This is a genomic window from Cupriavidus sp. NPDC089707 (genome assembly GCF_044748965.1).
Lineage (GTDB): Bacteria > Pseudomonadota > Gammaproteobacteria > Burkholderiales > Burkholderiaceae > Cupriavidus.
The window spans coordinates 276,337-328,429 of the sequence record NZ_JBIVHB010000006.1 but is presented as its reverse complement, the minus strand read 5'-3'; the positions used below and the strand labels follow the sequence as shown (position 1 = coordinate 328,429).

45 protein-coding genes and 2 pseudogenes (1 of these 47 cut by a window edge) are annotated in these 52,093 nt (G+C 64.9%); 32 read left to right on the top strand and 15 right to left on the bottom strand.

Features of this window, described 5'->3' with window-relative positions; translation table 11 throughout:
• The 8 genes and pseudogenes from ACIP1U_RS13320 to ACIP1U_RS13285 all read right to left on the bottom strand — a co-directional run.
• Window positions 1–203: pseudogene (locus ACIP1U_RS13320) on the bottom strand (allantoinase); the annotation flags it as partial.
• 84 nt (window positions 204–287) lie between these two features.
• The gene (locus ACIP1U_RS13315) at window positions 288–1,022 is read right to left on the bottom strand and encodes an aspartate/glutamate racemase family protein (RefSeq protein WP_029045211.1); all 735 of its coding nucleotides are present in this window, start codon (window positions 1,020–1,022) and stop codon (window positions 288–290) included.
• 43 nt (window positions 1,023–1,065) lie between these two features.
• Entirely contained in the window at window positions 1,066–2,601 is a 1,536-nt protein-coding gene (locus tag ACIP1U_RS13310; protein WP_400315426.1) for an NCS1 family nucleobase:cation symporter-1, read from the bottom strand.
• Between the two features lie 336 nt (window positions 2,602–2,937).
• Entirely contained in the window at window positions 2,938–3,483 is a 546-nt protein-coding gene (locus tag ACIP1U_RS13305) for a hypothetical protein (RefSeq protein WP_400315424.1), read from the bottom strand.
• Window positions 3,480–4,115: a hypothetical protein gene (locus tag ACIP1U_RS13300; protein ID WP_400315421.1), complete on the bottom strand. Its 636-nt coding sequence runs from the start codon at window positions 4,113–4,115 to the stop codon at window positions 3,480–3,482. Before ACIP1U_RS13300 ends, ACIP1U_RS13305 begins: the two co-directional genes overlap by 4 nt.
• Window positions 4,112–4,672 (bottom strand): PAAR domain-containing protein, encoded by a 561-nt coding sequence (locus ACIP1U_RS13295; protein WP_400315418.1) that lies wholly within the window; start codon window positions 4,670–4,672, stop codon window positions 4,112–4,114. The genes ACIP1U_RS13300 and ACIP1U_RS13295 overlap by 4 nt, the downstream gene beginning before the upstream one ends.
• Before the next feature lie 9 nt (window positions 4,673–4,681).
• On the bottom strand, window positions 4,682–5,029 hold the full coding sequence (locus ACIP1U_RS13290) for a PAAR domain-containing protein (protein WP_400315416.1): 348 nt from the start codon (window positions 5,027–5,029) through the stop codon (window positions 4,682–4,684).
• Window positions 5,030–5,614: 585 nt separating this feature from the next.
• On the bottom strand, window positions 5,615–7,777 hold the full coding sequence (locus tag ACIP1U_RS13285; RefSeq protein ID WP_400315413.1) for a TonB-dependent siderophore receptor: 2,163 nt from the start codon (window positions 7,775–7,777) through the stop codon (window positions 5,615–5,617).
• Between the two features lie 317 nt (window positions 7,778–8,094).
• On the opposite strand from ACIP1U_RS13285, the gene ACIP1U_RS13280 reads away from it, so the two are divergent.
• Window positions 8,095–8,361 carry a type II toxin-antitoxin system RelB/DinJ family antitoxin gene (locus ACIP1U_RS13280; protein WP_400315410.1) on the top strand — a complete coding sequence of 89 codons (267 nt, stop codon included), beginning with the start codon at window positions 8,095–8,097 and terminating at the stop codon, window positions 8,359–8,361.
• 185 nt (window positions 8,362–8,546) lie between these two features.
• On the opposite strand, the gene ACIP1U_RS13275 is transcribed toward ACIP1U_RS13280, so the two are convergent.
• On the bottom strand, window positions 8,547–10,073 hold the full coding sequence (locus tag ACIP1U_RS13275; protein WP_400315407.1) for an amino acid permease: 1,527 nt from the start codon (window positions 10,071–10,073) through the stop codon (window positions 8,547–8,549).
• Window positions 10,074–10,460: 387 nt separating this feature from the next.
• Between ACIP1U_RS13275 and ACIP1U_RS13270 the strand changes: the two genes are divergently transcribed.
• A complete protein-coding gene (locus tag ACIP1U_RS13270; protein WP_400315404.1) occupies window positions 10,461–12,125 on the top strand; it encodes a phospholipase D family protein in 1,665 nt (554 codons plus the stop codon).
• 174 nt (window positions 12,126–12,299) lie between these two features.
• Here ACIP1U_RS13270 and ACIP1U_RS13265 read toward each other — a convergent pair.
• A pseudogene (locus tag ACIP1U_RS13265) lies at window positions 12,300–12,404 on the bottom strand (RNA-guided endonuclease TnpB family protein); the annotation flags it as partial.
• Between the two features lie 88 nt (window positions 12,405–12,492).
• On the opposite strand from ACIP1U_RS13265, the gene ACIP1U_RS13260 reads away from it, so the two are divergent.
• The gene (locus ACIP1U_RS13260; protein ID WP_400315401.1) at window positions 12,493–13,578 is read left to right on the top strand and encodes a Zn-dependent alcohol dehydrogenase; all 1,086 of its coding nucleotides are present in this window, start codon (window positions 12,493–12,495) and stop codon (window positions 13,576–13,578) included.
• Window positions 13,579–13,602: 24 nt separating this feature from the next.
• Here the strand turns inward: ACIP1U_RS13260 and ACIP1U_RS13255 are convergent, their stop codons facing one another.
• Window positions 13,603–15,009, bottom strand: a complete 1,407-nt coding sequence (locus ACIP1U_RS13255; RefSeq protein ID WP_400315398.1) for a carotenoid oxygenase family protein — start codon at window positions 15,007–15,009, stop codon at window positions 13,603–13,605.
• A gap of 205 nt (window positions 15,010–15,214) precedes the next feature.
• Between ACIP1U_RS13255 and ACIP1U_RS13250 the strand changes: the two genes are divergently transcribed.
• Window positions 15,215–16,153: a LysR family transcriptional regulator gene (locus ACIP1U_RS13250; RefSeq protein WP_400315396.1), complete on the top strand. Its 939-nt coding sequence runs from the start codon at window positions 15,215–15,217 to the stop codon at window positions 16,151–16,153.
• A 35-nt stretch (window positions 16,154–16,188) separates the two neighbouring features.
• Here ACIP1U_RS13250 and ACIP1U_RS13245 read toward each other — a convergent pair whose 3' ends face one another.
• Window positions 16,189–16,695 carry a hypothetical protein gene (locus tag ACIP1U_RS13245; RefSeq protein ID WP_400315393.1) on the bottom strand — a complete coding sequence of 169 codons (507 nt, stop codon included), beginning with the start codon at window positions 16,693–16,695 and terminating at the stop codon, window positions 16,189–16,191.
• 43 nt (window positions 16,696–16,738) lie between these two features.
• On the bottom strand, window positions 16,739–17,428 hold the full coding sequence (locus ACIP1U_RS13240) for an ArsR/SmtB family transcription factor (RefSeq protein ID WP_400315390.1): 690 nt from the start codon (window positions 17,426–17,428) through the stop codon (window positions 16,739–16,741).
• A 202-nt stretch (window positions 17,429–17,630) separates the two neighbouring features.
• Between ACIP1U_RS13240 and ACIP1U_RS13235 the strand changes: the two genes are divergently transcribed.
• The 21 genes from ACIP1U_RS13235 (at window position 17,631) to ACIP1U_RS13135 (ending at window position 42,207) form a co-directional block, all read left to right on the top strand.
• Complete coding sequence (locus tag ACIP1U_RS13235; protein ID WP_400315387.1) at window positions 17,631–18,812, top strand: CaiB/BaiF CoA transferase family protein; 1,182 nt, start codon at window positions 17,631–17,633, stop codon at window positions 18,810–18,812.
• Window positions 18,813–18,877: 65 nt separating this feature from the next.
• Window positions 18,878–19,621, top strand: a complete 744-nt coding sequence (locus ACIP1U_RS13230) for a FadR/GntR family transcriptional regulator (RefSeq protein ID WP_400315384.1) — start codon at window positions 18,878–18,880, stop codon at window positions 19,619–19,621.
• Window positions 19,618–20,442 (top strand): enoyl-CoA hydratase, encoded by an 825-nt coding sequence (locus ACIP1U_RS13225; RefSeq protein WP_400315381.1) that lies wholly within the window; start codon window positions 19,618–19,620, stop codon window positions 20,440–20,442. Before ACIP1U_RS13230 ends, ACIP1U_RS13225 begins: the two co-directional genes overlap by 4 nt.
• A gap of 101 nt (window positions 20,443–20,543) precedes the next feature.
• The gene (locus ACIP1U_RS13220; protein ID WP_400315378.1) at window positions 20,544–21,515 is read left to right on the top strand and encodes a Bug family tripartite tricarboxylate transporter substrate binding protein; all 972 of its coding nucleotides are present in this window, start codon (window positions 20,544–20,546) and stop codon (window positions 21,513–21,515) included.
• Between the two features lie 79 nt (window positions 21,516–21,594).
• Entirely contained in the window at window positions 21,595–22,020 is a 426-nt protein-coding gene (locus tag ACIP1U_RS13215) for an NUDIX domain-containing protein (RefSeq protein WP_400315375.1), read from the top strand.
• A 346-nt stretch (window positions 22,021–22,366) separates the two neighbouring features.
• A complete protein-coding gene (locus ACIP1U_RS13210) occupies window positions 22,367–24,073 on the top strand; it encodes an arylsulfatase (RefSeq protein WP_400315372.1) in 1,707 nt (568 codons plus the stop codon).
• Window positions 24,027–25,121 (top strand): formylglycine-generating enzyme family protein, encoded by a 1,095-nt coding sequence (locus ACIP1U_RS13205; protein ID WP_400315370.1) that lies wholly within the window; start codon window positions 24,027–24,029, stop codon window positions 25,119–25,121. The genes ACIP1U_RS13210 and ACIP1U_RS13205 overlap by 47 nt, the downstream gene beginning before the upstream one ends.
• Before the next feature lie 113 nt (window positions 25,122–25,234).
• A complete protein-coding gene (locus ACIP1U_RS13200; protein ID WP_400315368.1) occupies window positions 25,235–27,028 on the top strand; it encodes a sigma 54-interacting transcriptional regulator in 1,794 nt (597 codons plus the stop codon).
• Between the two features lie 385 nt (window positions 27,029–27,413).
• Window positions 27,414–28,319: a VOC family protein gene (locus ACIP1U_RS13195; RefSeq protein WP_400315367.1), complete on the top strand. Its 906-nt coding sequence runs from the start codon at window positions 27,414–27,416 to the stop codon at window positions 28,317–28,319.
• Window positions 28,320–28,402: 83 nt separating this feature from the next.
• Window positions 28,403–29,281 (top strand): alpha/beta fold hydrolase, encoded by an 879-nt coding sequence (locus tag ACIP1U_RS13190; RefSeq protein ID WP_400315365.1) that lies wholly within the window; start codon window positions 28,403–28,405, stop codon window positions 29,279–29,281.
• A gap of 40 nt (window positions 29,282–29,321) precedes the next feature.
• Window positions 29,322–30,533, top strand: coding sequence for an acyl-CoA dehydrogenase family protein (locus ACIP1U_RS13185; protein ID WP_400315363.1), 1,212 nt, complete (start codon window positions 29,322–29,324; stop codon window positions 30,531–30,533).
• A gap of 89 nt (window positions 30,534–30,622) precedes the next feature.
• Window positions 30,623–32,332: a DUF1302 domain-containing protein gene (locus ACIP1U_RS13180; RefSeq protein WP_400315361.1), complete on the top strand. Its 1,710-nt coding sequence runs from the start codon at window positions 30,623–30,625 to the stop codon at window positions 32,330–32,332.
• 35 nt (window positions 32,333–32,367) lie between these two features.
• Window positions 32,368–33,711, top strand: coding sequence for a DUF1329 domain-containing protein (locus ACIP1U_RS13175; protein ID WP_400315358.1), 1,344 nt, complete (start codon window positions 32,368–32,370; stop codon window positions 33,709–33,711).
• A 72-nt stretch (window positions 33,712–33,783) separates the two neighbouring features.
• Window positions 33,784–34,896 carry a WD40/YVTN/BNR-like repeat-containing protein gene (locus ACIP1U_RS13170; RefSeq protein ID WP_400315356.1) on the top strand — a complete coding sequence of 371 codons (1,113 nt, stop codon included), beginning with the start codon at window positions 33,784–33,786 and terminating at the stop codon, window positions 34,894–34,896.
• On the top strand, window positions 34,893–37,343 hold the full coding sequence (locus ACIP1U_RS13165) for an RND family transporter (protein WP_400315354.1): 2,451 nt from the start codon (window positions 34,893–34,895) through the stop codon (window positions 37,341–37,343). The genes ACIP1U_RS13170 and ACIP1U_RS13165 overlap by 4 nt, the downstream gene beginning before the upstream one ends.
• An 18-nt stretch (window positions 37,344–37,361) precedes the next feature.
• Entirely contained in the window at window positions 37,362–37,913 is a 552-nt protein-coding gene (locus ACIP1U_RS13160) for a flavin reductase family protein (RefSeq protein ID WP_400315352.1), read from the top strand.
• Between the two features lie 32 nt (window positions 37,914–37,945).
• Window positions 37,946–38,743: a 2-keto-4-pentenoate hydratase gene (locus tag ACIP1U_RS13155; RefSeq protein ID WP_400315349.1), complete on the top strand. Its 798-nt coding sequence runs from the start codon at window positions 37,946–37,948 to the stop codon at window positions 38,741–38,743.
• Window positions 38,744–38,920: 177 nt separating this feature from the next.
• Window positions 38,921–39,625, top strand: a complete 705-nt coding sequence (locus ACIP1U_RS13150; RefSeq protein WP_400315347.1) for an alpha/beta hydrolase — start codon at window positions 38,921–38,923, stop codon at window positions 39,623–39,625.
• Between the two features lie 52 nt (window positions 39,626–39,677).
• Window positions 39,678–41,300 (top strand): AAA family ATPase, encoded by a 1,623-nt coding sequence (locus tag ACIP1U_RS13145; protein WP_400315345.1) that lies wholly within the window; start codon window positions 39,678–39,680, stop codon window positions 41,298–41,300.
• A gap of 66 nt (window positions 41,301–41,366) precedes the next feature.
• Entirely contained in the window at window positions 41,367–41,957 is a 591-nt protein-coding gene (locus tag ACIP1U_RS13140; protein ID WP_400315342.1) for a sigma-70 family RNA polymerase sigma factor, read from the top strand.
• 46 nt (window positions 41,958–42,003) lie between these two features.
• Window positions 42,004–42,207 (top strand): zf-HC2 domain-containing protein, encoded by a 204-nt coding sequence (locus ACIP1U_RS13135; protein ID WP_400315340.1) that lies wholly within the window; start codon window positions 42,004–42,006, stop codon window positions 42,205–42,207.
• 231 nt (window positions 42,208–42,438) lie between these two features.
• Here ACIP1U_RS13135 and ACIP1U_RS13130 read toward each other — a convergent pair whose 3' ends face one another.
• The gene (locus tag ACIP1U_RS13130; RefSeq protein WP_400315338.1) at window positions 42,439–42,825 is read right to left on the bottom strand and encodes a hypothetical protein; all 387 of its coding nucleotides are present in this window, start codon (window positions 42,823–42,825) and stop codon (window positions 42,439–42,441) included.
• A gap of 257 nt (window positions 42,826–43,082) precedes the next feature.
• On the opposite strand from ACIP1U_RS13130, the gene czcI reads away from it, so the two are divergent.
• The 7 genes from czcI to ACIP1U_RS13095 all read left to right on the top strand — a co-directional run bounded on the left by czcI (window position 43,083) and on the right by ACIP1U_RS13095 (window position 51,862).
• Window positions 43,083–43,451 carry a cation efflux protein, CzcI family gene (czcI, locus tag ACIP1U_RS13125; RefSeq protein ID WP_400315336.1) on the top strand — a complete coding sequence of 123 codons (369 nt, stop codon included), beginning with the start codon at window positions 43,083–43,085 and terminating at the stop codon, window positions 43,449–43,451.
• 97 nt (window positions 43,452–43,548) lie between these two features.
• The gene (locus ACIP1U_RS13120; RefSeq protein WP_400315334.1) at window positions 43,549–44,820 is read left to right on the top strand and encodes a TolC family protein; all 1,272 of its coding nucleotides are present in this window, start codon (window positions 43,549–43,551) and stop codon (window positions 44,818–44,820) included.
• 17 nt (window positions 44,821–44,837) lie between these two features.
• Window positions 44,838–46,160 carry an efflux RND transporter periplasmic adaptor subunit gene (locus tag ACIP1U_RS13115; protein WP_400315331.1) on the top strand — a complete coding sequence of 441 codons (1,323 nt, stop codon included), beginning with the start codon at window positions 44,838–44,840 and terminating at the stop codon, window positions 46,158–46,160.
• Window positions 46,161–46,172: 12 nt separating this feature from the next.
• A complete protein-coding gene (locus tag ACIP1U_RS13110) occupies window positions 46,173–49,355 on the top strand; it encodes a CusA/CzcA family heavy metal efflux RND transporter (protein ID WP_400315329.1) in 3,183 nt (1,060 codons plus the stop codon).
• A 159-nt stretch (window positions 49,356–49,514) separates the two neighbouring features.
• On the top strand, window positions 49,515–50,711 hold the full coding sequence (locus tag ACIP1U_RS13105) for a cytochrome P450 (RefSeq protein ID WP_400315327.1): 1,197 nt from the start codon (window positions 49,515–49,517) through the stop codon (window positions 50,709–50,711).
• A gap of 27 nt (window positions 50,712–50,738) precedes the next feature.
• Window positions 50,739–51,095 carry an antibiotic biosynthesis monooxygenase family protein gene (locus ACIP1U_RS13100; protein ID WP_400315325.1) on the top strand — a complete coding sequence of 119 codons (357 nt, stop codon included), beginning with the start codon at window positions 50,739–50,741 and terminating at the stop codon, window positions 51,093–51,095.
• A gap of 11 nt (window positions 51,096–51,106) precedes the next feature.
• Window positions 51,107–51,862, top strand: a complete 756-nt coding sequence (locus ACIP1U_RS13095) for a sulfite exporter TauE/SafE family protein (protein WP_400315322.1) — start codon at window positions 51,107–51,109, stop codon at window positions 51,860–51,862.
• 196 nt (window positions 51,863–52,058) lie between these two features.
• Here ACIP1U_RS13095 and ACIP1U_RS13090 read toward each other — a convergent pair whose 3' ends face one another.
• A protein-coding gene (locus ACIP1U_RS13090; RefSeq protein ID WP_400315319.1) for a carbonic anhydrase crosses the window boundary here: on the bottom strand, window positions 52,059–52,093 show its final stretch. 715 nt of this gene lie beyond the right edge of the window; 35 of the gene's 750 nt are visible here — the last part of the coding sequence; its start codon lies beyond the right edge, outside the window — the gene reads right to left on this strand; its stop codon occupies window positions 52,059–52,061.

The following is a 52,093-nucleotide window of genomic DNA, read 5'->3' as shown; positions in this document are numbered from 1 at the left end:
TGGCGGTCGGGATAGGCCGCGGCGCCGACGATCTCGGAGAGGAACTGCTCGGAGGCGGCGTCGCCGTGCAGCACGCAGTTCTCGCCGCCTTCTTCATAGTTGAGCACGAACTGCACGGCGATGCGCGCGCCGCCCGGCCAGCGTGCGTGGGGAGGCTGGGCGGCATAGCCGATCAGGTCGCGGGGATAACGTGTCTGGAGCATGTTGCTGGATCAGGTAAGTGGTTCTCGAAGCCTCGGTTCAGCGCCTGGGTTGAGCGCCTCAGTTCAGCGCCTCAGTTCAGCGCCTCAGTTCAGCGCATAAGGCGCCAGCATGCCGGCATACGCCTTGGGCAGCGGCCGCGCCCAGTCGCCGCGCTTGCTGGTGGCCAGGCGCACCGAGACCATCGCCTCGGCGAGCTTGACCGCGCACGTCACGCCGTCGATCACCGGCGCGCCAATGGCGTCGGCGATCTCGTCGCACAGGTCGGTCATGCCGGCGCAGCCGAGCACGATGCATTCGCTGCGGTCTTCCACCAGCGCGCGGCGGCACGCCTCGGTGATGATGCGGCGCGCGTCCGAGCCGGGGCGCTCCAGGTCGAGCACCGGCAGGTCGCAGGCGCGCACATTGCTGCAGAAGCGCTTCATGCCATAGCGCTCGGCGAGGTGCCAGGCGATATTGCAGGTGCGCGCCAGCGTGGTCACCACGCTGAAGCTGCTGCCGACCATGCTGGCCATGTGCATCGCCGCCTCGGCGATGCCGATCACGGGTCCGCGCGCCACCTCGCGCGCCGCATAAAGGCCCGGGTCGCCGAAGCAGGCGATGACGTAGCCGTCCACGCCTTCCTGCTCGCCCGCCAGGATCTCGTCGAGGATGCCGGGCACCGACAGCGCCTCGTCATAGTGGCTCTCGATCGAGGCCGGGCCCATGCGCGGGCTGACCGCGCTGATGCGCGTGCCCTGCTCGGCCACGGCGCGGGCGCACTGGCCGATCTTCTCGGTCATGCTCTCGGTGGTATTGGGGTTGATGATCTTCAGCTTCATGGGTGCGGCTCTGAGATGGATGCTGTCGAAGGAGAGAGGTCGTTCAAGCCTGGCCGGAGGCCGGCGCGGCAGGCGCTGCCAGATGGCCCGGCATCATGCGCGGCGCCAGCTGGCGGTACAGCACCAGCGCGATGCCCATGCCGATGAACCAGCTGTAGTTGGCCGCCGCCTGCCAGGCCGGCACCACCACGCACAGGATCGGGATGATGGCCGCGGGAATCATGGTGGCCACCGCCGCCGGGTTGAAGCCATTGCGATACCAGTAGCGGCCGCGCGGGTTCAGCGTGTACAGGTCATCGACTTCCACGTGCTGGCGCCGCACCAGGTAGTAGTCGGCGATCAGGATGCCGAACAGCGGGCCGATGAAGGCGCCCAGCACGTCCAGCGTGTAGTGGATCACGGCCGGGTTGTTGTACAGGTTCCAGGGCGTGATGAAGATCGAGGCCACGGCGGCGATCATGCCGCCCGTGCGCCAGCTGATATGCTTGGGCGACACGTTGGAAAAGTCGAACGCCGGCGACACGAAATTGGCGACGATATTGATGCCGATGGTCGCGGTCATGAAGGTGAAGGCGCCCAGCAGCATGGCGAACGTGCTGTCGATATGGCTGACGGTTTCCACCGGGTCGGTGATCAGCTTGCCGAACACCGGCAGCGTGGCCGAGGTGGTGATCACGGTCAGCAGCGAGAAGCCCAGGAAGTTGACCGGCAGGCCCCAGAAGTTGCCGCGCTTGACCGACTTGAAGTCCTTGGCATAGCGCGAGAAGTCGCCGAAATTCAGCATCGGGCCGGAGAAATACGACACCACCAGCGCGATCGCGCTCAGCATGACCGGCACCGCTTCCCAGCCGGTGTACTTGACGAAGCTCAGCGTGAAGTTGACGTTCTCCCAGCCGGCCTTGTTCACCAGCCAGATCGCCAGCGCGATCATCACCACATACACCGCCGGGCCGGCCCAGTCGATGAACTTGCGGATGGTCTCCATGCCGGTCCAGAACACCAGCGCCTGCAGGAACCAAAGCACCATGAACGCGGCCCAGCCCAGCGTCGACAACCCGGCCAAGCCGTGCAGCTTGACGTCCGCATACGGCGCCAGCGATGGGAAGAAGTGCAGCGCCAGCACCAGGAAGGCGCTGGACGCGAGGTAGGTCTGGATCCCATACCACGCCACCGCGATCAGCCCGCGAATGATGGCCGGGATATTGGCGCCGAGCACGCCGAACGAGGCCCGGCAGATCACCGGGTAAGGCGTGCCGGTCACCTGGCTGGGTTTGGCCACCAGGTTGCAGAAGAATTGCACGATCACGATCCCGACCAGCAGCGACACCAGCACCTGCCAACTGGTCAGCCCCAGCGCGAACAGGCTGCCGGCGGTGATGTAGCCGCCCACGCTGTGCACGTCGGACATCCAGAAGGCAAAGATGTTGTAGGTGCCCCAGGTCTGCTTGCGCAGGGGCGCCAGGTCTTCGTTGGTCAGCCGTTCGTCGTAGGTGGGCTTGATCAGGGCATTGCCGTGTGCGGCATGCCCCGCCTGCGGCGCGCCGGCGGTCGCGTCTGGCGTTACGGTCGTTTGCATCATCTGAGTCTCCTGGCAGATGGTTGTCTTGACGATAGGCGAACGTGCGGCCGTCTGGCTCTTTTGTGCGCCGTTGGAAGCTTTGCTGTGCTGTCTACTAAATTGTCTACAAAATTATTGGAAGCTGTAGACGATGTTGTAGATCACAGTTTCGTGATTGTCAACATTCGTTATCCCGAAAGAGGGGCGTGAAGCGAGGCGAAATTGTGCGGAATGACGCACGAGTAAAAAGCCCGCTTCAAGGAGCGGGGAGGCGGCGAGCTCGGAAGCGACTGCTCAACGCTGATAGAGGTGCCTTGAGATCGGCGCCACTGCCGCCTCAAGTGCAAGGAAGCGCGCTTACCGCTTGAACGTCCGTATGTCACGAACTGAAAAGTACAACGGCCCCATAAAGGCAGCGCCATCCTTTCCAGTCAAGAGGGCAATGTAGCCAAACCTCACGTTTTGGAATGAACCACTACGACCAATTCCATCGAAATTGGACGAAATGCACATGTAAGTGCTTGATTGGTAGTGAATCACGCCAAATTCAGCTAACGTCGGGTCTAATCTTTCCGGCCTCACCTTGTCGATTGGCTTTGCACTTGAAATGGGACGCTTTTGCATTCCGAATACGATTTTATCGGCTCGGCTTCCCCTGCTTGTCGCATAGCCAAATGCTATTCCATTGCGCTGGTACGTGAACGTCGAATAGCCGGACATGAAGTCATCGCTGAGAACACCAGGTTCATCAAGTTCCTCAATAGAAATTCTCGAAGACATTGCTTTGAATGCCAGACAACTCTCAATTACTTTTGAGGGTGGATCGGCTGCGAATGAGCAGAACGGGAAGGCAAGCAGCGGAATCCAACCGTATTTGAAAATAAATCTGCATATTTTCATCATCGATACGCCTTTGCTCCTGTAAGTTTCATGTAATCGTCACTGTTTTTCCAGAAAATCGTTCCGCCATACGCGGCAGTGGACTCGTACACGTGGTCGTAACGATAAACTTCTTCGGTCTTCTTTGTAATTTTCCCGTCCACCTTTGTTTTTGTTGTCCTGCTCTTGATGATCAATTTAGTGGATTCTTTGATGCTATAAATATTATGGGTCGGGTTGATGAACTTGATCCCATGCCGAACCTTGAAATGATTCGCGTAGTTGGATTTTATATCCGCGCCATCCCAGAAATATGCGCCATTGGAGTAATCGGGGCCCCCGGAAAATGCGTTCTTTGCCGCTCTTACAGCGTCGGTCATGGCGATACTCTTTTCAATTTGCGCCGCGGTCGCTCTCATCAATCTTTTATAGCGTTGATTTCCATCTGCAACTACGAAGGAGAATGATTTCTCTTGGCTCGTGAAACTGGCCAGGCTGCTGTATCCTCGTGCCTTACTTTGTCGGAGCATAATACTTGCAAGTGCGGCCATTTCCTCGTACATGTCCGAAGTGGATGACTCCCCGTAGGCAATTGCTGCGAGCAGCCTGATTTCCGGATCAAGGTCGCCGGTGTTTTCGGTCGATGGTGACGTCATGGTCGATTTTCCCCGTCCTTGTCAAGCCACATTACGAGGCGCAGATTACCTTCCCCTTTCATGTCCACGGTACGTCCGTTAGAGAACCTGGATTGGTGCTGGATGCGCGAGCCGTTCGCGTACAGGTCGTATAGATAGCCCTCTGCGGGTTGCCCGGTAACCCCATCAAAAATTTCAAAATATTCCTCAATGACTTCATCATTCACTTGTGAATTGGTGTCTCCTATATAGCTGGTTGAGTACGAGGCGCAATGTTCAGCGACATCCTCAGCCGTCATGGTCATTGTGTAAGGGCGAGAAGCAAAGAAAACCGGAGGCTTCGCGCAACCGCACACGCAGATATCACCACTCAGTGCCATTTCCTTCCCGTTATCGCTATAAGGCCAGCGTGGACCGGTACAGGCGATAATTCCTTGCCGTTTGCACACGGGGCAGTAAACTGGGTCGCCGTCCCGTGCGACCGGGATGCCGTGATAGGTTGAGTCTGGGCTGCCGCCGACAATTACGGCGCCATTGTCCGCCTTATCACCTTTGATTAGATAGGTTCTGGTTACCATAGTGCCCTCTCATGCGCGCACAGGATGGTAGGCGGGGTCGAGTAATCCCTTGATGGGCTCATCTTCAAGCTCGTGGAACGTCAGTGCGCTAACCGGTCTGAATGCGATCGTGTCGCCATTACTCAAGGGGCTGCCAACAATTGCGACGGGTACGCCGTCCACTACACACGCATGGCCGGCGCCAGCAGTGATTACCGCCGTGCTGCCGTCAGGATAGGTTGCATGGTCACCCACCCTGACCAACGTAAGGCCCTCGTAGGCATAGAGACCAGAGCCCTGCATGATTTCGCCGCCTTCTGCTGTCTTGGCGCCTTCAAATGCTGCAACGTAAATCTTCTTGATCTTCGCATCTTGCATCATTGCTCCTCGTGAGAAATCGGCATATTGCCGAGTATCATTGAGTCAAGATCGCCATCGAGGAACAATCGGAAATTTCAGAAATTGCCGGGGTGTTTGCAAAGATTTTCATTAAAGCCAGGCATCCCGCTGCCGGAGCTTTCTCGCGCGCTTACAGGGAAGACAGGCTGGATCCAATCAATCGCTGTGGATGATCGATTAGGCGGTGGGATGAAGCGAGCTCATAGCGAACCAACGTGTGCGAGTCGGCGCCGAGGGATGTGCGACTTTGCCGATGTGCTTGCGGGGCCTTTTGATCGCCTTAGTAACTCGGGACGGCACTGGAAAAGAACCAGGCGCAGCTTGATAGCGTCAGGAGCGTGGGCAGGTGCGTCCGCGCTGCGCTACCCCCGCTCTTGCTGTCTTGCGGCAGCGATCGATGGCCGCTGCAAGGGCAGGAAGGTGGTGCTCGTCGCTTGCATGTGCAAGCTAATGGCTGTCTAAGACGGCGCGCCATGGGATCCAACCAAGCATCGTTAGCACGCCGTCCAGCCCTATCTTCAAACAGTTGCTCTTCCGCACTGGGAAGAGGAGGCAAAGCTGCGCTCAATAAGCGATCTTCGCCGTCAGACTCACGCTGCGCGGATCGCCCGGCTGCAGGTAGTTCTCATACTGGAAGCCCCAGTAGCGCTTGTTGGTCAGGTTGTTCAGCGCCGCGCGCAGCGTCAGGTCCTTGCCGTACACGCGGGTGTTGTAGGTGGCGCCGAGGTTGAACACGGTATAGCCACCCGCTTCCAGCGTATTGGTCGCGTTGACCTTGATATTGCTGGTGTACTTGCCGTCGACGCCAACCCGCAGGCCCGGCACGTATGGCACGCGGTAGCTGATGCGGCCCGCCAGCACCAGTTCGGGCGCGCCGGCGACGCGGTTGTCGATGTTGGCATTGCCCTTGTCGTAGTAGCTGTCGAGGTACATCGCGCTGCCGCCGAATTCCCACTGCGAACCCAGGCGGTACACGCCGGCCAGTTCCACGCCCTGGTAGATCGAGGAGCCGTCCTGTACCCGCGTCGGCACGCCGTTGCTGACGCTGTCATATTCTGCGTCGCGCTCGATGCGGAACAGCGCGGCGGTGGCGCTCCACTTCTGCTGGTCAGCCTTGACGCCGATCTCGTACTGCTTGCTGCGCAGCGGGCTGAGCAGCTGGCGCGCGTTGGTGTAGCCGTCCGGCACGATCGAGCCAGGCTCCAGCGCTTCCACGTAGCTGGCATAGACCGTGGCCGCCGGCACCGGCTTGAACATCAGCGCCAGCGTCGGCGTGACCACGCCGTTCTTGGTGTAATTGCTGGCCACCGGCACATAGCCGTTCTGCTCGAAATTGGTCACGCGCAAGCCGGCCAGCACCGACCAGCGCTCGCTCAGCTGCACGGTATCGCTGGCAAAGATCGACTTCTGCGTGATGTCGCTGTTGCGCACCTTGTTGAACGCGGTCGAGCTGAAGTACGTGTTGGTGTTCGGCTCGAAGATGTTGCCGGTGCCGATCGTGCCGGCAAAGCCGTTGTTGTCATAGCGGTCGATCTGCTTTTGCCACGACAGGCCCGCCACCAGTTGGTGGCCGAACGGGCCGGTGCGGAACTTGCCTTCGAGCATCGCCTGCCAATAGCCCACCTGCTGGTTCTGCGCGGTGTCGTAGCGCTGGTCGACGTAGTCGCCGGCCTGGTTCAGCAGGTTGTAGGTGCTTTCATTGCGGCTGCGGTTGACCTTGGTGAAGCTGTAGCTGGTGCTGACGGCCCAGTCCGGATTGATCTGGTAGCGCAGGCCCGTGCTGTACAGCTGCAGGTTGGTGTTCAGGTGCTGGTCGGTGCCGGCGAAGTTCCGGATGCGCCCCGATACCGCGTTCGGCAGCGCCGTATCGCCGTAGCTCCACAGGCTGAAAGAGGGCATCTGGCCGGTGGCTCGGCGGTCCTGGTAGATCGAGTCGAAGGTCCAGGTCAGGTCCTTGGTCAGGCGCGCGTCCAGGCCCAGCGATACCGTGTCGCGGTTGATATTGCGCGCGTTGTACGGCGTGCCTTCCTCATGCGTGTAATTGAGCCGGTAGCCGAACATGTTGTCCGGGCCCGCGCGGCCGCCGAGGTCGATGTGCTCGCTCCACACGCTGGCGGCGCGATAGCCCAGCTCGAACGAAGCGGTAAAGGTGTCGGTCGGCTTCTTGGTGACGTAGTTGACGATGCCGCCGGGCGTGCCAAATCCGTACATGAAGCCCGGCAAGCCCTTGAGCAATTCCACCTGCTCCATATGCTCGTACGGCAGCGTGATGCCGTACGCCACGAACGGCTGCCCGTTGATCTTGAAGCCGTTCTGCCAGTCAACCTGCAGGCCGCGCACGGTCAGGTAGCTGGACCAGCTGTTGTAGGCGTTGCTGTTGTCCGTGACCGAGGCATCCATGGCGAATACGTCGCCGAGCTTGCTGACCTGGCGGTCGGCCAGATCCTCGCCGGTGACGATGGTCGTCGAATACGGCGTGTCGAGCTGGGTGCGCGAGCCCAGCGCACCGGTGCTGGCCTTTTTCTGGAGTTGCAGGCCTGCGTCATCGACGGCGGTGGCGCTGACCGTCACGGCGGGCAGCGACTGCGGCTCGGCGCCCGCCGCTGCCTCCTGCGCTAGCGCGGCCGCCGCCGGGAAGCCGGTGAGGACGGCCAGGTAAGCCAATACGGCGAGTTGGCGAGGCTTGGGTGCGCGCAGGCGGGTGGCGCGGAGGTCGGCGTGATTCATGGACTGGCGGTGAGACAAGTAGGCCTGTGTATAAATGTTGATACAAATGCGAATTATTCGCATTTAATGAAGAGCGGAATAATGGCCAAACGAACATGTGGCGTCAAGGCGGAGCGCTGAAGTGTTGTTGCGAAAGCGACGGAGATGGAAGCCTGCTTTCGGCCACGTGCTGGCACCGTGGCTTACACCTTAAAAATCCCGGTGGGTGTAGCTCAATTGAGCTACGAGGTGGCTACACCGGTTTAAGATTTCTCCGAACGCTAGCCGTTCGACAAGTAATCACTCGTCCACTTCGTTATTGTCCGCAGGAGCCTGCCATGCCCGCCTCGACCTTTGTTCGCACCCGGATCGACCAGCAAATCAAGGACGAGGCAGCGGCCGTGCTGGAAGCAATGGGTCTGACCGTTTCCGACGCAGTCCGCATGCTGTTGACCCGCATCGCGCTGGAGCAGGCTTTGCCTTCGGGGCTGATGACTCCGAACCCTGCAACGATTGCCGCGCTGAAAGAAGCGCGGGCCGGCGGCCTGCGCAGATTTGGATCCGTTGCGGCGTTGATGGCGGATCTCAACGATGAGGGCGATTGAACCGACGAGCCAATTCAGACGAGACTACAAGCGCGAATTGAAAGGCCCATACCGATCGGCGCTGCAGGGCCTCAAAAATGAGCTATCCGTCATCCTCGAGTTTTGATCCGGCTGGGCTCGCACAGCGAACTGGGCTTTTGATGGCCGCTGGCCAAGCCTGGCAACAACGGCTCTGGAACCGGCGCCTATTCTCCCGCGACCGGCGCGGCGGCGCGCATGGCGACACCGTCGCCGCCGGCCGGCAGTGCGGGGAATTCCATCTCGGCATAGCGCACGAAGCGGGTCTTGCGCACGATGCGGTAGCCGGCCCAGATCGCCAGGAAGATCGGGATGCCGATGTAGGTGGCGGTCACGCCGACCCAGTCGATCTTGCCGCTGGTGAAGGCCTGGTAGTTCTGGCCCAGCGTGACGATCAGGCACAGCGCGAAGGCGAAGATCGGTCCGTAGGGAAAGAACGGCGAGCGGTAGGGCAGGCGCGACAGGTCGTGGCCCTGCGCGACAAAGCCCTTGCGGAAGCGGTAGTGGCTGACCGCGATGCCCAGCCACGCGATGAAGCCGGTCATGCCAGACAGGTTCAGCAGCCACAGGTACACGGACTTGCTTTCGAACAGCGAGGTGAGGAAGCACAGGGCACCCACCGCGGTGGTCGCCAGCAGCGCCACCAGCGGCACGCCGTTGCGCGTCAGCCGCGCGAACACGCGCGGCGCGCGCCCTTCGGTGGCCAGGTTGTAGAGCATGCGGGTCGATGCGTACATGCCGGAATTGCCGGCCGACAGCACGGCGGTCAGGATCACCGCGTTCATCACGCCGGCGGCAAAGGCCAGGCCGGCATGGCGGAACACGAGCGTGAACGGGCTCACGCCTAAGGTCTGCACATCGCTCTTGAGCAGGCTGGGGTCGGTATATGGGATCAGGATGCCGATGATCAGGATCGCCAGCACATAGAACAGCAGGATGCGCCAGAACACCTGCCGCACCGCGCGCGGGATGTTCTTCGCCGGGTCGGCCGATTCGCCGGCGGCCACGCCGATCAGCTCGGTGCCCTGGAACGAGAAGCCGGCGATCATGGCCACGCCGATCAGCGCCGGCAGCCCGCCCACGAAGGGCGCATCGCCGAGGGTCAGGTTGGCCAGCCCGTGCGTGGCCGGCATGTCGCCCCGCAGGATGCCGAAGATCATCAGCGTGCCGATGCCGATAAAGGCGATCACCGTCACCACCTTGACCAGCGCGCACCAGTACTCCGCCTCGCCGAAGCCGCGCACCGAGATGGCATTGAGCGCGAACATCAGCCCGAGGAACAGCGCACTCCACAGCACGCCCGGCGTGTCGGGGAACCAGTACAGCATGACCAGCTGCGCGGCGGCCAGCTCCACCGCGATGGTCACCGCCCAGTTGTACCAGTAGTTCCACCCCAGCGCGAAGCCAAAGCCTTCGTCGACATAGCGCGCGCCGTAGGTGGCGAACGATCCCGATACCGGCATGTACGCAGCCAGCTCGCCCAGGCTGGTCATCAGGAAATACACCATCGCGCCGATCAGGATGTAGGCGACCAGCGCGCCGCCGGGCCCGGCCTGCGCGATGGTGGCACCGGACGCCACGAACAGCCCCGTGCCGATCGAGCCGCCGATGGCGATCATGGTGAGATGGCGGGCGCGCAGCGTGCGGCGCAGCGTTGGCGCGGGCGCGTCGGAAGTGGAAGGTTGGCTGGACATCGGGATTCGGGTCGGGACGCGCAAAAGCGCGCAACTATGCCGGGGATCGCCTGCGAAGGCAACGCGGGCCGGAGGGTGCCGCCCGGTGCCGCCGCCGGGGCGGCCAACGGGCCGGTATATACAACCTGGCATGCGGCGGGATCATAGGAGAAAACGCCGTGCAGGAAAAGCCGCGGACCGGATGCAACCCCAAATGCCATCCGTGCCGCAGCGCACAGGCCATGTAGGACAAAGACCCCGCGCGGAAAGGAGTGGCACCGCTGCCGTCACCTGTTCCCGAGGTGTATTGTCGTGATAGCGGGCCTGGCACGCCACATGCAGTCCGTGTGCAGCCGCGTGCACGGCGCGTCCGGGCCGGGCGCCTTCGCGGCGCAGGGAGATCCATGGATGTTTCAGACATTCTTCTGCCACGATCCGTTCGATACCTGCCGCCAGCGCTCGCAACCGCTGGCAGCGCTGCCGCTGGCAATCACGCTCGGGCTGGCGCTGGCCATGGGGCTGGCCGGTTGCGCCAGCCTGCCGGCATCGGCCCAGCGCCCGCCGTCCAGCGCGCCCGCCGCCACCGCCACGACCACGGATACGCCGCTGGGCAAGGCGCTGGCCCCGCGCCTTGCCCAGCGCCCGGGCGAGTCCCTGTTCTACCCGCTCTCGTCCGGCCCCGATGCGCTGGCCGCGCGCCTGGCGATGGCCCGCGCCGCACAGCGCAGCCTTGACCTGCAGACCTACATCCTCGAGCCGACCGGGACCGGCGCCGCGGTGCTGGGCGACATCATCGACGCCGCCGACCGCGGCGTGCGCGTGCGCATGCTGCTCGACGACCTGCGTACCGGCGGCGAGGTGGACAAGATCCTGTCGGCGATCGATTCGCATCCCAATATCGAAGTGCGCCTGTTCAACCCGTTCGCCAACCGCAGCCTGCGCTGGCTGGAAATGCTGGTGGATTTCAACCGGCTGGACCGGCGCATGCATAACAAGTCGATGACGGTGGACAACCAGATGTCGGTGGTGGGCGGGCGCAACATCGGCGATGCCTACTTCTCCGCCCGCGCTGACATGGACTTCAGCGATCTCGACGTGCTGATCGCCGGCCCGGCGGTGCCGCAGGTATCGGCGGTCTTCGACGAATACTGGAATGACAAGTCTTCCTACCCGGTGGTGGCGCTGATTCCCGAGGGCAAGGAAGCGCCGGTGGAAATGCGCGGCCTGCGCAAGCGTCTGGAAGCGCGCGGCGACCAGGCCAAGGCCAGCCAGTATGTGCAGGACCTGCTCGACTCGGGCCTGGCCAAGGGCATTGAAAGCGGCCGCATGCCTGCCTACACCGGCAAGGCCACGGTGGTCTCTGACAAGGCTGCCAAGATCACTCACCAGACCCATGACGATCCCGGCCATGCCACTGCCCGGCTGGAGAAAATGATCAGCGGCGCGCAGAAGGAAGTCCTGCTGATTTCGCCATACTTCGTCCCCGACGACGACGGCGAGGCCTGGCTGATCGCGATCGCAAAGCGCGGCATCCGCGTGCGCATCCTGACCAATTCCTTCGCCGCCACCGACGTCAGCGCCGTGCATGCGGGCTATGCCCCGCACCGCCAGGCACTGGTGGCCGCCGGCATCGAGCTGTATGAACTCAAGCCCAGCGCCTATGCCGAGCTGGCGCAGCGCGGCAAGGCCGCCAAGGGTTCGCGATCGCGCTCCTGGCTGTCGTCGAGCCGCGCCAGCCTGCACGCCAAGAACTACATCGTCGACCGGCGCCTGGTGTTCATCGGCTCGCTCAACATGGATCCGCGCTCGGCCAAGCTGAATACCGAGATGGGCATCGTGCTCGACAGCCCGGCGCTGGCCGAGCGCATGATCAAGACCACCGAGGACGGCCTGCTCGACATGGCCTACCGCATCGGCGTGCGCACCGATGCCGACGGCAGCAATGCGCGCCTGACCTGGACCACGCGCGAGAAGGGGCAGCTCACCACCTACGACAGCGAGCCCGGCATGGGCGCGCTGCAGCATCTGGGTATTGGCGTGTTGCGCGTGCTCCCGATCAAGGAAGAGTTGTAAGCATCGCCGCGCTGCTGCGGCGCGTCTTTCCTGAACCATCGTTTGCGGTTATGGTTTTCGGCTTCCATAACACCGTGCCGTCCCGGCACGCCCGCCGCAAAGGAGCGTTTTGACGTCCTCCCCTACCTAAAGGCAGGAGCTTCCCACCCCTGGCGATGCACGTCCGCATCGGAGCTTCTGCGTGTCATTGCAGAAGTTCCAGACGTAGTTCACCGCTCGGGCCTGGTTGTTGAGCAGGCCGTTGAGCGACTTCACCCGGTAGCGGTAGACACGAATCATGCCGCTCATTCTAACGTTGGAATGCCGCCTGCCGGCGGCACTCCTTTCACTCCCCGCCATGAATGGCGGGCTTCTCGGAGCAAACCTGATGAAAGCCGCCGTCCTGCATCAACCCAAGACCCCGTTCGTGATCGAAGACGTTGCCATCGGCAAGCCGGGGCCGCGCGAAGTGCTGGTGCGCACCGCTGCCGTGGGCGTGTGCCACTCCGACCTGCATTTCCTGGACGGTGCCTATCCGTACCCGATGCCAGCCATCCTGGGACACGAGGCCGCCGGCGTGGTCGAGCAGGTTGGCGCCGAAGTGCGCACGGTCAAGCCCGGCGACCACGTCATCACCTGCCTGTCGGCGTACTGCGGCCGTTGCGAGCATTGCCTGACGGGGCACCTGTCGCTGTGCGTCGAGCCCGATACCCGCCGCCGCGAGGGCGAGGAGCCGCGTCTGATGGCGCCACAGGGCGGACCCATGAACCAGTTCCTGAACCTGTCGGCCTTTGCCGAGCAGATGCTGATCCACGAACACGCGCTGGTGGCGATCCGCCGCGACATGCCGCTGGACCGCGCCGCGCTGATCGGCTGCGCCGTCACCACGGGCATGGGTGCGGTCATCCATACCGCCAAGGTACAGCCGGGCGAGACCGTGGCCGTGATCGGCTGCGGCGGCATCGGCCTGGCCACGGTCAACAGTGCCGCGATCGCCGGCGCCGGGCGCATCATCGCCATCGACCGCGTGCCGGCCAAGCTGGAACTGGCGCGCAAGTTCGGCGCCACCGACGTGATCGATGCCGGCAATGCCGACGTGCTCGATGCCGTGCGCGCGCTGACCGGCGGCGGCGTGCATCACGCCTTCGAGGCCATCGGCCTGAAGCAGACCACCGAGCAGGCCTTTGCCATGCTGCGCCGCGGCGGCACCGCCACCGTGATCGGCATGATCGCGCCGGGCGTCAAGATCGAACTGAAGGGCAGCGACTTCCTCGGCGAGAAACGCATCCAGGGCTCGCTGATGGGCTCGAACCGCTTCCCGGTCGACATGCCGCGCATGGTCGATTTCTACATGGCCGGCCGGCTGCACCTGGACGAGCTGATCGCGCAGCGCCTGCCGCTGGAGCGCATCAACGATGCCTTCGATGAACTGCGCCGCGGCGAGCTGGCGCGTTCGGTGATCCTGTTCGAGTAAGGGTTTGAATAAGCGGCGCTCGTCTCAGGGCTGCGCCGCGCACCGCCAGCTGCCGTGGAAGCCGAACGGCACGCGGTGCGAAAGGTGCACCAGTGCAACCGGGCCGGCCTCGATGGCGGTCGCGTCATAGACCGCCAGGTCGCTGCGGTGCTCGCCGCCGCGATACACGGTCGCCAGCAGCCAGCCGTCGCCTTCGGCGCTGTCCGGCGCGCGCGGCACGAAGACCGGTTCGGACACCAGGTCGCCGGCCGGCAATGCGTGCCTGTGCCGCGCGCCGGTCTGCAGGTCCAGATGCACCAGCGTGTCGTAGGTGCCGGGACCGCTGGCGTCATGCTGGCGCGAGGCGAAGTAGCCATGACGGTAGGGCAGCGTGGCAAAGCGCTCGTCGATGCGGGGGAATTCGCCCGGCATGTCGTCGATCCGCGCGCGCGTGAACGTGTCCGTATTGCCGCCGAGGTCGAACGTCCAGCGGCACAGCCGCGCGCGATTGTCCGGGCCCTCGGCGCCACTGCCGAACAACGGGGCGCGCGGGTACTCCATCACGTCGGCGACAATGCGCCCGCCGTCGTCCCAGGCGTTCATCACGTGGAACACGTAGCATGCCTCGCCGCGGAACCACCGCATCTGTGCCACGCTGCCGCCGCGCGGCATGATGCCGACGTGCGTGCCCATCTGCGGCTCCCACGCATAGGCGGGCTCGCCGCGCATGGCGCGCGCCATGCTGCCGGTCAGCGGCATCACCGGGAACAGCACATGCTGCTGCGTGACCATGAAGTCGTGGACCATGCTGGCATAGGGTGCTTCAAAGTGTTCCAGCCGCACCAGGCGGCCGTCGCCATCGACCACGCCAAAGCGCATCGTCGGCGTGAAGGGACCGGTTGCCGCATAGGCGAAGAACACCATTTCCCCGGTGACCGGATCGATTTTGGGATGCGCGGTGAACGCACCCGCCAGTTCGCCGCCGAAGGTGCAGTTGCCGCGCGTGGCGAGGGAGTGAGGATCCATCTCGACCGGCAGGTCGGCTTCTTCCAGCGCCAGCAGCCGGTTGGCGTGCCAGACGATATGCGTATTGGCGACACCGTCTTCCTGCCCCTGCACCGAGGCATCGGTAGTGGCGGGGTTGCCCCAACTGCCGAACAGCGCGCGCCCCGCGGCGCGCTCGCGCTCGAACTTGTTGGTGCGCACCCAGCGGTTGCCGTAGCGCACGCGGCCGTCCTCGATGTGGAAGGCATGCACCATGCCGTCGCCGATAAACCAGTGGTAGCGGTCGTCGCGCGGCGCGTGCTGTGGATTCGGGCCGTTGCGGTAGAGCGTGCCGCGCAGTGCGCGTGGCAGTTCGCCGCTGACCGGCAGGTCGTGCGCATCGCATTCCATCAGGATCGGCGCGAAATTGCCGGCCAGGCAGGCAAGGGGCGGGAAGGGCTGGGTCATGGCGCGGGTCTCCTTGGTTCTTGGCGGCCACGTCGGATTGCAGGCACTGCACCGTATCGATTGTTTTAGAGCGTTTACATGCAGATCCTCAAGGTGAATTTGCATCATCGGGGCAATTTGCATGGATGCGCGCCATTGTCCACACTGTGGGACAATGCCGCCCTCAATGGCTGCCGCTCCCAACCCCTACCCATCGCTTCCCCCCATGAAGACAATCGACTGGAAAGACTGGGAAATCTTCTGCCGTGTGGTGGAAGGCGGCGGCTTCACCCAAGGCGCCGAACTTGCACAAGTGCCCAAGTCCTCCGCCAGCGCCGCCGTGGCGCGGCTGGAAGGCCAGCTCGGCGCGCGGTTGTTCGAGCGCACCACGCGCCGCGTGCGCGTCACCGAGCGCGGCCAGCAGCTCTACGACCGCGTTGCCCCACTGTTCGCCGAGCTGCACGAAATCAACGCCGAAGCCGCCTCGGGCAGCGCCGAGGTCAGCGGCGTGCTGCGCATCTCCACCCCGTATGAAGTCGGCTCGCAGCATCTGTCGGAAGCGCTGACGCGGGTGTTGCGTGCGCACCCGGGCCTGCGCGTGCAGGTCGATGTCAGCTGGGACCAGCCCGACCTGGTCCGCCATGGCTACGACCTGGCGTTCGTCATGACCAACACAGGGCTGCACGACACCTCGTTCGCCAGCAAGCGCGTGGTGCTGATCGAGCGCGCCTTCTACGCCGCGCCGGGGCTGATCCGCGCGCGCGGGCTGCCACGCACGCCGCAGGACCTGCAGGGCTGGCCCACGCTGGGCAATGCGGATGACAAGCATTGGGAATTCCTGCGCGACGGCGTCGAGATCGCGCGCGTGGACGTGGAGCCGCGCATCGGCACCCACAACGCCGAGCTGCGGCTGAAGGCCGCCATTGACGGACTGGGGGTGACGCGGCTGTCGCCGCGGTTTGTGCAGGAACAGCTGGCGCTGGGGCAACTGGTGCGAGTGCTGCCGGCCTATACCTCGTCGCCGCTCAAGGTCTACGTGCTGATGCCGGCGCGCAAGCTGATGCCGGCCAGCGTGCGCGTATTCCTTGACGTGCTGGAGCAGACCGTCGGCGTGCCAGAGACCCGGCGCCCGCCGGCGCGCAAGCGGGAAACGCTGGCGCCTTAGCCAGCCGCCGGTGCGGCCGGCTCAGTAAGGCAGGCTCAGTAAGGCTGGCTCGCGGGCCGGACCTCGAAGCGCAATTGCTCGGCCAGGTCGAGCATCTCTTCATCATCCTCGCTGCGCGTGATCCAGCCGGCGTAGGCATCGCCGCCGGTATCCCAGTTCCACAGCGTATAGCCGGCTACGCGCAGCTGGTTGTGCGCCAGTTCCATCAGCTCGGGCACGCTGGTGCCCTCCAGGAACGATTCGTCTTCGGGTTCGTCCGTGCCCCAGTCGAGTTCCAGGTCGATGCGCTCGCACAGCTGGTTCAGGCAGCCGATAAAGGACTGGCAGTCCTTCCAGTCGACGAAGAAGCCGGATTGCCAGTCGATGACTTCGCGCACCACCCACAGCAGCTCGCCGCCGTCGGTGTCGTCGTCCTCGGCGTCAAGCAGCGCGTCTTCGAACATCGACAGCTGCGCCGCCGTCTGCGCGCTGTCGTCGAGGTTGATCAGGGCGAAGAAACGCGCGATCGCGTCCTGCGTGTCGTCGTCCAGCGGTGTGGCCATGCGAGATCTCCTGTGGTGCCGTGCGGCTTAATCATGCCGCGATTTATGCGGCGATGCGAATGATCTCGCGTTGGCCCGCCGGTGTCACGCGCAACGCGCGCGACGCGCGCGTGGTCTCGATCCAGCCGCGCTCCAGCAGGCTGCCCAGCAGCGCCGCGCCCAGCGCGCCGCCGAGGTGGGGTTTGCGCTCGCTCCAGTCCGGGCAGGTGCAGGCGAACTGGCGCCGCTTGCGCCGCGCCGCAGCAATGTCGACGCCCAGTCCGGCCAGCGCCTGCGCGCCGTCGCCGCTCAGCGCCACGCGCTGGGCGTCCAGCACCAGCCAGCCGCTATGCGTCATCCGTTCGAACAGCCCCACCGCCAACTCGCCCGCCAGGTGGTCGTAGCAGGTACGCGCCTGCCGCAGTGCCGGCGGCGCGGTGCGCGACACCGGCACGTCGCGCAGCCGCGGCGGCCGGCTGGCCAGCGACGCCGACGCCAGCGCCTCGATCGCCACGCCGATCTCCGGCGCTGCCAGCCGGTAGTACCGGTTGCGCCCGTGCGTCTCCACCGCCAGCAGCCCGCCCTCGGTCAGCCGCGCCAGGTGCCCGCTGGTGGACGACGCCGACAGGCCGGCGATCAGCGCGAGTTCACCGGCGGGGCGGGCGCTGCCGTCCATCAGGGCCCATAGCATGGCGGCGCGGCCGGGGTCGGCAAGCAGGCCGGCAAGCTGGCTGATACCGGGGGTGTAATCCATGGTTTGGCTTCGGGTGAAGGGTGTAATGCGGAGTATATGGCGGGATTCCATATGACGTGGCCAAGGGACTTGGAGCAAGGGACATCAGGCCGGGGCGGCAGCGGTAAGTGCGGGTTTACGCGAGGATCGATCCGCTATTTTTTTATATAGGATGTCCAACATCCCACTTGATGTGGGGATGGCAAAAGACAGGAGACAAATTGTGGGACGTGGTCCGCTTTCCCGATTCACCGTGCTCGACCTGACGCGCGTGCGCTCTGGCCCGGCCGCCGTACGCCAGTTCGCCGACTGGGGCGCGACGGTCATCAAGATCGAAGAACCGGGCCAGGCGCCCGACGACAAGCCGGGCGGCTCGGCACAGTTTGCCGACTACCAGAACACGCACCGTAACAAGCAAAGCATCACGCTTAACCTCAAGCATCCGGAGGGACGTGCGCTGTTTCTGGATCTGGTGCGCAAGGCCGACGTGGTGGTCGAGAACTACCGGCCGGCGGTCAAATTCAAGCTGGGCATCGACTATGAGTCCTTGCGCAAGGTCAATCCGCGCATCGTGTACGGCAGCGTCTCCGGCTTCGGTCAGGACGGCCCGTACCACGACCGGCCGGGCCTGGACCAGATCGCGCAGGGCATATCGGGCATGATGTCCGTCACCGGCGAACCTGGGCGCGGACCCATGCGGGCGGGCATTCCGGTGGCGGACCTGACCGCGGGCTTGTTCTGTGCGATCGGCGTGATGGTCGCGCTGCTGGAGCGTGAGGCATCCGGTGAAGGGCAGTGGGTACAAACCTCGCTGCTGCAATCGCAGCTCTGGATGATGGACTTCCAGGCCATGCGCTGGCTGATGAACGGCGAGGTGCCCGGCCAGAGCGGCAACGATCATCCCACCAGCAGCCCGACCGGCGTGTTCCCCACGCAGGACGGCTACATGAATATCGCCGCCATGGGCAACGATATCTTTGCGCGGCTATGCAAGGTGCTGGAGTTGCCCGACCTGGTGACGGACGAGCGCTTCCTGTCGGTGCCGCTGCGTGCCCGCAACCGCCCAGCGCTGAACGCCGCGATCGCCGAACGCACACGCGCTCGCACCACCGAGGCGTGGATCGGCAGCATGAACCGCGAAGGTGTGCCGTGCGGTCCCATCCTGAGCATGGATCAGGCCTTTGCCGATCCGCAGGTGGAACACCTTCGCATGAGCCAGCCGATCGAACACCCGACGCTGGGCCAAATCTCCGTGGTCGGCCAACCGGTGATCCTGAGCCGCACGGCGCCGGGAAAACTGGCACCGGCGCCCGCGACCGGGGAGCACAACCACGACGTCTACCGGTCGATGCTCGGTCTGGATGCGGCCCGCATCGAAGCGCTCGCGGCACAGGGGGTGATCTGATTGGGCGTTAACATATCCGACGTGATCGCCTCGAAAGCGGGGCTGCAGACATGACGGAGATACTGATGAAGGACCACCTCGACACCGAGATCCGCGGATTCAAGAGCCTGCGCCGGCCGGACAACCTGCCTGACGAGATTGCGCACCAGATCCGACAGCGCATCCTCGACGGCACGCTCGCTCACGGGCAGCGCCTGCCGACGGAGCATGAGCTGGCCACGGCGTTTGACGTGAGCCGCAATGTCGTGCGCGAGGCGATCGCGCGGCTCAAGCTGTCGGGCTACGTCGAGACCCGACGCGGCACTGGTTCATTCGTCGCGCAAGGGATTGGGCAGCGCAATTTTGAGATCGTCACCGATGAGCTGCTGCAGAAGGACGCACTCGAGCACGTTTTCCAGCTGCGGGTCGAGATCGAATCGGGGGCGGCGGCGCTGGCGGCACGGTTCCGTACCCCCCAGCAACTGGAGGCGCTGCGGATGGCGCTGGTGAAGGTCGATGCGGCGGGCGGAGACTGGGAGAAGGGCGCGGACACCGCGCTCGACTTCCACCTCGCGGTGGGCAATGCCACCAATAACCCGTACTTCGTCCGCCTGATGGCGCACCTGAGCCATGTGCTGCACGACTCGGTACGAACGCTGCGCTCGACCTCGACCGGCACCTCGCGTATTGCCGAGATCGAGAAAGAACACCACGCGATTTTCGATGCCATTGCCGCCGGCAACGCGGACGAGGCACGCGCGGCCATGCGCCTGCATCTGACCAATGGCATCGAACGACACAGGGCCCGAGGGCCAGGAACGACAACATGAGCACGACAAGCATACTTGAAGGTGAAATCACCGATACCCTGCTGGTGGAAAAACGGGGCAGCACAGGTTGGATTACCTTTAACGATCCAGGCCGCCACAACGCGGTGTCGTTCGACATGTGGGCGGCACTGCCCAAGGCGCTCGCCGCGTTCGAGCGGGACGACGAGGTCCGCTCGGTGGTGCTCACCGGCGCCGGAGAGCGCGCCTTCGTCAGCGGCGCCAACATTTCCCAGTTCGACAACCTGCGCTCCGCCGAAGAAGCCGTCGCGGCGTACGAGCAAGTGGCCGAGACCGCCCAGCTCGCGCTCTACGACTATGCCAAGCCCACGCTCGCCCGGATCAAGGGCTACTGCATTGGCGGTGGCCTGAACATCGCCCTGTGCTGCGATATCCGGATTGCATCGGCGGACAGCACCTTTGCCATTCCCGCGGGCAAGCTCGGGCTGGGCTACCGGTTGACCGCCATCCGCAACCTGGTGAGCACCGTGGGTGCCGCCAATGCGCTCGAAATCTTCCTGACGGCGAACCGCTATGCAGCCGCCGACGCCAGGGCGCTGGGCCTGGTGAACCAGGTCACGGATACGGCCGATGCGGCCGCCCTTGACGCCGCGCTGCAGGTCCGGCTCGACCAGATTGCCGCCAACGCGCCGCTGACGTTGCGCGCCGGCAAACGCATGATCCGCCAGTTGCAGCAGCTGGGGCCAGAGGTCGATATCGCTGGCATGCAGCAGCTGGTGATGCAGTGTTTCGCCAGCAACGACTACCGCGAGGGCAAGCGCGCCTTCGCGGAAAAACGCAGCCCGGTGTTCACCGGCAAATAGGCTGCCGACAGGCTTCCAACCAGCCTTGCATCCTGGGATCCCACGATCCCGGCGATATCGCCTCGCATGACGTGGCGGACATATACCAAGAGGAGACAAGCATGAACAAGACGCGGATTTTCGCCGTGGCGATGGCCGGACTGTGCCTGGCAGGCCAGGCGGCTGCCCAGTATCCCCAGCAGCCCGTTCGCATCGTGGTGGGCTATGCGGCCGGGGGCACCACCGACATCCTGGCGCGGGCACTGGCCGAACAACTGGCTAGCGAACTGAAGCAATCGGTGATCATCGAGAATAAGCCTGGCGCGGCCGGCAACTCCGCGGCCGCCTTTGTGCAGCAGTCCGCGCCGGACGGCTATACGCTGTTCATGGCAACGGTATCGAGCCACGGTATCAACCCGTCCTTGTACAAGAAGACGCTCGGCTACGAGCCGGTCACCGGCTTTGCGCCGATCAGCATGGTCGCCTCGATCCCGCTGGTGCTGATCACGACCGCGAATCTGCCGGCCAAAACCGTGCCGGACCTCGTGATGCTGGCCCGTAAGAAGTCGGGGGAGCTGAACTATGCGTCGAGTGGCAACGGGTCCCCGGTACACCTTGCCGGCGCGATGTTCGCCCAGAACGCCAACGCCAAACTTGTGCACGTGCCCTATCGCGGCGGCGCGCTTGCCAATACGTCGGTGATCGCCGGCGAGACACAGCTGAGCTTTGCCACGCTGCCGGGCGCTTTGCCGCAAGTCAAGGCGGGTCGGCTTCGTGCCATCGCAGTCACCACGAAGGAGCGCTCGCCGCAACTTCCCGATGTGCCCGCCATGCGTGAAGTGCCGGGCTTCGGCAGCTTCGAGATCAATACCTGGAATGCGCTGCTGGCGCCCAAAAACACGCCGCAGCCGGTGATCGATGCCCTGAACAAGGCAGTCGCCAGGTCACTCGCTTCGCCCAAACTGATTCAGCGCTTCCATGGAGAAGGGGCGACACCGGCCAGCAGCAGTCCCGCCGAACTTGGCCGCTTCATCCATGCCGAGTTGAGCAAATGGGCAGGCGTCGTGAAGGAACTGGACGTCAAGGTCGACTGACGCCGGCTTCGCTGATCCGGAGCATACTGCCTGCCATGCCTCCCGAGGCCTCAGTTCCGGAGCCGCAGGAAATCGGAAGATGACCGTAGCAAAGCGTTCAGCAGGTCTGGTTGTCATGCGGCAATTCGACGGCCAGTGGCGCTGTCTTGTCCTGCGCGCGTATCGGAACTGGGACTTCCCCAAGGGGCAGCCGGAGCCCGGCGAAGAACTGTTGCAGGCGGCGCTGCGCGAGACCACAGAGGAAACGGGCCTGTCTGAGCTGGAATTGTCCTGGGGTGAGGCGTATCGCGAGACCGAGCCGTATTCGAAAGGCAAGGTTGCTCGCCTCTACCTCGCATTGTCGCGTCAGGGAGATGTAACTCTCCCGGTCAGTGCCGAACTCGGTCGGCCGGAGCACCACGAGTTTCGCTGGGTCCCTCTGGATGAAGCTCTGGCGCTCTTGCCGCCCCGTTTTTGGCCGATTCTGAGCTGGGCGCATCATAAGGTCAGCGATGAGAACCCGTGACCTGCTCCCCAAAATCATGCCCGACGACGACGGCATGCTCTTCCTCCAAGGCTCAGCGCCGACGATCCACGCAGCGATCAGCTGAGCCTGCGAAAAATTCGCAAGCGGCGCGACACTGAAAGCACCGCGGTGCGGAAAACTATCAAGTGAATTGCCTCGCTGCCGCTCGCTGGCGAGTCCCGCTCCCACCTCTTCGTCCGCCAAAACTCCTGAAGTATCAATGACATGAGCCTCATTCCCTCATGTCCGCCGATGCGCGTGGAATACGTTGGCACGCTGATTGCGGACAGACAGGACGTTCCAGAATAAGAGGGAGACAACAGTGAGACAGGTAGCAATTCCGTTGATGGCCTTTGTGCTGGCAACGGGTACCCCCAACGGGGCGTCTGCGGCGGATGAGGCACTGCGCGGTGTGGCGCAGCGGCCGAATATTCTGCTGATCGTGGCGGATGACCTCGGGTACTCCGACATCGGGGCCTTCGGCGGAGAAATTCATACGCCCACTCTCGACGCCCTGGCGCGGCAGGGCTTGCGTATGACGCAGTTCTACGTGGCGCCGACTTGCTCGCCGACCCGGGCCATGTTGATGTCAGGTGTGGATAGCCATCGTGCCGGCCTTGGCGCCATGGCCGAGACCATGGTGCCGGAGCAGCGCGGCAAACCTGGCTATGAGGGCTACCTGAACGAGAACGTGGTCGCGTTCCCGGAGTTGTTGCGGGATGCCGGCTATCACACCTACATGACCGGCAAGTGGCACCTGGGCCAGAGCGAAGCCCAGAGTCCGGCGGCACGAGGCTTCGAGCAGTCGTACGTGCTGACTCAAGGTGCTGCCAACCACTTCGGACAGCGAGGCATTGCCTCCGCCGATCCCAAGACGGTGCCCAAGGCCATGTATCGCGAGAACGGCAAGCTGGTCGACGTGCCTGCCGACTTCTACTCCAGCAACTTCTTCGCGCAGAAGATGCTGTCGTATATCGACAGCAATCGCGACGGCAAGCCCTTCTTCGGCTATCTGGCTTTCACCGCGCCGCACTGGCCGTTACAGGCGCCCGATGCCTATATCAGGAAGTACGAGGGCAAGTACGACGTGGGGTATGACGTCATCCGGGCGCAAAGGCTCGAGCGCATGAAGGCGCTAGGCATCGTTCCGAGGGACATGGATTCCTACGCGGGGAATGCCAGGTGGCCAAAGTGGAGTGAGCTGACGCCGGCGCAAAGGCAGTCCGAATCGAGGCGCGTGGCGGTGTATGCGGCCATGGTGGAAGCGATGGACGCAGAGATTGGCCGCGTGGTGGAGCACCTGAAGCAGACGGGGCAATATGACAACACCCTGATCTTTTTCATGTCGGACAATGGTGCCGACGGCAACAGCATCCTCGATGAACCGGCCGGCCTGGGCTGGGTCCGCGACCACACCGACAACAGCCTCGCCAACCTTGGCCGAGCGGATTCCTTTGTCGAATACGGCCCGGGGTGGGGCCAGGTCAGCATGACGCCGATGAAGCTGTACAAGGCTTTCGCTAACGAAGGCGGCATTGCCTCGCCGGCGATTGCGGTGGCACCCAGGCGCGTGCGTGCCAGCCAGCTTAGCCAGGCCCCGGCTCATGTCACCGACGTGGCGCCGACCATCCTGGAGCTGGCGGGTGTGCAGCGTCCCGCGGGGGGCTACAAAGGGCGCTCGGTTCTTGCTATGACCGGGACGTCGATGCTTGCCTTTCTCAGCGGCCAGCAGGACGCGGTGCACGCGGGGGAATTCCTGGCGGGGTGGGAGCTGAACGGGCGCAAAGCCTTGCGCAAGGGCGACTGGAAGATCGTGAGTGCCAATCCGCCATGGGGCAATGGCGCGTGGCAGCTGTACAACCTCCGGAATGACAGAGCCGAGCAGCGGGATGTTGCGCGGCAGCACCCTGCAAAGCTCAAGGAACTGATTGCCGATTACGAGGTTTACCAGCGGGATAACGGCGTTCAGGATGTGCCGGGCCTCGCAGGGCGCAAGGGATACAGCAATGGCGACAGCTACTACGCCGACGAAGGCATCAGTGCGCGTCGCTAGCCCTGCGCAAGGCGTACTGTCATGGTGCATGGTCGCCGTGGTGGCAATCGGCGGCCACGCCATGGCTTCACCGGATCCGTCGGCGGAGCGCCTGTGCGCAGCGTATAACGGCGTGCCGGCGCACTTCGGACCGGCACGTGCCGGACAGCCGAATCGTGCCGGGATGGTCAGGATCCCGGCCGGGCAGTTCCGAATGGGATCGGATGCCGGCTATCCTGAGGAGCGCAACGTTCACCTGGTCAGGCTCGACAGTTTTTTGATCGACCGCCACCATGTCACCAATGCGGAGTTTGCCTTGTTCGTCAGGGCGACTGGCTATCTCACCACGGCAGAGCGCCGGCGCGACGCGAAGGACTTCCCGGGTGTACCGGGAAGCCAGCTGGTGCCGGGGTCGGTGGTGTTCAACTGGCCAACGGCGGGCAGCCCGTTCGATCGCGCATACCGATGGTGGAAATTCCAGCCCGGCGCCAGTTGGCGGCACCCCACCGGGCCGGGAAGCGACTTGCGAGGGCTGGCGCACCATCCCGTGGTGCATGTGAGCTACGACGATGCCATGGCCTACGCCAGATGGCTGGGGCGGGACTTGCCTACCGAGGCGGAGTACGAATATGCCGCGCGCGGCGGGCGCGACGGTGCTACGTATCCCTGGGGCAATGCCCGGCCTGTCGACGGGCAGCAGCCGGCCAACACCTGGCAAGGGGACTTTCCCGCCAGCCCTCAGGTGAAGGACGGCTACAAGGGGACCGCACCGGTTGGTTGCTTCGCACCCAATGGCTACGGACTCTTCGACGCGGTCGGCAATGTCTGGCAGTGGACCCGCGACATCTACCGCGACCGGCATCCGCACGACGCGGCAGAGAATCCGATGGTAGTCCGGCTGGAAGCGGATTCCGGCAGGAGGCAGCAGGCCGAGCGTGTGATCAAGGGCGGATCTTTTCTGTGCGCGCCCAATTTCTGTATCCGCTACCGGCCGTCTTCCCGGCAACCTCAGGATCCGACGCTATCGACCATGCACCTCGGCTTCCGTACCGTACTGCGATTGCCTTGAGACTGGCGTGCGATGCTCGTTTTGCACTGTCTTATACTCAGATCACAGATGCCAGAGAAAAACGACGAGCGGCACTGCATGCCACGGAGATGATGTAAGGCAGGAGGAAGACATTGAACAAGACACGAAGCAGGAAGCCGGCCGAGCCGGCAGCGGAATTCATTCCCAGTCTCCAGGCCGCCGACGTTCTCAAGCAACTGCATTTCAACCCGGCGGAGGGGCTTATCTGGCTTGAGGGCCGCCGCATGGTTCTCCTGCACGCAGAATCGCTCGGCGCCTTGCGGCAGGAATTCATCCTGAGCGTGGGGATGGAGGCGACACGTGGTTTGCTCACCCGCTTTGGCTATTCCGCGGGCTGCCGCGACGCGGAACTGGCGTTGAAAATGCAGCCGCCCGGCACTTCGGTGGACAGGCTGCTGATCAGTGGCGGGTACTTCCATGCCTTGCAGGGCATTGTCAGCCCGCCAACGGTGGTCTCGCAGAATCTCGATATCGAGAAGGGGATTTGCTTCATCGATTTCTACTGGAAGAACAGCTATGAAGACCAGTTCCACATCGAGGCCTTCGGCATAGGCTTTTCGCCTGCATGCTGGATGGAGGTCGGCTATGCGTCTGGCTTCCTGAGTACCTGCGTGGGCCGGCGCATCCTTGTGCGCGAAGTCGAGTGCCGTGCCATGGGCTCGGACGTTTGCCGCTGTATTGCGCGTCCGGTGGAGGACTGGCCGGATGCGGAACTGGATCTCGCGTACTTCGAGCCTCGGCCATTCAGGATGTCCGCGCCGGAGCAGCCCGGGCAGGCAGAGGCGCCATCCATTGCCGCGCGCCAGGAGAGCATGCCGCGAGGTGCCGAGCGGCGCGGCGTGATTGGCGCTTCCGTCGCGTTCAACAATGTCATGCACAAGATCCAGCGCGTCGCACCGACCACGGCGACGGTCCTGCTGCTCGGTGAAAGCGGGGTCGGCAAGAGCGCCTTTGCGCGAGAAATCCAGCGCAGAAGCACGCGTTCGGACAAGCCTTTCCTCGAACTCAATTGCGCAGCGATTCCCGAGCAGTTGATGGAGGCCGAACTCTTCGGCGTAGAGCGCGGTGCATTTACGGGTGCGGGAGAAGCGCGGCGCGGACGATTCCAGGTTGCCGACGGCGGCACGCTGTTTCTGGATGAGATCAGCAGCCTGCCGATGACGGCACAGGGCAAGTTGCTGCGCGTGATCCAGACGGGAGAGTTTGAATCGCTGGGCAGTACCGTCACGCGGCGCGTCGACGTGCGCATTATCGCCGCCGCCAACGAAAACCTGTGGGCCGCGGTCGGCGAAGGCCGCTTCCGTCAGGATCTCTACTACCGCCTGAACGTATTCCCGATCCAGATTCCGCCGCTGCGGGAACGCCGCGATGATATCCCGCTGCTGCTCGAGCACCTGCTGCGCAAGTACAGCGAGCGCTACGGCCGGCGCATTTCCGGCGTCACGGCGCAGGCACTCCAGATCCTGCTGAACTATCGCTGGCCCGGCAATGTACGCGAACTCGAGAACGTGATCGAGCGCGGGGTGATCCTGGGCGAGGACGACCAGCCGCTTGGTTACCACCAACTCGTCACCGTCGACAGTGAGATGGGCGCACACATGCCGATGGCACCCAATGAACAGGGGTTGCTCGCGGAGAGGCGCGATTTCCACCTGGAGTCCGTCTCCATGGAGGCTGCGCAGGAGGCGGAGGCACTCACGCTGTGGGCAGAAGGCATCGTCGCGCGGTCCAATGTGTCACTTATTGATGTCGAGAACACGCTGGTGAAGGCCGCGTTTCGGGCGGCACAAGGGAATTTCACCCACGCTGCCGGCCTGCTTGGCATGACGCGCGCGCAGTTGGCCTATCGGGTCAAGAAGATGGAGGAGGAGGGCCCGCCGCCTTGATGTCCGTGCACGGCGACTGATTGCCGATTAGTTGTCTCGAACCCGGGGGCGTTTCTGCCTGCCGGGTTTTTTTTATTCCATTGCCTGCTGCTCTCAAAATTTCGCAAGGCCCGTCGGCTGCAAATTGCCGCGCCCTCATAGATTCATCAAGCATTCCGGCCATCGGCTGGATCATGCGATAGCAAGCCGCTCCTCCGCTCAGCGCAAAAAGTCCTGAGATTTCAGGGACTTCACCGCTCGCTCCACGCATCGATCGACATGCCTGCCGCGCCTTGGCACACCGCTTGCGATTAGGTAGTGCCGCCGCAGACAAAACGGCAGATTTCGTCAACCAGAAGATTGCGCCGTCCGGCTATCCAATCGGAGCGGCGCCCAAGGAGACAGCATGTCGGAAATTTCCGCGTTGGGTTACGTCGTTTTTAACGTGAGCGACCTCGACCAATGGGAATCCTTTGCCACCAGCATTCTCGGCCTTCAGGTCGCGCGGAAAACGCGCGACGTGCTCGGCCTGCGCATGGACGAATGGGCGCAGCGTATCTTGCTTGAACGCGGCACGGACGACGACCTCGTGGCGCTTGGCTGGCAGTTCGACAACAGCGAGGCGCTGCAAGGCTACGTCCGGCGCCTGCGCGAACGGGACGTCGATGTTGTCGAGTGCGATCGCCAGCTCGCGCAGTCCCGCCAGGTGGAGGCGGTCTTCTATTGCATGGATCCGGAGGGCTTCCGTCACGAGTTCTTCTGCGGACCGACCTACGCGCCGATGTCCCGGCCGTTCCGTTCGGCCGTCCTGGCCGGAGCGGGCTTCGAGACGGGGCGCCTGGGTGTCGGCCATATCTTCGGCATTTCTCGCGACTATCCCGGCGCGGTGAAGTTCTGCACGGAAGTGCTGGGGATGAAGATCTCGGACTATATCCGTGATGCCGAGACCATTCCCGGCGTGATGGTGGATTCGACATTCTTTCACGTCGCGACAGGCCGCCATCACTCGTTTGCCACGGCGAGCATGCCCTTCCCAAAGAAGATGCACCACCTGCTGCTGCAGGTGCAGTCGCTGGACGACGTCGGCCTGGCCTATGACCGCGTGCGCAAAGCCGGCGTGCCGGTGCTCATGGAGATCGGTCATCACCCGAACGACGGCATGGTGTCGTTCTACTGCCTCTCGCCGTCGGGCTTCGCCATCGAATACGGCTGGGGCGGGGTTGTCATCGACGATGCCGACTGGACCATCCGCAACTACAGCCAGCTGAGCGACTGGGGCCACCGCATGCAGCCGCCCCCGGCCGCGGCCTGACGGTGCGCCATCGCCATTACCCCATTCACCCGATTCACCCGATTCACCCGATCCAATCCAACCCAATCCAAAAGGAGACTTGCATGAGCTTGTGGCTCGATTTTCTCGGCGCGGAGATCCGCTACGTAAAGACCAGCTTCGGTTCGATCCGCATCGCCGAAGCCGGCAAGGGCAATGCCGAAGCGCTGTTCCTGATGCACGGCATTGGTGGGCATATCGAAGCCTATGCGAAGAACGTCGTACCGCTTTCCGACACCTTCCATGTCATCGCACTGGACTTCATCGGCCATGGCCTGTCCGAGAAGTGCGACGACGTCGAGTACACCCCCGTCACCTACGCACGCTTGCTGGCCGAGTTGATGGATGTGATGGATATCCGCTCAGCACACCTGTCCGGCGAGTCGCTGGGCGGCTGGGTGGCAGGCGTGTTCGCCGCGCTTTACCCGGACCGCGTCAAGCGCCTGGTGTTGAACACGGCCGCTGGCATTCCCGTGGTATCGGAGAAAGGCCGGCAGGATCTCCGCAACCTCGACGAACTGAACAAGAAGAACTTCGGCAAGCCACCTTCGGTGGAAACCATTCGCATGCGCATGCAATGGCTCATGCATGAAGCGAACTGGCATCTGCTTGACGACGAACTGATCGGCAGCCGCCTGGCGCTCTATACACGCCCCGATTTCCAGCGGACTGCACCGTTGGTGTTCGCGCTCGTCAAGCGTCATGACGAACTGGGCGAGAGCGGCGCCATGATCCGGCCGCACGACCTGCAGTGCGAAACGCTTTTCCTGTGGACGCGCGACAACCCCATCCATGACGTCGCTGCTGCAACGGCAGCTTGCGAGCGTACGCCGAAGGGCAGGTTGTATGTGATGAATGCCGATGCCGCCCACTGGCCGCAATACGAAGCGCCTGACGAGTTCAATGCCGTCATGCGCAAGTTCCTGACCACCGGCGACTGCTGAGTTGCAAGCCACGAAACATCGAAAGAACAGGGAGACCGATATGGGAGTCATCGCAGACAAGAGCTTTGTCGTGCCGGGCATGGACGAACTGGTGCAGCGCGCCAGGGACATGGTGCCCTGGCTGCGCGAGCAGGCGGACAACGTGGAAGCACAGCGCGCGGTACCGCCATCGACGGTCGAAGCGTTCCGCAAGGCCGGCTTCTTCAAGATCCTGCAGCCGGCGGCATGGGGCGGCTATGAAATGAACCCCGAGGTGCTTTACCGCGTGGTGATGGAGATCGGCCGCGGCTGCCCGTCGAGCGGATGGACGCTGGCGATTCTCGGCATCCACCAATGGGAGTTCGGCAAGCTGGATCCGCGTGTCGGCGATGAAATCTGGGGCGAGGACAGGGACGTGCTCGTCAGTTCTTCCTATGCACCGGTGGGCAAGGCGCGCAAGGTTGAAGGCGGCTGGATGCTGTCGGGCCGGTGGCCGACATCGAGCGGATCCGAGCATGCCCACGGCGGCGCATTTCTCGGTGCGCGGGTGTTGGACGAGCAAGGCAACTTCCGCGATCTGCGCGCGTTCCTTGTCCGGCGCGAAGACTACGAGTTGATTGACGACTGGCAGGTGGTCGGCCTGAGCGGCACCGGAAGCAAGAGCCTGGAGATCACGACGGAGGCCTTTGTTCCCGACCACCGCTCGCACAGCATCGTCGAGTACAGCATTGGCGGCGGCGCATCGACTTACCAGATGCCGTTCAACCAGGTGTTCTACGGCGTGATCTCCTCGGCGATCGTCGGGTTTGCGCAGGGCGTGGTCGATCTGTTCGTCGAGCACACAAAGCCCAAGCAGAACCAGTTCGCCATGGGACCGGGACCCGCCAGGAACCCGTTTATCCAGGAAAAGCTGGGGCATGCGGTACTGCAGATCCGCTCCGCGCGCGCTCGCATCCTCCAGGGTATCCAGGAAGCCTCGGTCTATGCCAACCGCGGCGAACTGGTGCCGATGGACGTACGGGTGCACCAGTTTCTCGATGTGCAGGCCACGGGCAAGGATTGCTTTGCCGCCGGCCACATGCTGTTCAAGAAGAGCGGTGCACGGGGCATCTTCCTGAATACCCCCATGCAGCGCCAACTGCGCTCGCTGCTGGCCGCCGCCAACCACATCACGCAGAACGAGGACGATACCTCCGCGTTCCTCGGCGCCTACCTGCTTGGCGAACCGCTGCCACCGGGCGTGTTTGAACTGCCGGAAGCGGCACAGGCGTAACCGCCGGTATCAGAACAAGGCCCGGGGTCACGGGCCGACGGCAACAACGAGAGGAGACAAAAAACATGGAGAGGTCCGCTCCCAGGTCCATGCCGCCGAGGCGCAGGAAGTCCGCCGAGCCCGTGCTTCTGGCCTGTCTTGCCGCTGCATTCAGCAGCACCGGTGCTCGGGCGTTCGAACTGGAAGGATGGTCCGACGTGAAGGCGCGTTGGGACACCACGGTGAAGTACACGGCCGCATCGCGCTTGAAAGATCCCGACCCGAATGTTGCGAACCAGGGAGGAGCGCAGCCCAACGTCGACTTTGGCGACCTGGGCAATCGCGGTACGCTGATCAACAGCCGCTTCGATCTTCTGTCCGAGTTCGATCTCCGGTACCAGAACGTTGGCTTCCGCCTGTCCGGTGCGTACTGGAATGACAGCCGGTATACGCGTGGCCGCAACGACTTCGACACCCCCGTCCCGAACACGCAGGCGGCGGCGCTCGGTGGCCCGAACAACGCGATTCCGCGCGGCACACGGCAGACCATGGGCGAGCGTGCCGAATGGATGGATGCCTTCGCCTTCGGCCAGTTCGATATCGGCGACCACAGCCTGACCCTGCGCGCCGGCCAGCACACCTTGCTCTACGGCGAAACGCTGTTCCTCGGCATGAACGGTATCGCCGCCGCGCAGGGACCGGTCGATGCGGTCAAGGCGCTGTCATTGACGAACGCGCAGTTCAAGGAGATCGCACGGCCCGTGCCGCAGGTGTCCGGCAGTTTCACCATCGCGCCGGACGTGAGCATCGGCGCCTATTACCAGTTTGGCTGGCGCGCCAACCGTATTCCCGCAGCCGGAAGCTATTTCAGTCCGGCCGACTTTGTCGGCGACGGCGCCGACCTGTTGCTGTTGCCGCCCGGGCTGCAGCAAGGGCTTGGCGCACCGACGCCGTTCGCCACCAGGACGGCGGATGCCAAGGGGCGGGACAGCGGGCAGTTCGGCATGCAGTTCCGCTTCAAGGCCGGCGATGTCGACTATGGCCTGTACGCCGCGCGCTACGACGACAAGAACCCCATTGCCGTGCTGAACCTCCCGTCGATCGCGGCTGGCGCCGGAAACTTCGGCAGCGGCACGTACAACCTCATGTATGCGCGGAAGATCGATGTGTACGGCGCGAGCATTTCCACCGTGCTTGGCGAGACCAACGTGGCCGGGGAAATCTCCACGCGACGGAACGTGCCGCTTGCCGTGCCGGGCGATCTCATCATGAGCACCAACCCGGGCGCGGACAACAGTCGCAATACCCCCTACGCGCGCGGCAATTCGCTGCACCTCAACCTCTCCGCGATCAGCCTGTTCGGCGGCAACAAGCTGTGGGGCGGCGCAACGCTCGTGGGGGAAGTCGCCTACAACAGATTGCTCGACGTGACGCATCGCCCCAGCGTCGCGCCCGGTGTGCCGGATCCGCTCAGCACCACGAGCACGCGCGATGCCGCGGCGGTGCGGGTGGTATTCACGCCGACCTTTTTTCAGGTGATGCCTAACGTCGACCTCGAGACGCCCATTGGCATCGGCTACGGCCTGTTCGGCCGGTCGGCAGTGGTCCAGATGAGCCCCGAGCATGGCGGCGATTTCACGCTCGGTCTCAACGCAACGATTCACCGTACCGTGAAGGTGGGGTTGAACTACACCCATTTCTTTGGCGGCGCCGGCACGGCGCCATCGGCTGCCAACGGGCCGACCCCCAGCTATGCCTCCTACCGGCAGTACTACAAGGACCGGGACTTCCTTGCGCTGACGCTACAGACCACCTTCTGAGTTCCAACCGACATCCGACAATCCGGGAGACAAGCATGACGCAAGCTAACAAGATTGCAGTGGCCGTGGCCATGGCCATGATCGCCGGCGGGCCGGCATGGGCCGCTGTATCCGCTGACGAGGCAACGCAGCTCAGATCCACGCTGACGCCGCTGGGTGCCGAGAAAGCCGGCAACAAGGAAGGCACGATCCCCGCATGGACGGGTGCCTACGTCACATCGATCCCTGGCGCGGGCAATGGCAAATACCCCGATCCGTTCGCTTCCGAGCGGCCGGTCCTGCAGATCACGGCGCAGAACGTGAGCCAGTTCGCCGCCAGGCTGACGGAAGGCACTGTGGCGTTGCTGAAGAAGTATCCGACCTTTCGGGTCGACGTCTATCCGACGCACCGCACGGCGGGCGCGAGCCAATCGGTGTACGACAACACCCTCAAGGCTGCGACCACGGCAAAGCTCACCGACAACGGGTTGAGCTTCGACGGGGCCTGGAACGCCATTCCGTTCCCGATTCCGAAGAGCGGCAATGAAGTCATGATGAACCATCTGGTGCATCCGACGCCGTCGTCCTTTGAAAGCGTGACGCGCAACTTCGTCGGCACGTCGGACGGCAAGCGCAGCATGGCCTCCAAGACCCAGCTGTCGAACCTGTTTGCGTACTGGCAGAAGGACGGCAGCGCCGACAAGTTCGGCAAGGTCTACCGCTATGTGCGCTTCGAAACGGTGGCACCCACCTTCAAGGCCGGCGAGGCCGTGGTAGTGCATGACTCGCTCGACGTCTCGCAGGATGCGCCGGCCTGGCAGTACCTCGTCGGGCAGCGGCGCGTGCGGCGCGCGCCGACGATTGGCTATGACACGCCGGACTTCGTGGCCTCGGGCGCCAACTACTTCGATGAAGTCTACGGGTTCATGGGCCGCCTGGACCGCTACCACTGGAAGCTCGTCGGGAAGCAGGAACTCTATGTTCCGTACAACAACAACCGCTTCTTCGCCGCGGGCGATGACAAGGCCTTCGTCCCGTTCCATACCAATCCGGAGGCGGTGCGCTGGGAACTGCACCGCGTCTGGGTGGTGGAAGCCACGCTGGCGCAGGGCAAGCGCCACGTCGTGCCAAAGCGCCGCCTCTATATCGACGAGGACAGCTGGGCGGTACTGGCGATGGATGGCTATGACGCCGAGGGCAAGCTCTGGCGCACATCCCAGGTGATGAACCAGATCGTTCCCGAAGCCGGCGGCGCGCTCGATACCAGCTGTACGGTGGTCTACAACCTGCAGGCCAACAGCATGTCCGTGATCCAGTATGTCGACAGCCTGAAGCTGGTGGCCCCGCGCTCGGTGAGCCACTTCACGGGCGATGCGCTCAGCAATTCGAGTTCACGTTGAGCGCAAGCGCCGCTGCCTGCTGCTGGCGGGGGGCGGCCGCCGTTCCGATGACTGATCCATTTGAAGGTATCAATGCGTAATCCTATCTATGTACGGGCGACGGTGTCCTGGCGCAAGGCATGGCTGTGCCCGCTGGTGCTGGCCTGCCTCTGTGCCGGTGCGATGGCGGAGGCGCCCAAGGCGCCGGAAGCACCGGAAGCGCCGAGAGCGCCGGCAATGAACCCGGACAAGGCAACCAGCCTGGCCGGGCTCTCGGTGACGCGCGCCGGCGCGCGGCTGGTGTCTGCTGGCGCGCGTGGCGTCATCCTGCTTTCCGACGACAACGGCAGGACCTGGCGGCAGGCAAAGGTGCCGGTATCGGCCGCGCTCACGCGGGTGCGTTTCGCCGACAGCCGGAATGGCTGGGCAGTCGGCCATGGCGGCGTGGTGCTGGCGACCCGCGATGCAGGAGAAACGTGGCAAAAGCAGCTCGACGGTGCTGCCGCTGCCCAACTCGAACTTGCCGCGGCAAGGCGAGAGGACGGTGACGAGTCGCGCCGCCTTGCCGAGGCCCGGCGGCTGGTACAAGACGGATCGGACAAGCCGTTCCTGGACGTGCATTTCACCGATGCGCAACACGGCATGGTGGTGGGCGCGTATGGCCTTGCGTTCAGAACCGACGATGGCGGCAAGACATGGCAGTCCATGATGGGCAAGGTCGCTGCCGGAGACGGTCGGCACCTCTATGCCATCGCGCCATCGAAGGGAGCCCTGTACCTGTTCGGCGAGCAAGGCACGGTTCTCGGATCGGTGGACGGCGGCAAGACCTTTGCCCGGATGGCGTTCCCGGGCAAGGGCACGATCTTCGGTGCGCTGTCTTCGCCGACCGGCGACGTGCTTCTTGCCTATGGCCTGAAAGGCAACGTGTACCGCAGCGGCGATGCTGGCAAGCGCTGGGAACGGGTCGAACTGCCAAACGTATCCATGGTCTCGGCAATCCGGCTTGATGCGCAATCCATCCTGCTGGTGGACGAATCGGGGCTGACCTACCGCAGCAACGACGATGGCCGCCACTTCACGGCCGCGGCCAGAGTCCAGCCGGCGACAGACCTGATACAGGTTTCCGATGGCGCCGTGCTGGGTAGCGGCTTGCGCGGAACGTTCCGTATTGCCGGGAGGAACGAAGCGCAGGGAGCCAATCCATGAGCCACGTTCCGACAAGAGACGAGCATCCGGTGGTGCGCGATCTGGAGCAATTCGACAGGACCTCGGGTTCGCTGGTGGAGCGGCTGCTGTTCAACCACCGGCTTGTGGTGGTGACACTATGCCTGCTGATTACCGCCGTGCTTGGTTTCCAGGCCACCAGGCTGACGCTGGGCGCGAGCTTCGAGAAGATGATCCCCGCGCACCATCCCTACATCGCCAACTACCTGGCGCACAAGGCCGATCTGGCGGGAATGGGCAATGTGGTGCGCATCGCCGTGGAGAACACTCAGGGCACCATCTACGATGCCGAGTACCTGGAGACGCTGCGCAAGATCAACGATGACGCGTTCCTGCTGCCCGGCGTGGACCGCCCGTTCATGAAATCGCTGTGGACACCGGCTGTGCGCTGGATCGGCGTGACGGAGGACGGGCTCGACGGTGGCCCCGTGATCGGCGACAGCTATGACGGTTCGCCGGAGGCCATGCGCGGCTTGCGGGCCAATGTCGAGCGGTCCGGCGAGATCGGCACCCTGGTTGCAGCGGATGCCCGCTCCAGCATTGTCCTGTTGCCGCTGATGGAACGGGACGACGCGACCGGTAACCGCCTCGACTATCACCAGCTGGGCAACCAGCTCGAACAGCTCCGCGCCAGGTACGAGCACGGCAACATCCGGATCCACATCACCGGCTTCGCCAAGATCGTCGGCGACCTGATCAGCGGCCTGCACCAGGTACTGCTGTTCTTCGCGCTCGCGGTGGCAATCTGTACGGCCGTGCTGTTCTGGTACACGCGATGCTGGCGAAGCACCTTCCTCGTGGTCTTCTGCTCGGTGGTTGCGGTGATCTGGCTGCTCGGCGTGCTGCCGACGATAGGGTTTGAACTCGATCCCTATTCCATTCTTGTTCCGTTCCTGGTCTTTGCCATCGGCATGAGCCATGGGGCGCAGAAGATGAACGGGATCATGCAGGACATCGGGCGTGGTACGCATCGCCTGGTCGCGGCGCGCTATACCTTCCGCCGCCTGATCCTCGCTGGTCTGACTGCCTTGCTGGCTGATGCGGTCGGCTTTGCCGTGCTGCTGATCATCGACATCCGCGTGATCCAGGACCTGGCCATCACCGCCAGCATCGGCATGGCCGCGCTGATCTTCACCAACCTTGTACTGCTTCCCGTGCTGCTGTCCTATACAGGGGTCAGCGCACGCGCTGCGCAACGCAGCCTGAAAGCCGAACTGGCCGGCGCAGCGGCGGGAGATCGGAAGCCCGGCTTCTGGTCCTTGCTGGATCGCTTTACCCAGCGCAAATGGGCGGGTGCGACGTTGGCCGTGGCGGGTGTGCTTGGCGTGGCGGGCTTTGCGGGCAGCCAGCACCTGAAGATCGGCGACCTGGACCCTGGTGCGGCGGAGCTGCGGCAGGACTCGCGCTACAACCGCGACAATGCCTTCATGACGGCCAGCTACGCGGCCAGCAGCGATATCTTCGTGGCCATGATCAAGACGGCACCGGGGGAGTGTGCCAGCTACGCCAACCTGGTCAAGGCGGACGCGCTGGAGTGGGAGTTGCAGCAGCTTTCCGGCGTGGAGTCCACCAATTCACTGGCCGCAGTCGCGAAGAAGATGTCGGTGGGCATGAACGAGGGCAGCCTGCTCTGGTACGAGATTCCCCGTTCGCAGAGCATGATCAACCCGATCGTGTCGCGTGCACCGCGCGAAGTGCTCAACCAGAGTTGCGACCTGCTGTCCGTCTACGTCTACCTGAAGGATCACAAGGCCGATACGCTCACCGCCGTGGTGAACACCGTGGAGTCCTTTGCCCGACGCAACGACAGTCACGACGTGAAGATCCTGCAGGCGGCGGGCAATGCCGGCATCGAGGCGGCCACCAATATTGTCGTGAAGAAGGCCAACACGCAAATGCTGCTGCTGGTCTATGCGGCGGTCGTGATCCTGGCTTTCATCACGTTCCGTTCCTGGCGCGGCGTCATCTGTGCCGTGGTGCCGCTGATGCTGACGTCGGTGTTGTGCGAAGCGCTGATGGTCGGGCTCGGCATCGGTGTCAAGGTGGCCACGTTGCCGGTCATCGCGCTTGGCGTCGGCATCGGCGTGGACTACGCGCTTTACATGCTGACGGTGATGCTGTCGTTCCTGCGAAAGGGGGCGAGCCTGTCGCAGGCTTACTACCAGGCCCTGCTCTTTACCGGACGCGTCGTGGTGCTGACTGGTGTCACGCTGGGGCTGGCCGTTGCCACGTGGAGCTTTTCGTCCATCAAATTCCAGGCTGACATGGGCATTCTGCTTGCCTTCATGTTCCTCTGGAACATGATCGGCGCATTGCTTCTGCTCCCTGCGCTTTCGTACTTCCTGTTTCCGGAAGCACGACACGCCCTGACCACGCCGGCGCAAGACGGGCAATCGAAGCAGGCCACGCCGGCTTCGCAGGTACTGTGAACTGAACGGAGATCGTCCTTGAACCAGAACAGCAACGAGCGTCTCGACTGGACGCCCAACCCCCGACTCATGGCGCTTCCGACGGTCAGCGCCAGGGAGCATTGCAGCGGCTTGCGCAGCTATGCCGCAGCCGTGACCATCATTACCGCCCGCCATGAGAACCTCCGGGCCGGGTTGACGGCTACGGCCGTGGTTTCCGTCACGGCGGACCCGCCGCGCCTCGCGGTGTTCGTCAACAAGAATGTCGTGGCGGCCGGGATCATCATGCGAAGCGGCGCGCTGTGCGTGAACGTGCTGTCCAGCGGGCAGGACAGCGTGGCCAGGGCCTTCGCCGGCATGGTCGAAGGCGTGCAGGGCGACGCACGCTTCGGCCACGGCCACTGGACGTCGATGGTCACGTCATCGCCGTCGCTGGACGAGGCGCTGGTCAATTTTGATTGCCGCGTCATCCGGGTCTACGACGAAAGTACACACCACGCATTCCTGTGCGAAGTCCTCGCAACCCGCGGCGGCGCGCATGGCGATGCCCTGGTCTATCTGAACGGCGCGTTCAGGCAAATCCCGCAGTAGCGGCTGCACCAGATTTTCTTACCGGAACAGATATGAATCACCAACTGATTGCCGACATCGCCCGACAGTTGCGCGATGCGGAGGCTACGCGCACCCCTTGCCCGCCGATCCGCGACCGGATCCGGGAAGCAGCCGGGGATGGTGGACTGATCGAGGCCGCCTATGCGGTGCAGCAGTGCAATACCAGGGAGCGGCTGGAAACAGGACGGCTCGTTGGCCGCAAGATCGGCCTGACATCGCTCGCGGTGCAGAAGCAGCTGGGGGTCGACGCCCCCGACTTCGGCATGCTCTTCGCGGACATGGCAGTCGGTGATGGCGAAGAGATCGCCATCTCACGCACGCTGCAACCTAAGGTGGAGGCGGAAATCGCTTTCGTACTGGAACGCGACCTGACGCAGGAGAAGCACAGTTTCGCCGACATCCTTGCTGCGACCGCGTACGCGGTCGCAGCCATCGAAGTGGTCGGAAGCCGCATCGCCAACTGGAAAATCAGTCTCGCCGACACCATTGCCGACAATGCATCCAGCGGCCTGTTCGTGCTGGGCTCCAGGCCGGTTCGCTTGCGCGAACTTGATCTGGTCAATTGCGCGATGAGCATGGAATGCGGTGCAGAACAGGTGTCCACCGGTACGGGTGCCGCCTGTCTTGGCAACCCCCTGAACGCAGCGGTATGGCTGGCCGACGTGATGGTCCGCATGGGTTCGCCGCTCAGGGCCGGCGATGTGCTGATGAGCGGGGCCCTCGGCCCGATGGTCCCGGTCAACGCCGGGGATCAGTTCACTGCCAGGATCGAGGGCCTGGGAGAGGTACGCGCCGTGTTCGCGCGCTGATTGGATTGCCAGGGCAGCGGGGAACGAAGGGAAGCCCATAACGATATTCGGGGCACTCGGGGCAGGTTAGGTGGCGTCAGATCGCGTTTGTATGTAATATACAAAATATCAGTTCCCCAGACGCTGCACTTCCAGCCCACCTGCCAGACGTTCCGCCAGCTCATCCGGATCCCCGCCATGCTCGATCCCTCCCTGTTCGGCCGCCTGTCTTTCACCTTCGACGATCCGGCGCACCGTGCCGGCCAGTCCGGCCCGGCCACCGCACCGCTGCCACCGGGCCGCCACGGACTGGGTATTGCGGCCGAGCGCGATGCGGTGCTGTTCGTGCCCGATGGCCTGGATGCAGACGCGCCCGCGCCGCTGCTGGTGATGTTCCACGGCGCCGGCGGCCATGCCGAAAAGGTCCTGCCGCACCTGGAGCCCCATGCGCAGCGGCACGGCTTCCTGGTGCTGGCGCCGCAGTCGCTTTACCCGACCTGGGACATCGTCATCGGTGGCAACGGCCCCGACCTGCAACGCTTGCACCAGGCACTGGCGGCGGTGACGTCGCGCTACCTCATTGACCAGAAACGCGTGGGCTTCGCGGGCTTTTCCGATGGCGCCAGCTACGCGCTGTCCGTTGGCATCACCAATGGCGACATCGCCAGCCATGTGCTGGCGTTCTCCGGTGGCTTCATGTCGGTGTTCATGCAGGAGGGCGCGCCGAAGGTATTCGTCGCGCACGGGCGCAACGACGAACAGCTGCCCATCGCCACCAGTGGCCGCGTCAACGCGGCCAAGCTCAGGGCCGCCGGCTACGCGGTCGAGTACGTGGAGTTCGATGGCCTGCATGTCATCCACCCGCCGGTGGTGGAGCAGGCCATCGCGTTCTTCCTGCAGTGAATCGCCGCCGTGGCGTCCCGCGCGGGACGCACGGCCAACGGGAGTGTGTTCGATGGATTTCGAGATTCCGGAAGCGCTGATCCACCCGCTGCTCGCCATGATCGGCACGGGCACGCCACTCGCCCGGCAGTTGCAGGAGCATGGCGTGTGCCACGGCGACATCATGGTGTCGAGCAAGCTGTTCGATCCACAGGCGCTGAACTCGCTTTACACACTGAGCAAGAGCCGGAACCAGCGCGCGCTGATGTTCCAGATGCTGGCGCTCGACAATATCCACAATGCACCGCAGGCGCGTGTCATTCCCGCGCTGGACCAGTTGATCGGCGGGCTGGTGGCCTACCTGTCGCGCGACGCCATCGATGGCTGGCTGTACCAGCGCAACCGCGACGGCGTGCTGCTGCCCTGGCTGGTACGGCGCATGCGCTACGTGGCGCCCGAGCAGGGCATGGCTTACGTGGTGGTGGACCTGCTGGCCAACACCATGCAGTCCGCCAACTCCGAGCTGACCGACCACCACAAGCGCCGCGCCGGCATGACCACGTCGATGGTGATCACGCGCGACGACATTGCCAACCGCACCATTCCCGAGTTGCTGGCCGAGTTCGGCTTCTACAAGGAGTGCGCCGAGTTCCGGCAGGAGTACGAGCGCCACGCGCGGCGCTTCGTGCGCTACCAGCGCCGCTTCGGCGCGCAGTTTGTCGCCAGCGGGCCGGCGTGGTCGCTCGACGCCAAGGGCGCGGCCGAGCTGACGCGCGTGCCCGATGGCGTGGCGGCGCGCTGTGTCAATGACGAGGAACGGCTCGCACGCCGTTTCGAGATGAGCTGCGATGCGTCCTTCTGGCGCGAGGCCGGGGTGGAAGCGGGCTTCGAGTCGGTGCCGCTGCACGGCTACGTGCATCTCTTCCACCTGGAGTGGCACCGCAATCTCTGGGTGCATGTGCAGCACCTGGCCGAATACCGCTACCAGCCCGAGCTGCGCGACAAGCTGGTGCTGCCGGACCACCACCGCGACCTGATCGATATCCTGACCTCGCACATGGACGTGCTGGTGGCGGACTTCGTGCCCGGCAAGTCGGGCGGCACCACCATCCTGTGCCAGGGCGCGCCTGGGCTGGGCAAGACGCTGACCGCCGAAGTCTATGCCGAAGTCGTCGGCAAGCCGCTGTATCGGGTCCATTCGGGCCAGCTTGGCACCACGGCGGCGTCGGTCGGCGCCAGCCTGAGCGGCATCCTGCAGCGCGCCATGCGCTGGAACGCGATCCTGCTGCTGGACGAGGCCGACGTCTATATCCGCTGCCGCGACAACGATCTTGAGCACAACGCCATCGTCGCCGAGTTCCTGCGCACCCTGGAGTACTTCAACGGCCTGCTGTTCATGACCACCAATCGCATCGGCGATGTCGACGATGCCATCCTGTCGCGCTGCATCGCGACCATCCACTACGAAACGCCGGGCAAGGACGATGCGCGGCGCCTGTGGCGGCTGCAGGCGGCGCAGTTCAACGCCGAACTGGGCGACGGGCTGATCGAGGCGCTGCTGCGGGCCTACCCCAAGGCCAGCGGGCGCGATATCAAGGAACTGCTCAAGCTGGCCACGCGCTATGCCCGCGCGCGGGAGGTGCCGCTGACCGAGGACGTGTTCCGCTTGTGCGGGCAGTTCCGGGGGCTGAACTGAAGCACGTGCACTGAAGCGGGCTCCCGGCGGTATCATGGCGCATCCCTCACGCCGCGGACGCGCCCCATGAGCCTCGATCCTGCCGAACTGCAGGCCGTACGGCCCTACTTGCTGCGCTTCGCGCGCCTGCAGTTGCGCGATGAGGTGCTGGCGGAAGACGCGGTATCGGAAACGCTGCTGGCCGTGCTGGAGCACCCGGACCGCTTTGCCGGGCAGTCGTCGCTGCGCACCTATCTGGTCGGCATCCTCAAGCACAAGCTGATCGACAGCCTGCGCAGCGGCCGGCGCGAGGTGCGATTGGCGCTGGTGGCGCCTGAGGACGGCGAGGCGCCGTCCGAGCAGGAAGCGCTGGATGCGCTGTTCACGCGCAACGGCCACTACCAGGACCCGCCTTCCGACTGGGGCGATCCCGAGCGCGCCTTCGAGCGGCGGGAGTTTTTCGAGATCCTGCAGCTTTGCGTCGACCGGCTGCCTCCGCGGCTGGGCCGGCTCTTCATGATGCGCGAATGGCTGGAGCTCGATACCGAGGAAATCTGTCAGGTCTTGCAGATCAGCGCGACCAATGCATGGGCCATGCTGTACCGGGCCCGCATGCGGCTGCGCGCGTGCCTGGAACTGCACTGGTTCGGGCAGCGTGGCGCTCCCGGCAAGGGCTGATCGGCCCTTGCCAGTGAACTTATCCCCCTAACACTCGGCAACGACCATGCCCGACCGCCCCGCCCGCCGCCTGCTGCCGGACTGCGAAGAGGTTCATCACCTGACCATGAAGGGGCTGGACCAGCCTTTGTCATGGGCGGAGCGGCTGCGCGTGCGCGGCCACCTGGCGATTTGCGAAGCCTGCACCGTGTTCAGCGCGCAGATGCGTACCATGCGGGAGGCGATGCGGCGAATGGGGCGGGAGGATTGAAGCCGCTGTGCTCAGTCAGTGGTCGCACCTCATTGCGCTGAACGCAAGCTGACACCACTGGCAAAGGCTCCCCTCTCCCGCGAAGTGGGAGAGGGGTGGGGGAGAGGGCCGGAGCATCCACGAAGTAAAGCGCTTCAATACTGCCAGCGCCTGCCCTCTCCCCCGGCCCCTCTCCCGCAAGCGGGAGAGGGGAGCAAACCGGCGGAATGCCGTCGCTTCAGCCAACGCAATTTACGCACGCGCACCCTCGCCATAGGGATCGAAACCACCCACGCGGCTGCCTTCGCTGTACGGGTCGAAGCTGCGCGCCGGGGCTGCCGACACGCTGCCGCGGTCCAGTCCGGCCACCGTGCGGGCGCCGTCCACATACAGGTCGGGCTTGCCGGCGCGGGCGCCATCGGTGAATGCATAGTGCGAGCGGAACTCATAACCGTACTTGTCGCCAGGAAGCGTGGCGGCGGCCAGGGTGCGCGCACCGTCGGTGAAGACGTCGTGCGAGCGGAACTCGTATCCATACTTGTCGCCGGGCAGCCGCTCGGCGGCAGTAGCGGCGTGCGCGGCGCCGAGGGCGGCCAGCGACAGGAACAGTGCGGAAGCGAAGCGGGCGGTCTTGGTCATCAGATTTCTCCAGTATTATTCGTTGAATTTGGCAGAACGTCTTGCCTTGTGTTCGTGCCGTTCATGAACGAACTATAGGAGTCTTGATCGGGCGCAAGCGGGGATGAGCATGGACAACTTGTTCAAATAAATTGAAATAATATTGACTGGCTTTCCGCCGATGTGTCAGCCGTTACGTCATGACGCAAATGTAATGGGCTCGCCGCGTGAACACCGCCCGGCCTCGGTTAAACTTGCGGCTCGCTGCCATTCCCGACATGCAACGCCTGCTCCTCATCGTCCTCGCGCTGATCCTGCCGCTCCAGTTCGCCTGGGCGGGAGCGGCCGCGTATTGCCGGCATGAGGTGGCAACGGCGGCCAAGGCGCACCTGGGGCATCACGAGCACCAGCACAAGGCCGATGCCGGCCAGCATGCGACCAAGGCCGACGCCGATGTCGACAAGCTGGGCGTTGCCGATCCCGACTGCGGCGTCTGCCATATCGCCTCGGTGCCGTTCGCACGCGCCGACGGGCCACGCGTTCAGGCCAGCCCGCACGTCGAACAGGCGCAAGCCCCGCCGCAACCCGGCTTCTCCTCCCATAGCGCCAGGGCTCCCGACCGCCCGCAGTGGCCCCGTCTCGCTTAGCCGGCGAGACGACGCTACCCGCTTTCCTGACTTCTTGCTGATTCCCTGAACTCAGGCGTCTCGCCGAATTCCCCGGTTTCTTTCCTGGTGCAATTCGATGCGAAGACTTTTGCTGCCGCTGGGGCTGGCGGCCGTCCTGACCAGCCCACTCGCCGGCGTCGCCCAGACGCCACCATCTGCCATCCAACCCTCGCCGTACGCCGCCAGCGCTGGCGTAGCCGAGCCATCCGGCACGCTGACGCTGGACGCCGCGCTGGCGCTGGCCGAAGCCGGCAGCTTCGCGCTGTCCGCCGCCGGCAAGGAGCTGGACGCCACCGAAGGCGACCTGACGCAGGCGCGCGTGATTCCCAACCCCGAGCTGGCGGTGTCGATGGAAGACACGCGCCGCGCCACGCGCTCGACCACCGGTCAGTTCAACGTGCCGATCGAACTGGGCGGCAAGCGCGCTGCCCGCATCGGCGTGGCCGAGCGCGGCCGCGAGCTGGCGCAGGCGGAGCTGGGCGGCGTGCGCGCCGAGTTGCGCGCCGCGGTGATCGCGCGTTTCTTCGGCGTGCTGGTCGCGCAGGAGCGCGTCAAGCTGGCCGAGGGTTCGGTCGGCATCGCCAGCCGCGCGGCGCAGGCCGCATCGCGCCGTGTCGCCGCGGGCAAGGTCGCACCGCTGGAAGCGACGCGCGCGCAGGTCGAGCAGGCCAACGCCGAGCTGGAACTGGCCGAGGCCACCGGCGCGCTGCAGTCGGCACGGCAGTCGCTGGCCGCGCTGTGGGGCAACGCCGCGCCGCGCTTCGCGCAGGCGCAGGGCGACCTCGACGCGCTGCCGTCGCGCCCCGCGCCCGCCGCGCTGGAGACCGCGCTGGAAGATTCGCCGCTGCTGGCCGCCAGCCGGCTCTCCGCCGAGCGCAGCCGCGCTGAAGTGGCGGTGGCACGCAGCCGCCAGTACCCCGACGTCACGGTCAGCCTCGGCGCCAAGCGCGACAACGAGGCCAACCGCAATATGGCCGTGCTGGGCGTGGCGATCCCGCTGCCGCTGTTTGACCGCAACCAGGGCAACCTGTACGCGGCGCTGCGCCGGGCTGACCGCGCGCAGGATGTGCATGCCGCCAACCGCGTCCGCCTGGCCAATGAACTGCAGCAGGCATCGACGCAGCTGTCGGTGTCGCGCGCCGCGGCGCAGACGCTGCAAGGCTCGGTGCTGCCCGCGGCGGAGCAGGCGTATGCCGCCGCTTCGCGCGGGTTCGAGGCCGGCAAGTTCAATTTCCTCGATGTGCTGGACGCCCAGCGCACCCTGTTCCAGGCGCGCATCCGCTACCTGGACGTGCTGGCCCGCACCTATGATGCGGCGGCCAGCATCGACCGCATCCTCGGACACTGATACGGAAGGCTCCAAGCATGGCAATGAGCAAGCAACAACGGGCCGCGGTGGTGGCCATCCTGGTCGCGGGGCTGCTGGGCGGCGCGGCGATCCTGTTCACAGGCAAGGGCGGCGGGTCAGGCGAGGCCGGGCATGAGCATGGCGAACACGCTGAAAAAGGCGAGCACCCCGACCATGCCGACCATGACGACGGCCACGCGCACGACAAGCCGGCAAGTACGTCGGCCAGCGCCCCCGCAGCCGCCACCGCAGCCGCCACCGCGCCGGCGCAGGCCGCGGACCAGCCCCACGTCATCAAGCTGACGCCGGAGCAGGTGCAGCAGGCCAGTATCGGCATCGCCACGGCAGGCCCCGCGCCGCTGCGCGGCAGCGTCGATTTCCCCGGCGAGATCCGCTTCAACGACGACCGCACCGCGCACGTGGTGCCGCGTGTGGCGGGCGTGGCGCAGGCGGTGCCGGCCAACCTGGGCGAGCGGGTCGCCAAAGACCAGGTGCTGGCCGTGATCGCCAGCACGGCACTGGCAGAGCAACGCAGCGAACTGCTCGCGGCGCAGCGGCGCGAGGCGCTGGCGCGCGCCACCTATGCGCGCGAGAAGACGCTGTGGCAGGAGAAGATCTCGGCCGAGCAGGACTACCAGCAGGCCCGCACCGCGCTGGAAGAGGCGCAGATCGCCGTGCAGAACGCCCGGCAGAAGCTGGTCGCGATCGGCGCATCGGAGAGCGCCGGCAAGGATGGCAAGGATGGCAAGGGCGGCAGCCTGAACCAGTTCGTTCTGCGCGCCCCGTTCAACGGCATCATCGTGGAGAAGCACCTGTCGCTGGGCGAGGCCATCAAGGAAGACGCCAGCGTCTTCACTATCTCGGACCTGAGCTCGGTCTGGGCCGAGTTCGTGGTGTCGGCGCGCGATCTCGACCAGGTGCGCGTGGGCGAGACCGTCAGGATCCGCTCCACCGCCTCCGATACGCAGGCCGAGGGCAAGGTCTCTTACGTCGGCGCGCTGCTCGGCGAGCAGACCCGCACCGCCAAGGCTCGTGTCACGCTGTCCAATCCGGGCATGGCGTGGCGGCCCGGATTGTTCGTCACGGTCAGTGTGCTCGGCGCGGCGACGCAGGTGCCGGTCACGGTGGAAGCCGATGCCGTGCAGCAGGTCGATGGCCGCAGTGCCTTGTTCGTCGCGGTACCGGGCGGGTTTGCCGTGCAGCCGGTCAAGACCGGACGCAGCGGTGGCAAGCTGGTCGAGATCACCGAAGGGCTGCAGGCCGGCGCGCGCTACGCCGCGGCCAACAGCTTCATCCTCAAGTCCGAGCTGGGCAAGGCCAGCGCCGGGCATGAGCACTGAGCGGGAGGCGCCATGTTCGAACGCCTGATCCGTTTTGCCATCGAGCAGCGCTGGCTGGTGCTGCTGGCCGTGCTCGGCATGGCCGCGCTGGGCCTGTACAACTACACCCGGCTGCCGATCGACGCCGTGCCTGACATCACCAACGTCCAGGTGCAGATCAACACCGCGGCGCCGGGCTATTCGCCGCTGGAGACCGAGCAGCGCATCACCTATCCGGTCGAGACCGTGATGGCGGGGCTGCCCGGCCTGGAGCAGACCCGTTCGCTGTCGCGCTACGGGCTGTCGCAGGTCACGGTGATCTTCCGCGAAGGCACCGATATCCATTTCGCGCGCCAACTGGTTAACCAGCGCATCCAGGAAGCGCGCGACCGGCTGCCCCCCGGTATCACGCCGGCGATGGGCCCGATCTCGACCGGCCTGGGCGAGATCTACCTGTGGACCGTGGAAGCGGAGCCCAACGCGCGCAAGCCAGACGGCACGCCTTACACGCTGTCCGACCTGCGCGAGATCCAGGACTGGGTGATCCGTCCGCAGCTGCGCAACGTGCCGGGCGTGACCGAGGTCAACGCCATCGGCGGCCATGCGCGCGCCTACGTGGTGGCGCCCAGCCTTGAGCGGATGGCATCGTACGGCATGTCGCTCGCCGACGTGGTGACCGCGCTGGGAAAGAACAACGACAATGTCGGCGCCGGCTATATCGAGCGGCGCGGCGAGCAATACCTGGTGCGCGTGCCGGGCCAGGTGCGCTCGCTCGACGATATCCGCGATGTCATCGTCGGCACCGCGCAGGGCCAGCCGATCCGCGTGCGCGACCTCGCCAGCGTGCAGACCGGCGGCGAGCTGCGCACCGGCGCCGCCACGGAGGACGGCCGCGAGGTGGTGCTGGGCACGGTCTTCATGCTGATCGGCGAAAACAGCCGCACGGTGTCGCAGGCCGTCGACCGTAAGATGGCGGAGATCAACCGCACGCTGCCGGCCGGCGTGAAGGCGGTCACGGTTTACGACCGCACCACGCTGGTGGACAAGGCCATCGCCACGGTGAAGAAGAACTTGCTGGAAGGCGCGGTGCTGGTGATCGCCATCCTGTTCCTGTTCCTCGGCAACCTGCGCGCGGCGCTGATCACCGCGTTGGTGATCCCGCTGTCGATGCTGTTCACCTTCACAGGCATGGTCCACACCCGCACCAGCGCCAACCTGATGAGCCTGGGCGCGCTGGACTTCGGCATCATCGTCGATGGCGCGGTGGTGATCGTCGAGAACTGCGTGCGGCGCCTGGCGCATGCGCAGCATCGCCATGGCCGCGCGCTGACACGCACCGAACGCCTGCATGAAGTCTTCGCCGCCGCGCGCGAGGCACGCCGGCCGCTGCTGTACGGCCAGCTCATCATCATGGTGGTGTACCTGCCGATCTTTGCGCTGACCGGTGTCGAGGGCAAGATGTTCCACCCGATGGCGATCACGGTGGTGCTGGCGCTGCTGGGCGCGATGGTGCTGTCGGTAACCTTCGTTCCCGCAGCGGTGGCGCTGGCGATCGGCAATCGCGTGGCCGAGCGCGAAAACCGGCTGATGGCATGGGCGCGGCGCCGCTACGCGGTGCTGCTGGACCGGACGCTCTCGGCGACGCCGGTGGTCCTGGCACTGGCCGGCGTGGCGGTGGCGCTGTCCCTGGCGATCGCCACGCGGCTGGGCAGCGAGTTCGTGCCCAACCTCAACGAGGGCGACCTCGCCATCCAGGCGCTGCGCATTCCCGGCACCAGCCTGACGCAGTCGGTGGCGATGCAGCAGCAGGTCGAGACCACGCTGAAGGCGAAATTCCCGGAAATCGAGCGCGTGTTCGCGCGCACCGGCACTGCCGAGATCGCCTCCGACCCGATGCCGCCGAATATCTCGGACGGCTACATCATGCTCAAGCCGCAGTCCGAATGGCCCGCGCCGCGCCGCACCCGCGACGAGCTGATCGCCGCGATCCGCGAGGCGGTCGGCAAGCTGCCCGGCAACAACTACGAGTTCTCGCAGCCGATCCAGCTGCGCTTCAACGAGCTGATCTCGGGCGTGCGCTCCGACGTCGCGGTCAAGGTGTTCGGTGACGACAACGCGGTGCTGGAAGACACGGCCAACCGCATCGCCGCGGTGCTGCAGGGCATTCCGGGCGCGGCCGAGGTCAAGGTCGAGCAGACCACCGGGCTGCCGATGCTGAGCGTCAATATCGACCGCGACAAGGCCGCGCGCTACGGCCTCAACCTGAGCGATATCCAGGAGGCCGTGGCGATCGGCATCGGCGGCAAGGTGTCGGGCACGTTCTTCAGCGGCGACCGGCGCTTCGACATCGTCGTGCGCCTGCCCGATGCCGTGCGCGAAGACGTGGAGGCGCTGCGGCGCTTGCCGGTGGCGCTGCCGAAGGACACCGCGGCCGGCGCGCGCACCAGCTATATCCCGCTCAGCGAAGTCGCCACGGTGGAGATCGCGCCTGGCCCTAACCAGGTCTCGCGCGAGAACGGCAAGCGCCGCATCGTGGTCAGCGCCAACGTGCGCGGTCGCGATATCGGCAGTTTCGTGCCCGAGGCGGAGGCCGCCATTCGCGAGCGCGTGCGCATCCCCGCCGGCTACTGGACCAGTTGGGGCGGTACCTTCGAGCAGCTGCAGTCCGCGACCGCAAGGCTGCGCGTGGTGGTGCCGCTGGCATTGGGACTGGTGTTCGTGCTGCTGTTCGCCATGTTCGGCAACGTCAAGGACGGGCTGCTGGTCTTCACCGGCATTCCGTTCGCGCTGACCGGCGGCATCCTCGCGCTGTGGCTGCGCGGCATCCCGCTGTCGATCTCGGCCGCGGTGGGCTTTATCGCGCTGTGCGGCGTGGCGGTGCTGAACGGGCTGGTGATGCTGTCGTTCATCCGCTCCCTGCGCGATGAAGGCGTGGGGCTTGACCAGGCGATCCGCGACGGCGCGCTGACGCGGCTGCGGCCGGTGCTGATGACCGCGCTGGTGGCGTCGCTGGGTTTCGTGCCGATGGCGCTGGCCACCGGCACGGGGGCCGAAGTGCAGCGTCCGCTGGCCACGGTGGTGATCGGCGGCATCCTGTCGTCGACGGCGCTGACGTTGCTGGTGTTGCCGGTGCTGTACCGGCTGGCGCACAGGAATGATGAGCCGGTGGCGCAGACGGCGCAGGATGGCGGCGAGCTGGTGACGTCGAAGTTCTGAAGCACCGCTGCAACAGGCGGAAGTCGCCGGGTTCGCGCGCAAGCCGGAACCCGGTGACTGCGGACCGCTACGCCAGCAATCCATCTTTCACGTCGCGGTGAAGCGTTTCCCCCGCGCAAACGGCAAACTGGGCAGCACATCCAGCCCCCATGTGCCGCCATGCTGCCTGCCACCGTATCCGATGCCGACGATGCCGACGATGCCGACGATGCCGACGATGCCGACGATGCCGACGATGCCGACGATGCGCTCGATCCGCTCAGCGCCGTCACGCACCCCGATCCCTACCCCTACTACCGCGAACTGGCGACGCACCGGCCGTTCTTCCGTGACCAGCGGCTCGGCCTGTGGGTCGCGGCAGGCGCGCGCGAAGTGGCGGAGGTGCTGTCCCATCCCGATTGCCGCGTGCGCCCGCCCGCGCAGCGGGTGCCACCGGCACTGGCAGGCACCGCCGCCGGGGACTTATTCGGCCGGCTGATCCGCATGAACGACGGCGCCGCGCATGCGCCGTTGAAGGGGTTGCTGATGCCGTTGCTGGCCGCTATCGATCCGGCTGCAGCCGCGCACCGTGCGGCAGCGCTGGCTGAGCTGATCGATCTGATGGCGGCCGACACGGCATTGTCCGCCGAGCGCATCAATGGCGTCCTGTTCACGTTACCGGTGGTGACGCTGGCTGACCTGCTCGGCCTGCCCGTCGCCGTGGATTGCGCGACGGCAGTGGCAGTGGCGGCCCACGTCGCTGCTTTTGCCGCCGCACAGTCGCCGCTTGCCGACGCGAATACCGTGCAAGCCGGCGCGCTCGCCGCACAATGGCTTGGCAACTGGCTTGCCAATGCCGAACCGGCAACGGGCCCGTTGCCGTCGCTGCACGTGGCCGCGCATGCTGCGGGCATCGATGCGCAAGCGGTGTCGGCCAACACCATCGGCCTGCTGGTGCAGGCCTGCGAAGCCACCGCCGCGCTGGCAGGCAATACACTGCTGCGTCTCGGCCGTGGCAAGGTGCCGTCCGGAACCTCACCGGAAGAACTGGTCGCAGAGGTGGCGGTGTCGGATCCGCCGGTGCAGAACACGCGCCGCTTCCTCGCCGCCGATGCACACCTGTGCGGCCACGACGTCAAGGCCGGCGACGCGGTGCTGGTGCTGCTGGCCGCGGCGTCCTGCATTGGCTTGGCGGATGGCAAATGCCCATGGACCTTTGGCCACGGCCGCCACGCGTGCCCCGGCGACAGGCTGGCGCAGGCGCTGGCCGGCGCCACGGTCCGCGCGCTGCTGGCGCGCGGCGCCGAACCGGCCGCACTGGCGCGCGCATTCCGCTATCGTCCGTCCTTGAACGCACGCATCCCGCATTTCTGCTAGGACCAACATCCAGGAACACGGAGCCCCATGATCGCCATCATCTTCGAAGTCGAGCCCGCGCCGGGCCGCCGCGATGCCTACCTCGATATCGCCGCTAAGCTGCGCAGCGAGCTGGAGGCCATCGACGGCTTTATCTCGGTCGAACGCTTCCAGAGCCTGGCCAACCCCGGCAAGGTGCTGTCGCTGTCCTTCTTCCGCGACGAGGCCGCGGTGATTGCCTGGCGCAATACCGTGGCGCACCGCGAGGCACAGGCCGCGGGCCGCGGCGGCGTGTTCGCCGACTACCGCCTGCGCGTGGCACAGGTGTTGCGCGACTACGGCATGCACGCGCGCGACGAAGCCCCCGCCGACAGCCGCGCGGTGCACGACCGCAAGCCCGGCTGAAGGAGCCAGCGATGACGATGGAAGCCATCGGCACACAGGCCGCCTTTATCGGCCTGACCTTCTTGCTGGCAGGCTTTGTCAAAGGCGTGGTCGGCCTGGGCCTGCCCACCGTCGCGGTGGGCCTGCTCGGGCTGGTGATGCCGCCGGCGCATGCCGCGGCGCTGCTGGTGGCGCCGTCCATGGTGACCAACGTCGTGCAGCTGTTCAGCGGTCCGCGCTTCGGGCAACTGGTACTTCGGCTGTGGCCGATGCTGGCGGCGATCTGTGCCGGCACGTGGCTGTGCGCGGCGCTGGTGCCGGCAGGGATGACGACCCATGCGACCTCGGCGCTTGGCGTGGCCCTCGTCTTGTACGCGGTGGTGGGACTGGCAGCGATCAAGTTGCACGTGGCGCCGGCGGCAGAGGCCTGGCTCGGGCCAGTAGTCGGCCTGGTGACGGGCGCGATCACCGCGGTGACCGGCGTGTTCGTGATTCCCGCCGTGCCTTACTTGCAAGGGCTGGGGCTCGAAAAGGAAAGCCTGGTGCAGGCGCTGGGGCTGTCCTTCACGATATCGACCATTGCGCTGGCGGTCAGCCTGGCGCTGGGCGGATCGTTGCTGCACACGCCGGTGCTGGGGGCATCATTGCTGGCGCTGGTGCCCGCGCTTGGCGGCATGTTCATCGGACAATGGCTGCGCCATCGCATCAGTGCGGAGCGCTTTCGCAAGCTGTTCTTCTGCGGGCTGCTCGTGCTGGGCGCGGAATTGGCGATGCGCGGGCTGTCATGAACGCGGGTCTTTGCCATACCGCTGGTTTGCTCCCCTCTCCCGCTTGCGGGAGAGGGGCCGGGGGAGAGGGCCGGCGCTGGCTATGCGACAGCGTTTTACTTCGTGGGGGCTCTCGCCCTCTCCCCGACCCTCTCCCGCAAGCGGGAGAGGGAGCACACAAGCAGTCAGGCAAAGGTCATGGGTACGCGCACGACCCTCAACGTCCCGCCTGCACCACCCGCCCATTCAATG

Excerpts from the sequence above, each read along its gene's own strand:
- ACIP1U_RS13285 (WP_400315413.1), bottom strand. The coding sequence starts at position 7,777 with ATGAATCACGCCGACCTCCGCGCCACCCGCCTGCGCGCACCCAAGCCT.
- ACIP1U_RS13290 (WP_400315416.1), bottom strand. The coding sequence starts at position 5,029 with ATGCAAGATGCGAAGATCAAGAAGATTTACGTTGCAGCATTTGAAGGC.
- ACIP1U_RS13300 (WP_400315421.1), bottom strand. The coding sequence starts at position 4,115 with ATGACGTCACCATCGACCGAAAACACCGGCGACCTTGATCCGGAAATC.
- ACIP1U_RS13215 (WP_400315375.1), top strand. The coding sequence starts at position 21,595 with ATGACCGTAGCAAAGCGTTCAGCAGGTCTGGTTGTCATGCGGCAATTC.
- ACIP1U_RS13305 (WP_400315424.1), bottom strand. The coding sequence starts at position 3,483 with ATGATGAAAATATGCAGATTTATTTTCAAATACGGTTGGATTCCGCTG.
- ACIP1U_RS13260 (WP_400315401.1), top strand. The coding sequence starts at position 12,493 with ATGAAAGCCGCCGTCCTGCATCAACCCAAGACCCCGTTCGTGATCGAA.
- ACIP1U_RS13150 (WP_400315347.1), top strand. The coding sequence starts at position 38,921 with ATGCTCGATCCCTCCCTGTTCGGCCGCCTGTCTTTCACCTTCGACGAT.
- ACIP1U_RS13155 (WP_400315349.1), top strand. The coding sequence starts at position 37,946 with ATGAATCACCAACTGATTGCCGACATCGCCCGACAGTTGCGCGATGCG.
- ACIP1U_RS13130 (WP_400315338.1), bottom strand. The coding sequence starts at position 42,825 with ATGACCAAGACCGCCCGCTTCGCTTCCGCACTGTTCCTGTCGCTGGCC.
- ACIP1U_RS13120 (WP_400315334.1), top strand. The coding sequence starts at position 43,549 with ATGCGAAGACTTTTGCTGCCGCTGGGGCTGGCGGCCGTCCTGACCAGC.
- ACIP1U_RS13250 (WP_400315396.1), top strand. The coding sequence starts at position 15,215 with ATGAAGACAATCGACTGGAAAGACTGGGAAATCTTCTGCCGTGTGGTG.
- ACIP1U_RS13095 (WP_400315322.1), top strand. The coding sequence starts at position 51,107 with ATGACGATGGAAGCCATCGGCACACAGGCCGCCTTTATCGGCCTGACC.
- ACIP1U_RS13180 (WP_400315361.1), top strand. The coding sequence starts at position 30,623 with ATGCCGCCGAGGCGCAGGAAGTCCGCCGAGCCCGTGCTTCTGGCCTGT.
- ACIP1U_RS13315 (WP_029045211.1), bottom strand. The coding sequence starts at position 1,022 with ATGAAGCTGAAGATCATCAACCCCAATACCACCGAGAGCATGACCGAG.
- ACIP1U_RS13275 (WP_400315407.1), bottom strand. The coding sequence starts at position 10,073 with ATGTCCAGCCAACCTTCCACTTCCGACGCGCCCGCGCCAACGCTGCGC.
- ACIP1U_RS13230 (WP_400315384.1), top strand. The coding sequence starts at position 18,878 with ATGAAGGACCACCTCGACACCGAGATCCGCGGATTCAAGAGCCTGCGC.
- ACIP1U_RS13210 (WP_400315372.1), top strand. The coding sequence starts at position 22,367 with ATGGCCTTTGTGCTGGCAACGGGTACCCCCAACGGGGCGTCTGCGGCG.
- ACIP1U_RS13100 (WP_400315325.1), top strand. The coding sequence starts at position 50,739 with ATGATCGCCATCATCTTCGAAGTCGAGCCCGCGCCGGGCCGCCGCGAT.
- ACIP1U_RS13110 (WP_400315329.1), top strand. The coding sequence starts at position 46,173 with ATGTTCGAACGCCTGATCCGTTTTGCCATCGAGCAGCGCTGGCTGGTG.
- ACIP1U_RS13165 (WP_400315354.1), top strand. The coding sequence starts at position 34,893 with ATGAGCCACGTTCCGACAAGAGACGAGCATCCGGTGGTGCGCGATCTG.
- ACIP1U_RS13175 (WP_400315358.1), top strand. The coding sequence starts at position 32,368 with ATGACGCAAGCTAACAAGATTGCAGTGGCCGTGGCCATGGCCATGATC.
- ACIP1U_RS13115 (WP_400315331.1), top strand. The coding sequence starts at position 44,838 with ATGGCAATGAGCAAGCAACAACGGGCCGCGGTGGTGGCCATCCTGGTC.
- ACIP1U_RS13225 (WP_400315381.1), top strand. The coding sequence starts at position 19,618 with ATGAGCACGACAAGCATACTTGAAGGTGAAATCACCGATACCCTGCTG.
- ACIP1U_RS13185 (WP_400315363.1), top strand. The coding sequence starts at position 29,322 with ATGGGAGTCATCGCAGACAAGAGCTTTGTCGTGCCGGGCATGGACGAA.
- ACIP1U_RS13145 (WP_400315345.1), top strand. The coding sequence starts at position 39,678 with ATGGATTTCGAGATTCCGGAAGCGCTGATCCACCCGCTGCTCGCCATG.
- ACIP1U_RS13245 (WP_400315393.1), bottom strand. The coding sequence starts at position 16,695 with ATGGCCACACCGCTGGACGACGACACGCAGGACGCGATCGCGCGTTTC.
- ACIP1U_RS13280 (WP_400315410.1), top strand. The coding sequence starts at position 8,095 with ATGCCCGCCTCGACCTTTGTTCGCACCCGGATCGACCAGCAAATCAAG.
- ACIP1U_RS13140 (WP_400315342.1), top strand. The coding sequence starts at position 41,367 with ATGAGCCTCGATCCTGCCGAACTGCAGGCCGTACGGCCCTACTTGCTG.
- ACIP1U_RS13255 (WP_400315398.1), bottom strand. The coding sequence starts at position 15,009 with ATGACCCAGCCCTTCCCGCCCCTTGCCTGCCTGGCCGGCAATTTCGCG.
- czcI (WP_400315336.1), top strand. The coding sequence starts at position 43,083 with ATGCAACGCCTGCTCCTCATCGTCCTCGCGCTGATCCTGCCGCTCCAG.
- ACIP1U_RS13170 (WP_400315356.1), top strand. The coding sequence starts at position 33,784 with ATGCGTAATCCTATCTATGTACGGGCGACGGTGTCCTGGCGCAAGGCA.
- ACIP1U_RS13220 (WP_400315378.1), top strand. The coding sequence starts at position 20,544 with ATGAACAAGACGCGGATTTTCGCCGTGGCGATGGCCGGACTGTGCCTG.
- ACIP1U_RS13240 (WP_400315390.1), bottom strand. The coding sequence starts at position 17,428 with ATGGATTACACCCCCGGTATCAGCCAGCTTGCCGGCCTGCTTGCCGAC.
- ACIP1U_RS13205 (WP_400315370.1), top strand. The coding sequence starts at position 24,027 with ATGGCGACAGCTACTACGCCGACGAAGGCATCAGTGCGCGTCGCTAGC.
- ACIP1U_RS13195 (WP_400315367.1), top strand. The coding sequence starts at position 27,414 with ATGTCGGAAATTTCCGCGTTGGGTTACGTCGTTTTTAACGTGAGCGAC.
- ACIP1U_RS13310 (WP_400315426.1), bottom strand. The coding sequence starts at position 2,601 with ATGATGCAAACGACCGTAACGCCAGACGCGACCGCCGGCGCGCCGCAG.
- ACIP1U_RS13295 (WP_400315418.1), bottom strand. The coding sequence starts at position 4,672 with ATGGTAACCAGAACCTATCTAATCAAAGGTGATAAGGCGGACAATGGC.
- ACIP1U_RS13270 (WP_400315404.1), top strand. The coding sequence starts at position 10,461 with ATGTTTCAGACATTCTTCTGCCACGATCCGTTCGATACCTGCCGCCAG.
- ACIP1U_RS13190 (WP_400315365.1), top strand. The coding sequence starts at position 28,403 with ATGAGCTTGTGGCTCGATTTTCTCGGCGCGGAGATCCGCTACGTAAAG.
- ACIP1U_RS13105 (WP_400315327.1), top strand. The coding sequence starts at position 49,515 with ATGCTGCCTGCCACCGTATCCGATGCCGACGATGCCGACGATGCCGAC.
- ACIP1U_RS13135 (WP_400315340.1), top strand. The coding sequence starts at position 42,004 with ATGCCCGACCGCCCCGCCCGCCGCCTGCTGCCGGACTGCGAAGAGGTT.